The sequence below is a fragment of the Halopseudomonas sp. 4NH20-0008 genome (assembly GCF_057548395.1).
Genome location: NZ_BAAJMD010000005.1, coordinates 57,672 through 115,342, shown reverse-complemented (window position 1 = coordinate 115,342; position 57,671 = coordinate 57,672). Strand labels below are relative to the sequence as shown.

Genomic DNA, 57,671 nt, shown 5'->3' with positions numbered 1-57,671 from the left:
GGTGCTTGGGATGCTCCTTGCGCAAACGCGTCAGGGTGGCCAGTGCCTGTTCCAGCTGACCACGGGCAATCTGCAACTGGGCTTGAGTCACGGCAATCGCTACATCCGCTCCCGGCGTGGTTTCATAGGCCTCACGCAGCAGGTTGTCACATTCCGGGAAGTCTTCCAGCTCATGGGCGGCACGGGCCGCGGCCAGGTAATTGATCAGCGGCTGTTCGGCGTGCGGCGCCGAGCGCTTGAGCAAACGCAGTGCGTTGCTCCAATGCCCTTCGGCAAACTCCAAAAGACCCCGGGTGGTGATCAGATTGGCGCGGCGTTCCAGATTATGCCGAGACCAAGGGTTGAGCCGGCGACCGGAAGCGTTCAGCAGTCTTATCACGGCGCGCAACAGCGATAACAGCAGCCACAGCGCCAACAGAAAAGCCAAGCCGACCCAGATACTGGTTTCGATCGACATGTTGCGCCAAGCGATCAGCAGGTAGCCCGGATCCTCGGCCACCGCCATGCCCAATAGCGCCGCCACCAGCAGAACCGCCAGTACGGCAAGGTAGCTTTTACTCATGGGCTGAGCTCCTCACTGACTACCGGAAGGCTGCGCCGGCTCTGAATATAGGCCGTCAGCGTCTGCTGCAAGGGCGCCAGATCCGGCGCCTTGAGGCTGACCTGCTGTTCAGTCAGGCTCTGCAATTGCTCCTGCATGACCCGCACCTGCGGGTTGTCCAGCTCAAAGAATTGGCGCAGTAGCGCATCGGCCTGCTGCAGACTGGCCAGATAGACCTCGGGTTCACCACGCAGGGCAGCCCATTGCGCCTGCTCCATAGTCAATTGCAGGGTGCGTCTGACACGCTGCATTTCCGCCTCATCAAGCAGCGGCGTAATGACCTTGCCACGCTGAAAATCGACCCGTACATAGCGTTCCAGTCGCATCAGCATGCGCTCACCGCGCGTACGTCTGGCCAGGCGGTCTTCAAATTCTTCCTCGACAGTGACCTCATCCGGATCAAATACCGGTACTGGCAACAACACCAGCCGTCCGACCTGTTCACGCAGTGCGCCAAGGCGCAGGAATACCCCGGCTCGGTCCAGGCGCGGCAGGTTGTCCAGTTCGGCACGGTACTGCGCCAGCTGTTCACGCACGGCAAAGACACCGGTGTCAGGCTGGGCCTTGAGAATGTCATCAACCGCTGCCAGCAACTCGGTAGCCGAGGTGACGTCCTGAGCGGCCAGCAGACGCAGGCTGGCCAAGCGCAGTAGATACTCGGCCTCGGCCAGCTTCCAATCCGCACGGGCATCGCCCTGCAGGGTATCCAGACGCTGTGACAGTGCCTGCTGGCTGCGTTGCAGATCAGCATTCAGGCGCTGGAACTGCTGCCAGTCGCTGGCCTCAGGCAAGCCTTGCAGACGCGCATCCAGAGATCGGGACAAACGCGCCTGGTCAGCCTGTACCGCAGCCAGTTGCGTGTCGAGTGCGCTGCTCTGGTCTTCAGCCTGCAAGCTGTTCTGATACCACTGCCAGCCCTGCAGACCCAGTGCCGCCAAGCCCACCAGCAAGGCCAGTGCCGCCAAACCCTTACCACCGCCTTTGCCGTCGGGAGGCATCGCTTTGCTGGTCGATGGTTTGACTGGCGGTGGCTTGACCGGTGGTGGCGTGACCGGCGGCGGGCTGTAGTCGCTGGACGCGCTGCCTGTCAGTGGCTTATCGATCTTGTCTTGTTCGGTCGATTCCATGCTATTCCCCTTGTCACCTCAGCGGGTGGGCCATCACGACCTCGATCACGGTGTCGTCGTCGGCACCGCGACACACTATTATGTCCTTGCAACCCAGCGCCTTCGCGCTGTCGGCAACGCGCTGGCTAGGTACCCAGCAGCGCCAGGCAGACTGGCGGAGCCAGTCCTCTCCTGCCGCATTATGCCAATGCTCAAGCGCCTGCGCGCTCATCAGCAGAATACCGCCAACCTCGGCCGCCATACCTGACAGCTGCACACTCAGCTGTGCGGGCATGACGCGCCGATACAGCTCCAGATAATCAACCTGCCCACCCGCGGCCTGAACCTGTGCGGCCAACCACTGACGACCACCCTGTCCGCGCCAGATCAGCACCCGCAGATCAGACTGCTGCAACAGTGCCTGCCAGCGCGGCAAGGCCAGTAGCGCCTCGGAGTCCTGACCAGCGTGGGGCACCTGAACCCCCAGCCCGGCCTTCTCCAGCACCCGCGCCGTGCCCGCGCCGACCGCAAACCAGTCAATACCCACTGGCCACTGCGGCCAGTATTGGTCCAGGCGCTGCAAGCCCAGCCTCGCCGCTACCGGACTGACCACCATGACCGCCTGATAACGGTCAAGATCCAGTAGCATGCGGCGCTGCTCAGGCGTTTCCGCCTGCGCTTCAATCTCCAGCAGCGGCAGGCTGCAGGTTCGCACACCCAAGGCTGCAAATCGGTGCGCCAGCCGCTGATTGTCCTCGGCCAGCCGCGTCAGCAGCAGCGCACTCACTGCGCCGGATGCTCCTCGTACAGGGCATCCAGAATCTGTTGTGCACCCTGTGCGAGTAAATCCTCAGCGACCCGTATGCCAAGTGCTTCGGGCTGAGCTTCATCTCCGCTTGATTCAGCACGCAGCAACAGACTGCCATCCGGCTGACCGACCATGCCGCGCAGAAACAGCTGGCCATTGGCCCGCTCGGCGTAGCAGGCAATCGGCACCTGACAACCGCCATTCAGGCGCGTGTTCAGTGCCCGTTCGGCACGCACGCGCAGTGCGCTGTCATGATCATTCAACGGTGCCAGCAAGGCCTGCAGTTCCAGGTCATCGCTGCGGCACTCAATGCCAACCGCACCCTGACCACCGGCCGGGAGGCTTTCTTCTGGCGGCATGGCATAGCGGATCCGCTCGTGAAAGCCCAGCCGCATAAGGCCGGCTGCGGCCAGAATGATGGCGTCGTACTCGCCGGCATCCAGCTTGGCCAGACGGGTATTAACGTTGCCGCGCAGAAAACGCACCTGCAGATCCGGACGTCGGGCCATCACCTGGGCCTGACGGCGCAGACTGGAGGTGCCCACCACGCTGCCGACCGGCAGACTATCGAGGCTGTCATGCTGATTGGAGACAAAAGCGTCACGCGGATCTTCGCGCTCGCAGATCACATAGAGCCCCAGACCTGGGGGAAAGGCCATGGGTACATCCTTCATGGAGTGCACGGCCAGATCAGCCTGATCATCCAGCAGCGCGGCTTCCAGCTCCTTGACGAACAGGCCCTTGCCACCGATCTTGGCCAGGGGCGAATCGAGTAATTGGTCACCCCGACTGACCATGGGCACCAGACTGACTGTCAGACCGGGGTGCAGCTGCTCAAGGCGTGCTTTGACGTATTCGGCCTGCCACAGGGCCAAGGCACTTTTGCGGGTGGCAATTCGCAGATGTCGACTCATGGGATTCTCGTTCAAAACCAGCCTGCATCATACGCCATGGCCCGGGTCGCATCCACGCGCGCAAATGTCACAACTGGTCCATCAGCTTGCGCAGACCCGGAACATGCCGGCGGCTGACCACCAGAGTCTCATCTTCCAGCCCCTTGAGATGCAGATGGAAGTGCCCAACGGCGCTGCGTTGCAGGCGCTCAATACGATGACGCGCAACCAGTGCATTGCGGTGGATGCGGACGAAATAATCACCAAACTCGTCTTCAAGTGCCTTGAGCGGCTCATCCAGCAGGACCTCGCCGCCCAGATGACGCAAAGTGACGTATTTGTGATCGGCGATGAAATACAGTACTTCATCAATGGGAATAAGCTCGACACCGCGCCGGGTACGGGCACTGATATGGCTCCTCGGCTGTCCCGTCGGCCCTTGGCCGTTAGCCCGACCCAGACTGCAAAGCTGCACGCGATTGAGCTTTTGCGCCTTGGCCAGGGCATCGGCCAGGGCCTCGGCGCGCACCGGTTTGAGCAGATAACCCACCGCACTGACATCAAAGGCATCCAGTGCGTACTCACCGTGTGCAGTACAGAAAATCACCGCAGGGGCATCCGGTAATTCACTGAGCCGCGCCGCCGCCTGCAAGCCATCCAGACCCGGCATGCGGATATCCAGCAGAAGAATATCCGGTTGCTGCTCGGCCGCCAGGCGCAACGCTTCATGCCCGTTGGCAGCCATCTCGGCCAGCGGCTCATAGCCGGGCAGGGCATTGACCAGTCTGGCCAGGCGCTCCCGGGCCAGGGGTTCATCATCGGCGATAAGTACTTTCATGCCTCAATGACTTCTCTGCAAAATGGAAGACGGTTGCTTAACAGGATAGACCAGCCTGCTGAAGTAGCGCGGCCCTTCACGCCAAGCCTCGACCCGTGCCTCGGGACCAAAGAGCGCTGCCAGCCGGGCGCGGATGTTGTCCAGCGCCATACGAGCGCCTTGATGACGGGCATCTTCGGTGGGACAACTGTTGGATACCAACAGTTCTACCTTGCCAGCAATAAACTGCCCCCGAATCTGGATATCGCCCCCGGTCAGGCTCGGCTGCAAGCCATGCAGAATGGCATTTTCGAGTAAGGGCTGCAGTGTCAGCAGGGGAATCGGCGTACTTGCCGGCAGCGCAGCAACATCCCATCCCACCTGCAGGCGCTCACCCAGACGGTATTGCTCGATGCGTAAATAGCCTTCACAGAGCTGCCGTTCATCAGCCCAGGTCGCCATGCTGTCGGCCTCGGAGAGGTTGGCGCGGAACAGATCAGCGAGATCAAGTACGGCATGCTCGGCCTTGTCTGGCTGGGTGCTGATCAGGCTGACAATGCTGTTCAGGCTATTGAACAGGAAATGTGGCTGGATACGCGACTGCAGGGACTGCAACCGGGCCTTGAGTTCGGCCTGGTGTTGACGCTGCCACTGCTGCTGCAGAAAAAAGTAGCGCAACAACAGAGTGGTCATGATCAGGGCGATCAGACCATGGCGCAGCATATCCGCGGGCACCGGGTGCGGGCTGCCGAGCATGCCCTGGTTCAGCGCCCAGTCGGCCAGAAGAGTAAACAGCAGGGTCAAACCTATGACTACGGCATAGCAGGCAAGCACCGCGAGCCCCAGGGCACGACGCCGCATCCATCCACGCAACCGGCACAGAACAGCGGCAGAAAGCAGGACTATCCATTGCACAAAAAGCGAGGCCATGGCCAGACTCAGCCAATCAAAACCACTACCCGAGGGCACCGCCAGCACCCAGATCAGCACCATCAGCTCGGCCAGCACCACCAGGGTGAAGACCGCAATGGGCGAACAGAGGTCGGGGAGGAAGAAATCCTCCCCCTCGTATGGCTGCTTGAGTAGTGTCCAGAATCCGTTCATCCGTTAAGTGTCTGCCAGCCAGAGGCCATCGCGCAAGCATAGAAGTGGTATGCTATGGGCTTTTGCCAGCGGACGTTGCCGAGACATGAGCCAAGATCACACAACCAACCAATCCTGGGGTGGCCGCTTCAGTGAGCCAGTCGATGCCTTTGTTGCCCGTTTCACCGCTTCGGTGGACTTTGACAAGCGCCTCTACAAACACGACATTCAGGGCTCCATCGCCCACGCCACCATGCTGGCCAAGGTCGGCGTGCTCAGCGACGACGAGCGCGATGCCATCATTAGCGGATTGCGGCGCATTCAGAGCGAGATTGAAGCGGACCAATTTGACTGGCGTGTCGATCTTGAAGACGTACACATGAATATCGAAGCGCGGTTGACCGCCGAGATTGGCATTACCGGCAAAAAGCTGCACACCGGCCGCTCGCGCAATGACCAGGTGGCCACCGATATCCGCCTGTGGTTGCGCGAAGAAATCGACATCATTCTCAGCGAACTGGAACGTCTGCAAGCGGGCCTGCTGGATCAGGCCGAGCAGCATGCCGAGGTCATCATGCCCGGTTTCACGCACCTGCAAACCGCACAACCGGTCACCTTTGGCCACCATTTGCTGGCCTGGTTCGAAATGCTCCGTCGCGATACCGAACGCCTGATCGACTGCCGCAAGCGGGTCAACCGCATGCCACTGGGCAGTGCCGCGCTGGCGGGCACCACCTATCCGATTGACCGGACCATCACCTGCGAATTGCTGGGCTTTGAAGCGATCTCCGGCAACTCGCTGGATGGCGTGTCTGACCGCGACTTCGCTATCGAATTCTGTGCAGCCGCAGCACTGGCCATGATGCACCTGTCACGCTTCTCCGAGGAGCTGGTGCTCTGGACCAGTGCTCAATTCAACTTTATCGAGTTGCCTGACCGCTTCTGTACCGGCTCATCGATCATGCCGCAGAAGAAGAACCCGGATGTACCCGAGTTGGTGCGCGGCAAATCCGGCCGGGTTTATGGCCACCTGATGGGGCTGCTGACGCTGATGAAGAGCCAGCCACTGGCCTATAACAAGGACAACCAGGAAGACAAGGAGCCGCTGTTCGATGCCGTGGACACCCTGCGTGATTGCCTGCGTGCCTTTGCCGACATGATCCCGGCGATCAAGCCGCGGGTAGCGGTCATGCGTGAAGCGGCCTTGCGCGGCTTCTCCACGGCCACCGACCTGGCTGACTATCTGGTGCGCAAGGGCATTCCGTTCCGTGACTGCCACGAGATTGTTGGCCATGCAGTGAAATACGGCGTAGAAACCGGCAAGGATCTGGCGGAAATGTCGCTGGAAGAACTGCGCCGCTTCAGCGACCAGATCGAACAGGATGTATTTGCCGTGCTGACCCTGGAAGGCTCAGTCAACGCGCGCAATCATCTTGGCGGCACGGCACCTACCCAGGTTCGGGCAGCGGTTATCCGCGGACGCCAGCAACTGCAAGGCTGATCCGGCATGACGCTGTCAGGCTGCGGTTGGTCATCAGCGAGAAAAGAGGCGAGCTAAAAGGCCAATCGAATAGTGGCCAGAATACCCGCCACCAGCTTGATCGGCTGGCGGCGGGCAACAGGTGGAAGGCGGCTGCAAGCAGTCCCCTCCCACCAGCCGGTCTCAGTTACCTGAGCGGCTTACAGAGAGCACGTAAGTACCGGCGCCACTGTCACCGTAGCTACCACTGATCAGCTCGTAATCGCCCGGCTGCAGGGTCAGATTCAGGCGCGAATTGGTGCCATCGGCGCCATCGTCGTTCTCTTCATCGCGACCTTGACCACGCAACTTCAACAGCGCATCGAAGTCGGAGGAAATCAGATCAATCTGATAGCTGCCGCCCTGGGTAATGGTCAGGCGAGTCGTTTCAGTATCCCCTTCCTTGACGGTACCGTAGACCCGGTCACCAACGGCAATGCTGCCACCGGCTGGCGCAGCCGCGCTCAGTTCGGTCTTCAAGGTAAAGAGTCCGCTGTCGCCGCCCAGTGATGATGCCTTGATGGTGTAGTTGCCAGGCTGGACCGGCATCAACAGGCGGGCATTCAGTTCGCCAGCACTGTCGTCATCGGTGGCTTCTACACCATTGCCGCTGATTTCCAGGTAGCTGTCGATATCATCGGAATGCATTTCGACCTGCAGCATGCCAGCTTCGGTTACTTCCAGCATGTAATCGAGGGCATCACTGGTCGTCATGCCAGTGATTTCGGTACCAACGGTAAGCACACCACCGTTCACCAGGCTGACGCCAGCCGGCAACTCGCGGCGCGTGAAAGACAGGGTATAACCGCCCGCTTCGGTATTATCCAGATCAGCGGCATTGAACTGATAGGTACCCGGCTGCAAAAAGGCTGTCAGCTTGGAATCAGTGCCTTCGCCCGCGCCATCATCGTCTTCCAGATCAAGTCCGTTACCGCTCAACTTGATGACAGTGTCAAAGTCTTCCGAACTCATGGCCAACTCATACAGGCCTTCTTCGGTGACGTTCAGCTCGTAGTCGTTGCCATCCTGACGTGCCTTGAGCAGGCCCATGATTTCATCGCCCACTTCCAGCACACCGCTGTTACGCACTTCGATGGTGGTCAGCGTCAGGGTAAAGGGACCAAAGTCCCGATCCGAAGCACTGCTGACAGTCAGGGTGTAGGCGCCATCCTGCGCAGGATCAGCAAACAGCTGACCGGCACTCGGGCCACTCACTGTGCGGTTGGCCGAATCCATTATGATCATCACGGGATCTTCCAGTGCGCCGGAGCTGGCCACCTTGATAACGTCGCCACCCTTCAGCGTCAGACTGAAGGATTGATAGCGTGAGCCATCGTTCAGGTTGACCGGGCTGCTGGTGGTGATCTCACCCTCGAGCGTAGCTGGCATACCTGCCTGAGTCGCCTCCGAGGACAAACCGGGAATTTTCGACTTCAGATCGTCGCAGCCGGTCAGTGACAGGGAAAGACCGGCGGCAATGGACAGGGTAAGCAGAGTTTTTAAAAAAGGCCGGGAAGCTGAGTGCATAAAAATCCTTGAATGCAGTTTGTAAATTCCTCAGAGCACCCATCACAAAGGTCTGATGAATGCTCCGCCAGAAAACGGCGCCGTTCGACGTCGCCCCTACTATAGCCGGAAATACTCAGAAACACAGTGCATCAAACGGCCTGGCCGGAATTATTCCAGCCACGCTCTGAATAAAAGCGCCATGCAATCAACCTTGTGCCGTCTCACTTGCACCGGCCTTGAGGCTTAGGCTTAAACCGCTGGCTGTTGCTGGGTGATGCAGTGGATGTTACCGCCGCCCAGAAGAATTTCTCGGCCCGGTACCATGACGACACGTCGCTCTGGAAAGAGCTGCTCAAGCAAGGCTCGCGCAGGTTCATCCTGTGCATCGGCAAAGCTCGGAGCGACAATGCCGCCGTTGACGATAAGGAAGTTGACATAGGAGCCGGCCAGGCGAATGGACGGATCCCGTGACTGAGTGCCCAGGACCCGATCCACCCCGGCGCACTCCTCGGCCGTGGCATAAAGCGGCCCGGGAATCGGCATCTTATGTACCTGCAGCAGGCGCCCCTTGGCGTCACGACTAGCCTCCAGCACCCTCAAGGCGGTATGGCAGCGCTCGTAATTGGGGTCCTGCGGGTCGTCCGTCCAGGCCAGTAGCACTTCTGCAGGCCGAACAAAACAACAGAAATTATCAACATGTCCATCGGTCTCATCGTTGAACAGGCCCAGCGGCAACCAGATCACCTTGTCGATACCCAGATGATCGGCCAGCATCAGCTCGATTTCTTCGCGCACCAGATGGCTGTTGCGATTGGGATTGAGCAGGCACTCTTCAGTGGTGATCAGTGTGCCTTCACCATCAACATGGATGGCCCCGCCCTCCAAGACAAAACCCTCGGTGCGGTAGCGCGGACAGCGCTCCAGTCCCAGTATCTTGTCAGCCACCTGATCATCTCGCTGCCAGGGCCAGTACAGACCGCCATTAAAGCCACCCCAGGCGTTGAAGGACCAGTCCACCCCGCGCAGACTACCCTGACCGTTGGTAACAAAGGTCGGTCCGGTGTCCCGCACCCAGGCATCATCACTGCTCATTTCCAGCACCCGAATACCCGGATGATCCAGCTGCGCGCAGGCATTCTGGTACTGCGCCGCCGATACCCCAACACTGACCGGCTCGAAACCGGCGATGGCCTTGGCGACCTCGGCAAAGGCGGCCTGCGCCGGTTTGGCACCCAAACGCCAGTTATCCGGGCGTTCCGGCCAGATCATCCAGGTCTGACTGTGCGCTGCCCACTCGGCAGGCATGCTGAAGCCATCGGCGCGGGGTGTACTGTGCAAGGTATACATAGGGATCAGGACTCCAGCGAACCATCCAGGGTTTTGAGCGGGCCATACAGATTTGGCCGACGGTCCCGGAAGCTGCCCCAGGCACTGCGAATATGCTCAAGCTGGTCGAGGTCGAACTGCTGCACCAGCACACCCTCCTCGGTCTCGTTCAGCTCCTGCACCTTGGCGCCGAACTGGTCGGCAATAAAGGACGAGCCATAGAAGGTAATGTGGTAGTCCTCCTGATCCTCACGGCCAATCCGGTTGCTCGCGACCAGCGGCATCAGGTTGGCACCGGCGTGGCCCTGTTGCACCCGTTGCCAGTGGTCACGCGAGGTAATGTTAGGATCATGCGGCTCACTGCCGATGGCGGTGGGGTAAAACAGAATTTCCGCGCCCAGCAACGCCATGCTGCGCGCGCACTCGGGGAACCACTGGTCCCAACAGATGCCCACGCCAATTTTCGCATAGCGCGTTTGCCAGACCTTGAAGCCCGTATCGCCTGGATTGAAGTAGTATTTTTCGTGGTAGCCGGGACCATCAGGAATGTGGCTTTTGCGGTACAGCCCCAGGTTGCTGCCATCGGCATCAATGATCACGATACTGTTGAAACGCGCGCGCCCTGCCAGCTCGAAAAAACTGATCGGCAATACTACCGCCAGCTCCTTGGCCAACGCCTTGAAGTGCGCAATCGCCGGGTTCTGGTCGATGGCGGTGGCCAGCTGCAGGTAGTCCGCATTGGGTTTCTGGCAGAAGTACGGGGTTTCAAACAGCTCCTGAATCAGGATGATCTGCGCACCCTTGGCCGCGGCTTCGCGCACCAGTTTTTCGGCCTTGTCGATATTCGCCTGACGGTCCCACGAACAGCTCATCTGGGTGGCAGCAACACTAACGAGACGACTCATATCCAACTCCTGAACAATGACCGGGGCAGCCCACCCCAAAAATTCAAACAGACTACTGCCCAGCGGCTCTAGCGGCAGTGGAAATCATATGACGAGCACGCGCTTAACGTGCATCTCTGAGGCGATACCATAACAGGGCTAGCGCCCGAATGCCGGTTTGCAAAGGCACACCCGGTGGCACAGGCCAATGCCTGACCTGCGCAAACAGATCAAAACCCTGTTGCCGCCCCATCAGCGCTTCAGCCATCAGTTTGCCAGCCAAACCCGCCAGCGCAACGCCCTGACCAGAATAGCCCTGGGCGAACAACACCCGCTTGCCCAGGCGGCCCAGGTGCGGCGCCTTGTTGGCGGTCATGGCCACCTGACCACCCCAGAGATACTCGAAACCAGTCTGCGCCAGCGCCGGAAAAACCCCCGTCATGCGCTCACGCATGGTCTGGCGCAAGGCTTCGGGACGCGCATCCCGGGCACTGGCACGGCCGCCGAACAGCAGCCGACCATCGGCACTCAAGCGATAATAGTCAATCAGCGTATTCATGTCGCATACAGCGGCCCGCGAGGGAATCAACTGCTCAGCCAACTCACCCAGCGGGGCCGTTGCGCCGATATAACTGCCAATCGGCATAAAACGGCGCTGCTGCCAGGGCAATAAGTGACCCACATAGGCGTTGCCGGCCAACAGCAGGTGCTCGGCACTGACCAGCCCCTGAGCCGTGCGCACAGTCACGCCCTTGGCATGCTGCTGATAATCCAGCACAGCCGAGTACTCATAAAGACGGGCGCCATGCTGTTCGGCTGCCCCGGCCAAACCATGCAGGTACTTCAACGGATGCAGGTCACCACCACCCCAATCCATCACACCGGCCTGATAGTCGGCCTTGAGCAGCTCTTGCAAAGCGGGACGGTCATGAAAAATCAGTTGATCGTAGCCAAGCCCTTCCAACCTGGCTTGCCAAGCCTGCAGTTCGGGCACATGCCGCGGCTTGTTGGCGACCAGCAAAATGCCCTGTTTCAGGTCGCAGTCAATCGCGTACTCCGCTACCCGTGAGCGCAGCAGCGCCACACCTTCGAGGCTCAGCCGCCACAACGCCTGCGCGTGCTCCTGTCCCAGTTGTTTCTCCAATACCGACTGATCGGCTGCCAGCCCCGGATTGATCTGCCCGCCATTGCGACCAGAGCAGCCCCAACCCAGCTTCTCAGCCTCCAGCAAGGCCACCGTTCTACCCGCCTTGGCCAGCTCTAGGGCAGCCGAAATACCGGTATAGCCGCCGCCGACCACACAGACGTCCACGCGCTGTTCGCCTTGCAGTGGTGGCCTGACCGCCTTGTGTGGAATGCTGGCTTGGTACCAGGACTGGTTGTCTGTCACTTGTTTAAACCTTGCTTGTCGATTCTGCTTCGTGGTGCACACGCGACAGCTTTGACGATTCTGACTGGACACGCAGCGAGCCATCCCTGGGGCTCGTCATCGCACATCCTTGTGCTCTGACGGTCCAGCCAGAATCGTCAAAGCTATCGCTAACCATAGACCGTGCAACCTGAACATTCTGAAACCCGGCTTGCTTTGCAGTGGCACAGATGCTTATGGCCTAGGCGTCGGCTGCCCTGGGCGTGACACGCTACAAGCCGTCCATGGGGCTCGTCATCGCACATCCCTGTGCTCTGACGGTCACGCCCAGGGCAGCCGACGCCAAGGCCCCACACCAATCCCGACCAAAACCCAAACAAAAACGACCAAAACCAAAATCCCGCCACAAGGGCGGGACTCTGCACCACACACAAGCAGGCAAGCAGGCAAGCACCTACACCGTATGCAGGTACCACATATATTCGAGGTCCGAGATGGTCCGTTCGAACTCCTCCTGCTCGCTCTCCTTGCACAGTACAAACACGTCCAGATACTCCTCGCCAATATACTCCTTCATGACCTCGGAGTTCTCCAGCGCACGCAAGGCATCGCGCAGGTTGGTGGGCAGTGACGCCTCATGCTGATCGTAGGCGTTGCCTTCGGTCATTTCCGGCGGCTCGATCTTGTTGCTGATGCCGTAGTGAATGGCTGACAGCAGCGCCGCCATCAACAGATAGGGGTTGGCATCAGCGCCGGCCAGGCGATGCTCGATACGCATGGCATCGGCGTCACCACCAGGAACCCGCACGGCCACAGTCCGGTTATCAATACCCCAGGTTGGCGCGCAGGGCACAAAGAAGCTCGGGCTGAAACGGCGATAAGAGTTCACGTTCGGGCAGAGGAATGCCATGTATTCCGGCAGCGTCTGCAGCAGGCCGCCAATCGCCCAGCGCAAGGTCGGGCTCAGCGTGCCATCGGCATCGGGAGCAAAGACGTTCTTGCCATCGGCATCAACCAGACTGATATGCACATGCATGCCGTTACCGGCCTGATCGTAGTACGGCTTGGCCATGAAGGTGGTATCCATCTCATGGTCATAGGCAACGTTCTTGATCACCCGCTTGAGCAACACGTTATAGTCGCAGGCAATCACCGGGTCATCGACATGGTGCAGATTGACCTCGAACTGGCCTGGCGCTGATTCCGCAACAATGGCGTCTGCGGGGATGCCCTGCTCGTGGGCAGCCTCGATGACGTCCTGGAGGAACTCAGCGTACTCGTCCAGATCATCCATGGAATAGACCTGAACCGAATTCGGGCGTTTGCCGGACATGGGTGAGCGCGGTGGCTGCGGCCGGCCGGTAATGTTCTCCTGGTCAATCAGGTAGAACTCAAGCTCGAAGGCCGAAACCGGCTTCAAACCCAGCTCGGCGAAACGCTTGACGATGCGCTGCAGCACAAAGCGCGGATCAGCAAAGAACGGCGTCTTGCGATCCAGCTCATACATGGTCATTAATAGCTGACCTGTAGGGCGCTTCTGCCAAGGCTCCACATAAAGGGTGCCGGGGATGGGCAAACAGACGCGATCTGCGTCGCCAATCTCCAAGCCCAGACCGGTTTCTTCAACCGTGGTGCCCTGGATATTCAGCGCGAAGATTGATGCAGGAAGGGCGATGCCCTTTTCATAGGCCTTGATCAGTGCTGAACGGTCAATACGCTTGCCACGGACAATGCCGTTCATATCAGCAATAAGCAGGTCAATAAAGTGAATTTCGGGATGAGCGGCGAGAAAAGCCTCGGCCTCCTGAACACTGACGGGCGCCGATATCGCTGCCGCATTACTGACCGCCGCAGCATCTGCTCCGGTTGGGGGTAGCATGGTTTATCACCTGTTGTTTGTAAAATATATCAATCACATTGACTCTAGATGGAGAGTAAATCCGAAAGGCCACAGCGAGTCAATAGAATCAGAACCGCACAAAAGCAGTGCATGCTGCACCATTAAAGGCCGCATCGCGGCCTGTGAGGCGTTTTACAATGCTGCCTCACGGCTTGCTCAGGGGCTTTTGTGTTAAATATTTTTTGTTGCTATTGTATAAAAAATTGAACAACATTGAATGCATGTACGTTATTCACTACAGGTCTTGACCCATGTCCGCCGCGAATAAACCTCTGATCGGTATCAGTTGCTGCACACATCAGATCGGGCTCCACCCCTTTAATATAGTCGGCGAAAAATACATTCTTGCAGTTGCTCAAGGTTCTGGCGGCCTGCCGTTGCTCATTCCAGCCATTGGCGAGCATCTGGACACTGCCCAGTTACTTGAAAGTCTCGACGGCATTCTGTTCACCGGCTCACCGTCGAATGTAGAACCCCACCATTATAATGGTGCCCCCAGTGTTGAAGGCACGCTGCATGACCCCAAGCGCGACGCCATAACGCTACCCTTGATCAAGGCAGCTGTCGCCCTGGGCATTCCCGTCCTCGGAGTATGCCGCGGCTTTCAGGAAATGAACGTGGCATTCGGTGGCACCCTGCACCAGCGCTTGTACGAGATTGGTCGTTATATCGAACATCGCGAAAACAAGGACGATCCGGTTGAGCTGCAGTATGGTTTATCCCACCAGGTTCATATCGAGCCAGGGGGACTACTCTTTGAACTGTCAGGCCGCAAAACGGAGCAGGTCAACTCTGTGCATACACAGGGCGTGGATCAACTAGCCCCCGGCTTGCGGCCAGAAGCAACAGCACCTGATGGACTGATTGAAGCTTTTTCAGTCAGCGATGCTCCCAATTTCGCACTGGGCGTGCAGTGGCATCCAGAATGGAAGGTAACCGAAAACGCCTTCTACCTCGCCATATTCAAGGCTTTTGGCGATGCCTGCCGCGCGCGCTCAGCAGCAAGACGCTCCTGAGGATGGTATGAACAAGATTGAAAACTGGCTTAAAGAACACAAGATCACCGAAGTGGAATGCATGGTCAGCGACCTGACCGGGATTGCCCGCGGCAAGATTGCTCCGACCATGAAATTCATCTCGGAGAAGGGCATGCGCCTGCCAGAGAGCATTCTCTTGCAGTCGGTAACCGGTGATTATGTCGAAGATGAAGTGTATTACGATCTGCTGGATCCAGCGGATATCGATATGGTCTGCAAGCCAGACGAAAATGCCGTCTATACCGTGCCCTGGGCACTGGAACCGACCGCCCAGATCATCCATGACTGCTACGACAAGATGGGCAACCCCATCGACATGTCGCCGCGCAACATCCTCAAGAAAGTGCTCAAACTCTATGCCGACAAGGGCTGGCAGCCGCTGGTCGCACCGGAGATGGAGTTCTACCTGACCAAACGCAACGAAGACCCGGATCTGCCGCTGCAGCCACCGATTGGTCGCTCGGGTCGCCAGGAAACCGGCCGCCAGTCCTTCTCCATCGATGCAGCCAACGAATTCGACCCGCTGTTTGAAGACATGTACGACTGGTGCGAGGCCCAGGGCCTGGATCTGGATACCCTGATCCACGAGGAAGGCACCGCCCAGATGGAAATCAACTTCCGTCACGGTGATCCTCTGCACCTGGCAGACCAGATCCTGGTATTCAAGCGGACCATGCGCGAGGCCGCGCTCAAGCACGACATGACCGCCACCTTCATGGCCAAGCCGATTACCAACGAGCCGGGCAGTGCCATGCACCTGCACCAGAGCATTGTTGACCGCAAGACCGGCAAAAACGTGTTCTCCAACCCGGACGGCACCATGAGCGAGTTGTTCCTGCATCATATTGGCGGACTGCAGCGCTTTATTCCCGAGGTCCTGCCGCTATTTGCACCGAACGTGAACTCGTTCCGCCGCTTCCTGCCGGACACCTCGGCGCCGGTGAACGTCGAATGGGGCGAGGAGAACCGCACTGCAGGCCTGCGTGTTCCGGACTCAGACCCGCAAAACCGTCGCGTGGAAAACCGCCTGCCAGGCGCCGATGCCAACCCCTACATTGCCATTGCCGCCAGCCTGCTGTGCGGTTATCTCGGCATGACCGGAAAAATGGCACCCTCAGCGCCGGTCAAGGGCCGCGCCTATGAACGTCGCAACCTGCGCCTGCCGCTGACCCTGGAGTCGGCATTGGAGCGCATGGAGCAGTGCCGTGAAATTGAAGCGGTGCTAGGCAACAAGTTTTGCCGCGGCTATGTTGCCGTCAAGCGCGTCGAGCATGAAAACTACAAGCGTGTGATCAGCTCCTGGGAGCGGGAGTTCCTGCTACTCAGCGTCTGAGGTCAGATACACGGAGAACATGCGCCCGGGCAGGGCGCCAGTTGAACTGACGCCGGCCGATATAGCCCTGGCCCGGCGTTTAGGAGTACCGCATGACCAGCCATAAGCGCCTTAATACCGCCCAGCTTCAAGCCATGGACACGGCCCACTACCTGCACCCCTTTACCGACCACAAGGCCCTGGGCTCGCGCGGCACGCGCATCATCGAGCGCGCCGAGGGCGTTTATTTGTGGGATAGCGAAGGCAACCGCATTCTTGACGGCATGGCCGGACTCTGGTGCGTGAATATCGGTTACGGGCGCAGCGAACTGGCCGATGCCGCCTACAAACAGATGCTTGAGCTGCCCTACTACAACAGCTTCTTCCAGTGTGCCAACCCTCCGGCCGTGCAACTGGCCTCGGCGATCGCCGAAATAGCGCCAGCACATATGAATCACGTGTTCTTCACCGGTTCTGGCTCCGAATCCAATGACACCATTCTGCGCATGGTCCGTCGCTACTGGGATCTCAAGGGCAAACCCGGCAAGAAAACTGTGATCAGTCGCATCAATGGCTACCATGGCTCTACCGTCGCCGGCGCCAGCCTCGGCGGCATGCAGTTCATGCACGAACAGGGTGACCTGCCGATTCCCGGCATAGTGCACATCCCTCAGCCTTACTGGTTTGGCGAGGGCGGCGACATGAGCCCGGATGAGTTTGGCCTTTGGGCTGCAAGGCAGCTTGAGGCAAAGATTGAAGAGCTGGGTGTCGATCAGATTGCCGCCTTTATTGCCGAGCCGATTCAGGGTGCCGGCGGGGTGATAGTGCCGCCGGCAAGCTACTGGCCTGAGATCAAGCGCATCCTCGACAAGTACGACATCCTGCTGATCATCGATGAAGTGATTTGCGGTTTTGGCCGCACCGGCGAATGGTTCGGTAGTCAGTACTTCGACCTGAAACCTGATTTGATGACCATCGCCAAGGGCATGACCTCCGGCTACCTGCCCATGGGCGGAGTGATTGTTGGCGAGCGTGTTGCCGATACGCTGATTGAACATGGCGGTGAGTTCGCTCACGGCTACACTTACTCTGGTCACCCGGTGGCCGCCGCCGTGGGCCTTGAAAACCTGCGCATCCTGCGTGACGAAAAAATTGTCGAGTATGTGAAGCAGGAAGCGGCACCGTATTTGCAAGAGAAAATTGCCCAACTGGCAGAGCATCGCCTGGTCGGGGAAGTTCGTGGAGTCGGCCTGCTTGGTGCCATCGAGCTGGTCAGTAACAAGCAGACCCGGGCCCGCTTTGCCGAAAAAGGCGCCGCTGGCACGCTCTGCCGTGACATGTGTGTGGCCAATGGCCTGGTGATGCGTGCCGTTGGCGACACCATGATCATGTCTCCACCGCTGGTGATTCGCCCGGAGGAGATTGATGAACTGGTCAGCAAGGCCTGGCGCTGCCTTGATCTGACGGCAGAAAAGCTGGGGGTATGAGCCCAGGCTGACCACGCTGAAGTCATTTACGGAGAGCTGAGACAATGATGAAACCGCTTGGCAAGACACTGCTGGCAGCAGCCTGCAGCATGACCCTTATTTCGGCGGCCCAGGCAGAGGGCGTGGTCAATATCTATAACTGGTCCGACTATATCGCCGAGGATACCATCGCCAACTTCGAGGCGGAAACCGGCATCAAGGTCACCTACGATGTGTTTGACAGCAATGAAGTACTGGAAGCGCGCCTGCTGTCAGGCAGCTCGGGATTTGACATTGTTGTGCCGTCCAACCAGTTCCTGGGCAAGCAGATCAAGGCTGGCGCCTTCACGCCCCTGGATCGCAGCAAGCTGAGCAACTGGGATAACCTTGAGCCGGCATTGATGCGCGCGCTGGAGAACAACGATCCGGGTAACCAGCACGCTTTTCCCTATCTATGGGGTACAACCGGCATCGGCTACAACGCGGCCAAAGTTACCGCAGCCCTGGGTGACGATGTCGCGCTGAATTCCTGGGATCTGGTGTTCAAGCCCGACAACATGGCCAAGCTGGCCAGCTGCGGCGTCGCCTTTCTCGATGCCCCGGCGGAAATCATTCCAGCCGCCCTCTTTTACCTGGGTCTGGATCCCAACAGCACCAACCCGGAAGACTATGCCAAGGCCGAAGAGCTGATGCTCAGCGTGCGTCCGCATATCACCTACTTTCACTCGTCCAAGTTCATAACCGATCTGGCCAATGGTGATATCTGCGTGGCCGTCGGCTGGTCCGGTGACATCATTCAGGCCGCTGACCGTGCCGTAGAAGCCGAAAACGGTGAGGAAATCCATTACGTGATCCCTGTCGAAGGCGCACCCATGTGGTTCGACATGATGGCCATGCCACGTGATGCCCGCAACGTCGACAACGCCTACGCGTTCATGAACTACATTCTGCGTCCCGAGGTGATCGCCGAAATCAGCAACTATGTCGCCTATGCCAACGGCAATCAGGCGTCAAAAGCGTTAATTGATGAAAGCGTACTAAATGATCCGGGTATCTATCCGACAGATGAGACCTTGAATAAACTCTTCACACTCGCCGAGTTGCCCATGGCCATCGAGCGTGTGCGGACCCGGGCCTGGACCAACATCAAATCGGGTCGCTGAGTAACCATCCTTGTTAAACCGGCCATTACCGCAAGGTAATGGCCAATCACAAAAGAGCAGGCCAGGCTAACGCCGGAGTCTGTCAGAGGAGAGACAATGAAAGCGTCAATGCAGAAAACCCTGTTGGCCCTGGCTACCGCCGGTTTGCTTGGCAGCGCCGTCAGCGCCCAGGCCGAAGGCACCCTGAAGATCTACAACTGGTCGGACTATATCGCCGAAGACACCATCGCCAATTTCGAAGCGGAAACCGGCATCAAGGTGACCTACGACGTGTACGACTCCAACGAGGTCCTGGATGCCCGCCTGCTGACTGGCCGCTCCGGTTTTGACCTTGTGGTGCCGTCCAACCATTACTTGACCAAGCAGATTGAAGCGGGCGTCTACATGGAGCTGGACCACAGTAAACTGCCGAACATGCAGAATCTGAATCCCGCGCTGATGGACGACATGGAAAGCATTGATCCGGGTAGCCGCTACTCCATTCCTTACCTGTGGGGCACCAACGGCATCGGTTACAACGTCGAGAAAGTCACCGCCATTCTGGGCGAGGATGCCCCTCTGGATTCCTGGGATCTGGTTTTCAACCCCGAGATTGCGGCCCAGCTCGCCAGCTGTGGTATTTCCATGCTCGACTCAGGTGACGAAATGCTCACCTCGGCGCTCAAGTACCTGGGTCTTGATCCAAACAGCAATGATTCTGACGATCTGAAAAAGGCCGAAGAACTGCTGATGTCGGTGCGCAGCTCCATCACCTACTTCCACTCATCCCGCTACATTTCGGACCTGGCCAACGGCGAAACCTGTGTGGCCGTCGGTTACTCCGGGGATATCTTCCAGGCCGCCGCGCGTGCTGAAGAAGCCGAAAACGGTGTCAACATTGCCTACACCATTCCCAAGGAAGGCACTCAGCTGTGGTTTGATATGCTGGCCATCCCCAAGGATGCCGGCAGCCCTGACAATGCCCACGCCTTTATCAACTACCTGCTGCGTCCCGAGGTGATTGCACCCATCACCGACTATGTGGCCTATGCCAACCCCAACAGCGCGGCTGACGAGCTGGTTGATCCCGAGGTACTGGCTGATCCGGCCATCTACCCGAACGACGAGGTAATGGCCAATCTGTTCGTAGCCAAGCCACGCCCACTCGCTGCCCAGCGGATCATTACCCGCTCCTGGAACAGCATCAAGTCCGGTCAGTAAGTCCTTCAGGGGCTGTCATTGACAGCCCCTGCTCGACCAGCACCGACACAACCCTAACTAGCATGCCGGACCGCTTCTGCGGCTAACGGCCAAGACAACACTGCAGTCGCGCGGAGAAACCCTATGGTAGGTGCAGCAGGTGCCATGAAACAGGCCATGGCCAAGGCCAAGCCGGATGAGTTCGTCAAGATTGACCGGGTCAGCAAGCGTTTTGATGATGCCCTGGCCGTTGACGATGTCAGTCTGAGCATCAACCGTGGCGAAATCTTCGCCCTGCTTGGCGGCTCCGGCTCCGGCAAATCCACATTGCTGCGCATACTCGCGGGCTTTGAACGCCCGACTGAAGGCCGCGTGTTTCTCGACGGCCAGGATATTACCGATTTGCCGCCCTATGAGCGGCCGATCAACATGATGTTTCAGTCCTATGCCCTGTTCCCGCACATGAGCGTTGAACAGAACATCGCTTTTGGTCTGAAACAGGACAAATTGAGCCGCTCGGAAATCAAGGAGCGGGTCGACGAAATGCTTAAACTGGTGCACATGACCCAGTATGCCCGGCGCAAACCCCATCAACTCTCCGGCGGCCAGCGTCAGCGCGTTGCCCTTGCACGCTCGCTGGCCAAGCGGCCGAAGGTGCTGCTACTGGACGAGCCCATGGGGGCGCTGGACAAGAAGCTGCGCTCACAAATGCAGCTGGAATTGGTCGAGATCATCGAACGGGTGGGCGTGACCTGCATCATGGTGACCCACGATCAGGAAGAAGCCATGACCATGGCCCAGCGTATCGCTATCATGCACCTGGGCTGGATTGCCCAGGTTGGGACCCCGGTGGATATCTATGAAAGTCCGGCCAGCCGGCATGTCGCCGAATTCATCGGCAGCGTCAACATCTTTGAAGGTGAACTGACAGCCGACATGGAAGATCATGCCATCATCCAGTGCCCGAACCTCGACCGGCCGATCTACATTGGCCACGGCATCAGTACCCGCGCTCAGGACAAGAACATTGTTTTCGCCCTGCGCCCGGAAAAGGTCTGGGTCAGTCCGGACAAACCGGAACAGGACTACAACTGGGCCCATGGCACCGTGCATGACATCGCTTATCTCGGCGGCCATTCGGTGTATTACATCAAGCTCGATAGCGGTCAGATCGTCCAGGCCTTCTTTGCCAACTCGGAGCGGCGGATGCCGCGCATGACATGGGAAGATGCCGTCTACATCAGTTGGGAAGACGACAGCGGGGTCATACTCAACTCATGAACAAGATGCTCTCTCGTGTTCTGCCAAGTGGGCGCTTCTGGGTTATCAGCGTCCCGTACCTGTGGCTGTTCCTGTTCTTTCTGCTGCCCTTCGCCATCGTTCTGAAGATCAGCCTGTCCGAAGCTGCGATTGCCATTCCGCCCTACAAACCGCTGTTTGACTATGTGGGTCAACAGCTGAACATTGCGCTGAATTTTGGCAACTACCTGTTCCTGACTCAGGACGGCCTGTACTTTGCCGCCTACATGGGCTCCATCAAGGTGGCGCTGATCTCCACCCTGATCTGCCTGTTTATCGGCTACCCCATGGCCCTCGCCATCGCCCGAGCACCGCGGGACAAGCAACTGATCTATCTGCTACTGGTGATGATGCCGACCTGGACCGCAATTCTGATTCGCGTCTACGCCTGGATGGGCATTCTCAGCACCAATGGTCTGCTCAACAGCTTTTTAATGACCCTGGGATTGATCAGCTCACCGCTGCAGATTCTCAACACCAATACCGCCGTCTATATCGGCGTGGTCTACGCTTACCTGCCGTTTATGGTGCTGCCGCTGTATGCCAATCTGGTCAAGCACGATCACACGCTGCTCGAGGCAGCCATGGATCTGGGTGCCGGCAAACTCAAAGCCTTCTGGAGCGTGACCGTACCCCTGTCCAAAACCGGCATCATTGCCGGCTCGATGCTGGTGTTCATTCCGGTAGTGGGTGAGTTTGTCATCCCCGAGCTGCTCGGCGGACCGGAAACCCTGATGATCGGTAAAGTGCTGTGGCAGGAGTTCTTCAATAATCGTGACTGGCCTGTGGCTTCAGCGCTAGCCATTGTTATGCTGCTGCTTCTGCTAATTCCGATCACCCTGTTCCATTACAACCAGTCCAGGGAAATGGAGAAGAACGCATGAACAGTCGCTTGAGTTTTTCCTCAATCATGCTCTGGCTCGGGCTGGCGTTCATCTATATCCCGATGATCATTCTGGTCATCTACTCCTTCAATGCCTCACGCCTGGTCACGGTCTGGGGTGGCTGGTCAGTGCACTGGTATGTCGGGCTCCTGGACAACACGCAGTTGATGAATGCGGTTAAACGCAGTCTGCAGATTGCCTTTTTTACCGCCACAGCGGCAGTCGCTCTCGGTACTCTGGCGGCTTTTGTCATGACCCGCATCAAGCGTTTCCGCGGCCGTACGCTGTTTTCTGGTCTGGTCACCGCGCCTCTGGTCATGCCGGAAGTCATCACCGGTCTATCGCTACTCTTGCTGTTTGTCGCCATGGCGCAAGCCGTCGGCTGGCCAGCCGAACGCGGCATGATGACCATCTGGATAGCCCACACCACCTTCTGTACCGCCTATGTGGCGATCGTCGTCAGCGGCCGCCTGGGTGAACTCGATCAATCGGTGGAGGAGGCGGCCATGGATCTTGGCGCGCCACCGTGGAAGACCTTTCTGCTGATTACCGTGCCGATGATTGCACCTTCGATTGCCGCTGGCTGGCTACTCTCCTTCACCCTGTCACTGGATGATCTGGTATTGGCCAGTTTTGTCTCCGGGCCGGGGGCAACAACGCTGCCCATGGAGGTATTCTCTTCTGTGCGCCTGGGTGTCAAACCCGAGATCAATGCCATCGCCAGCGTCATTCTGCTGGCCGTCTCACTCTTTACTCTAGTGGCATGGTTACTGGTTCGCAGCGCTGACAAGCGCAGTAATCAACCACCGCCTGACGACGACAATCACCTGACATGGCAAGCGGTGATTGACAGCCGCAAGCACTGAGCTCATACAAGGAGAGGGTTTACAACGCTCTCCTTAGATTGAGTTAAGCGCCCGGACGCTCAAGAAATGCAGTGCGATCTGCATCATTTTCATAAATCGTCTGGCGCCGTAATGTGATACAAGGCGCCAGCAAATTCCAGTTTTAATGATCGGGCCATTCCTTGGCCCCCATGATGAGAAGTAAAACAAGACTACTGGTAATTTTGCGCCCTTCAAAGACTGCCGGCAAAGGCAAGACCTGACCATAGTCTTGCTTTTAACCTTCGACAAGCGCGTTACAGCAATGACCGCTAACACTTCCACAAGCAAAAAATCAGCGCCAGGTGTCGTCTTCCCCGCTTTTCCATCTGGAGTTGTCCGGTGGCGATCCGGGTGGCACGGGCGTTGGTTTGCGTGGGAAGTCATCTGGTTGGCCCAGATACGTCTTAACTGCACGGTAGAAGCTGTGCAACTCCTCGTCCGTAAAGCATCGCCGCGGCAGGATGTGATATCGCATTCCTTTCAAACCGATTATCAGGCTCCCCCGCGTGAGCCGAATATTCTTAACATTGCTCCAGTTCGTTATGAGCCGCCCGGACTGATTCTCTTCCTCGAGCCCTTCATCTGAAAGTCGAAATCGATGAGGCCCCGTTTGAGCACCAGACCACTTCGCATAGAAAACTGAATATATGGCCCAGAAAACCGCCAGTGCAGGCCAAAACAAAAGTGCATTGGCTACGAACATTACCAGAACATCATGCACGCTCTCGAAAGGTCTAGTGAGTAGCGAATAAGCGGTAGGCAAAGCCCACGTTGCGATAGTGATCACTAACAAAAAGCGCTCACGCAGGGGTAGCATCAAGAGCCAGCCTGCATAATCTCTGCTTTTCAGTTCTACCTGCTGCTCCATAAACTAACCTCCATGTATATGTTCATCTGACCCGATTACCCGACCCCGATTACCCTGAAGCCTATTCAGGGGTTTATAGCGCTTGCTGATACAGGCAATGTTAGGCCGATCAATTGATCAGCAATCTTTTCCGGCACTTTGCTTATGTACAGCTGATCGGTATCAGCATTCGATCTTCGAGTCAGCAGGGAACTCATAAGCTTGGCATCGTGCAACAAGCCGGTGGGGACCAGCCGCTTCTTCGGCTCGACCATGTCATGTTTCCAACCTGATGCCGAGCGGATATGCACGCTATAACCAACATCAGCACTGGCCAAGTAAACCCCTCCAATTGCAAGCCGAGCAATGGCACCAGTGTCCAGAATACGACGGTAGTCAACCTGTACATCAAGCACCAGGTCAGCCGAATCAGCACTCGCAGCTAAACGACCTTGTGCCAGTAAATACCACTCAAAGGCTTGACGCATTTGAGCAGTGACCTCGGACTCGGAAGCGAAATCAGCATGCTCACCCTCTAGCGAAACGGCAAAACTCTCCACCCAAAATGTCTGTCGAGGACGTTGGTCCGTTACGCTGGCACAGCCATGAATCAGAAAAACCAAAAGCACCAATAAAACACTACGGGATTGAATGCAGCCACCAAACTTCATCAGAAACCTCGTTATGTGAACTATCTGCTTTAAAATCTATTAGTTGCAGTCCATACGCCAAACCACTTTTCCTTGAATCTGTTGAGCACTGCGGCATACATCTGCAGCATGTCTAGCTACTTCGAGATTGCCTTAATTGCCTTAAAGCCAGGCATAGCTACCAGAGACCAGCAGCCTCTACTCAATCGCAATCCGCAACCCTGGCGGCATTCCACCCGACCCCAGATGCACATCGATCACCCGGCCCAGCACCGGGTCGTTGCGGATACCAAAACCATAGCGGTCGTTGTATGAAGGCGGCACGCGGTACCAGTCGCCTGCATAGGGACCTGTCGCCCTGAAGGACTCTACCAGCCCCTTACGATCCGCGGTAAAGGTCTGAACCCTGATTTCAGGTCGCACGCCTGGCGCGGGCAGCAACGACATCAGTCGCGCTTCCAGTTCAGCAAACTGCTCCGGGCTCAGCCGGCGCAGCGACTCCTCGCCATCTGCCCGACCAATCAAACGACCGCCAGGTTTAAACAACTCGCCCCAGCCTGCTATTCCGACCGGGTCGGGCACCTCATAGCCACACTCGCGCAAGAAACGCACTGAGCGGCGTCGATCAGGGCTATCGCCCATCCTCAACGCTTTTTTCTCGTCAAAGTTAGTTTTAAGGGTTGTACAGAACTCAGTCTTGTCGCTGGCCCAGAAGGCCAAACGCTCAGCCGGTACAGGGTGGATCTGCAAACTGGCCAGCACCGGCTCGATCATCGCTTTATCAAGGTTCGTTGGGGTGTAGCCCGGCGGTAGATTTTCTGTGGCCTTTATATGGATAGGAAAGCTTGAACCGCTGACAGACTCCCAGCAGGTGTACTCCAGCATCCTGCGCAGAAAAATGCCGTTGTCACCTTCCGAGTAAAAGCGCGCACAACGTCCGCCCGACCAGTCAACCCAGCTGGCTGTTACCAGCCGGGCAATCTCCCTGCGCTCACTCAGGTATTCGCTGTAATCCTCAAAAAATCCCTCGGGGGATAAAAAGTACTCCCTGCGCAGCCCCGCAAAAAATGACATGGCATGGACGCCGCCGACTGACATCTGCCCCTCATTAGCAATAACACCTGGGATTTCCACGCTAAGATGATCCTGCTTAGCGTCATAACCATAATCAGGCCAGTTGCGGCAGGGCGCCTGTTTGAAAAGGAGCGGCAACTCGAAACTGATGCGCTTCATATCAGTAATGCGCTGCTTGGCCTTTTCACACAGAGAATAATGCACATAGCCATTCTGACTGGGCACACCATACTCAACTTGATGCCCACCACAACCTGATAGCCATACCAACACAGGGACAAGCAAAAAGAACCACTTGGTCATTCCAGTCTCCTGGTATTCCCCTGACTATCGATCAAGGTTGGTTTGATGACTATCTCATGGACTTGCGCGTCAACGCTGCCGGGTACTGAAGGTTCGCAGGTTACGCACGCGTAATTACTATGAGGGCTACCTTCACCAAACAGGCTGGTTATGGTGAACAATGCGCCAAGCGTGCGCGCCAGCGGGTCATCCGAATATTGCGCATTGCCGCCTAAATACAGAGGTAAATCCGAAACCGTATCGGTCTTGGGCAATAGGCCGAAAAACACCGTCTCATCTGGACGGTTTACCTGAAACGCTCGCTGGTCTTCATCTTTGAATCCGACGTTCCGAGCATCATTGTGAAATCTAATTGCATCAATTGGCGCTCCAGAGAGCTGGATGGTATTAAGTGAGGCTTCGATGCGCCCATCCTGAGAAAAATCCAAGCCTTTGATAGCTACCCAGGTCAACACAGCACCCTGACTATGCCCATAGATATGCAGCGTATCGGGACCTGCATCCAAGCCGCTCTGAAACAGACTGTTGAGGTTCCTTGCAGTACCCGACAGAACCGCTCCCTGGCTATTTTTATCGAAGACTGTCTCAATTGCGTCGCCAATTAGCCCGTGAGTCGGGTTGTAGGCCAATACAAAACTGAACTCTCCGTTGTTGTGACCTGTTTGCATCAGACCATTTACCACAGCTTCTTCCATGCTATTCATGATTCCGTTGGTAAAAATCTTGTCTACTTCTTCGCTAAAACCTGTGAAATATTCCACTGTCGCGCCGTCCTCAAGCACCGGTTTCCCTTCAACCAGTACCAACTGACCGTCTTCATCTGTCTTGAACGTTCCCGTTACACGCATTGGCCGCAAGTCGCCTGTTACCATTACCGGTAATTGAGTTATCAGCCCGCCATGGTTCGCTACGCCGGGGAAAACGCCTAAAGACAATGTTGCAGTATCCATGGCATCCATGGCATCTACCAAGAGTGCTGGCGCCCAGGCCAGCGCTGCAACCAACTGGTTATGCTCTGCTTCCGATTGTGCCGCAGTTTTTAATATCTCCAGATTGGTGAAAGCCTCGACTGAGTGACGACCATAGTTTTCTGCATTTTCCTGCCACGTTTCCAGCGTCACCCGCGGACTGGCAACGGCTTCCACCGACGATTTGGTCACATAAAGATCCGTGCGTTCTTCCTCATCCTTTGTAATCTCATAGGCTCTGCTGACATCCCTGTTCAGCCCAGCGCTGGAGTCCTCGCCGGTTGCTGCATCGTTGCGTACAAGAACTTCACCTGCACCCACCGTAGCGCGGACGATTTGTTCACGATCCCTTGTATATTCGTGGCCTTCCAGACTCCACCCACTGACACCTTCATCGCCCTTGCCTACCTGGCTTGAGTCCTGCTGGGTACTTCCATTGGAAACGCCATAGGAGCCGCCTATGTTGAGGTAATAAGAATCCTCTTTATCCCGGCCTTGAATGTCATTGAACCCGAGCGTACCGGTATCCAGTTTGAGGTTACCGGTGTCAGAAGCGATCAATGCGCCATCAAGCTGGGTATGGTTTTCCGTACGAATATCCAGTTGATCTGCAGAAGTGATGCTGGTCTGCTGTTGCACCCAGTTTGTCTCACCGCTGGAGCGGCCCGCACCCACTGCACCGCTGACACTTGAACCAGGGCCTATGACTACCGTGGCACTAAGATCGAACTCTTCACCGCTTACACTACCAGTGTCAACTACGGAGCTGACCAGCAAATCGCGACCAACACGGCCTGTCACATTCTCACCGCGAAGTTGCGCACCAGCTATGACGGTATCACGGCCGCTGCTGAAATTGAGTTGGTTTCCGGCATACAGGTAAGCCTCCTGATGCTGGACACTTTCTCTTTGCTGGTTACCCACACCAACGTTTACATTGAAGTAGACGCCAACACCCTCGGAACCCAGCGCCAAACCAACACCGCCACCCGCGCTCCGTCTATCACTGTCGCTGCTGCTCGATGTCTGTGATGCACGAATCTCGATGTCATTACCGACCTTCAAATCAATGTTATTGCCTGCCTGGGCTTGGGTGCTGATCAGGCTCAGATTATTGCTTGCTTCCAGGTTGATGTTGCGCCCCGCGTTCAAATGCGTTGCTGAAATCGTGCCCTCTGTACCTTCTCCATCGGAAACCCCTCGATTACCACCGATGCCTGCTTTAATACCTCCACTGGTGCCGCCATGAACGCCAGCCCAGCTCTGGCTCTGCTGATATCTATCGCTATAACTGCCCTGGGCTGTGCCCAGAGTTACATCTTGGCCTTTAAGGCTGATATCACGACCGGCGTCAAGATAGGCACCATTCACACTTAGATCATTGTTAGCCGTTAAGGTGAGATTATTCCCTGCGCCCAACGTGGATGAGCGATTTGTCTCAGCCGTATACTGCTGAGAAAAGCTTTCACTGGAGCTGCCCAATCGAACATCAGATGAGGGGCCTGCGAAGAACTGACTTGTACTATCTACGGCCCTTAAGATGCTTGACCCTTGGCTTACACTGTTATCGCCGCTCCCCGCGTTGCCGAGCGCATCCTTGGTTTGACCGAAGTTATGATTCACACTTACCCCGAGTCCCTGCCGTGACTCAGAATGATGCTGTTCCTGTGACTGAGTCTCTTGAGCAGCATCAATCTTGATATTGCGCCCCGCTTGCAGGTTCACGTCATTTGATCCAAACAGGTCTGAACCAACCTGATTGATATCCCGCCCCGCATCAATCATCACATCCTGGCCAGCAATTACCTCACTGCCGGCAGCCGTGCTGGTGGTTTGCAGCAAGCGGGCCTGCTCTGACTCCTTACCAATAAAAACGCTGACCGAATTATCGTCACTTGCAAAGCTCAAGCCCACCTGGCTTTTCTCTTCCCAGGCGCGGTCACCATGTTGATTGCCGGCCGCAAGGATATTCACGTCGCGGCCCGCATCCAAAGAGACATTGCGCCCTGCGGCGATACGACTCCCCTCAAGATTGATGTTGCGCTCTGCAACCAGCAAGGCATCTTGCTCAGCCAGCACCTGACTACCTACCGCGGTACTGCTTATGGCTTCATCGCCTGCCTTGCGTGCGGATGAAACCGAGATACCGTTGCCCGTACCGGAAATGCTTACCTTGCTGCGATAGGACTCACGAAGGCTGTAGGCCTGATCTTGAGCGGATACCAGATTGATGTCGCCGGACTCAGTAATCAGACCAGCTCGAATCTCCGTGTCGTTACCTGCAACCAGGTTACTGGCTCGAAGGCGCACGTCGTTGCCAGAGAGTAATAACACATCATTCTCAGCCTGCAGTTCGCTGGCAATCTGGGTTGCCTGTGTTCGCAGCTCGCTTCTGCCACTTTTGGACAAACCGAGGAAACCAGAATCGCTTTTCTCGGAATAACTGCCATGCTCCTCGACACCTGACAATACGGTGACATTGTTCAGTGCACCAATAGCCAGATCTTGGCCTGCTGTCAGTTGACTACCGATGATAGTGACGTTTTCCCCACCCTCGAGGATGACCGCCCCCTGCTCCCCAAGGCTGCTATTAATCAGCAGATTGCCACCGGCCTCGACCTGGGTTGCGACGTTAGTGCTGGTATAGCTTTCAGATTGACGGGCAGAGCTGCGGCCGAAGGACTTCTTTTCCTGCTTCATGTAGTAAGACGACTGCTCGTCCAATCCGGACAACAGGTTGACGTCACCGTCAGCATAGAGACCGATATCACCTGCAGCCTGAACGCGGCTGGCTACCAGTGTCATGTCCTGCCCCGAGGCCACAACAACATCCCCCCCCGCCAACACCTCAGCACCCTGCTGCTCAACCAGGCTGTTCTCACGGGTGACCTTCTTGTCACTCCGGCGGTAGCGATAAACGTTATGCTGCTCGTTGGCTGCACTGAGCAGCGTGACATCGCCGCCAGCATTCAAGCTGGCGTCGCCGCCGACCTCGATGCGGCTGGCAACCACGGCCAGATCGTTGCCGGCGCTGGCTTGCAAGTCGCCGCCAATGCTGACCTCGCTACCATGCTGAGTCACTGTGGTGTAGTCGTGAAAGTGCCTGCGGTCCTTGCGCATCAGGTTACTGCTTTCTTCAACTGCGCTGATCACCAGGTCGTTGCCGGCACTGAGGTTGGCATCCCCGCCAGCCTGCAGGGCGCCACCGATATTAAGCAGGTCGCGGCCAGCCTGGAGATTGAGCTGGTTACCCGCTTCAATGCGTGCGGCGCTATCCACCAGGGTGTCGCTCTGGCGCCAGCCTTTGCCTTCAAGCTGATATTGCAGCGCCGTACGCTCGTTGATGATGTCACCGCTGATGGCAGTCAGTGACACGTCCTGGCCATTGATGATTCCTCCCTGGCTGTTACGAATGCTATCCATCGCTACCAGCTGAATGCGTTCATTGGCCTGCATCAGTCCGCTGTTACTGATATTGCCCGCCATCACATCCAGATTGCTGGTACCGCGCAACGTACCCTGGTTGCGCAATTCACCGCCGCCAATCAGGGTCAGATTCTGAGCCTGGATCAACGCCCCGTTGGGAGCCAAGCGGCCCTCGGCCTGGGCCAGATAGAGGACGGGCACCAGGACCTTCTCGCCCATGACTTCATGTTCTTCCAGCCAGACTATGTCATGCGTCAGCGCCGCTACTTGCTCAGCGGTCAGCGATACGCCAACGCTGAGATCAAGGGCGTCCTTGCTGGCCAGTGCGTTATCCATCAGATAGGTGAACATGGCTTCGTCGCTGGTCAGACCAGCGAGGAAACGTTGGCCGGTTCTGGCAATCACCGCGTCACGTACCAGGCGCTGCTCGTACAGCCCGTCGCCCAGGCGCTTCTGGACGTTGTCCAGATCGTAATCGAGCTGACTCAGCAGGTAATCCGAACCCATAAACTGTTTGAGGTCAGTCAGGGCTGGGTTGGTCTCAATCAGGTAAAGATGGCCTCCTGCAACCGGGCCATTAATCTGCTGGCTCTGGGCCTGATCGAGATCGGACGGAATATCCGCGTTGCCGGCGTCAACATTGAGCCTGAAAAGCCCGTTCTCATCGGTCGGCAAACTGAAGCCGGGCAGGGTCAAGGGGTTGACCGCCTGTTGCGCCAGATCAGGCGGCAACTGCGGCTCAAGGCTGAATATCAGGGGCTGGGTAGCGGATGCCCCGGCACCGGACTCAATGCCAATATCGCCACCCACGTAGACGGGCGTGATCTGAACCACGTCATTGTTGATAGTGCCTGCTACCTGAATCAGCGCTTTGCCCGCCGATTGGATCATAGCGGGGGCGGCCTGGCCGTTTGAGGTTATGGTTGAAATATCGCTGATGAAACTGAAACGACTCAGCGCATCAACAGGTACGTCCTTGGGTAGTTCGGCCGCGTTATAGGGGAATATGTAATTGAATCGAAACCGCTCATCGGTGCCGTTGGTTACCCGTCCTGTATTCCAGGTGCGCACACGAGACACATCGGCATGATCAGCACCCAGATTGTCCAAACTGTCCGCATTGATGGTCAGGTCACCGGCACTGGCAATCGTGCTGTATTGGTTAGCCAGTAGTCCGGCTTGCAGATCCATATGACCGCCGCTGAGCAGCCTTGCGGATGCGGAATCCTCCACTACCTGAGTGGTAAAGACTTCAGTGGCAATGTAATCAACGTTGTGATGATCGCCACTGCAGTCATAGCAGCGCACGGTAATCTGGCCTGACTGCTGCTCCAGCTCCTGGCTGAACACATCCTTACGATTGATCAGGGCCAGACTGCGAATGGCCAGATCACCGATGACCTCCAGCGTGGCCGAGATATTCTCGACCAGGGTGCTGGCTGACTGCGGCTGTGCTCCTTGAATATCCAGGCTACCCAGACTGTAGATTGTGGCATAGCGGTTGCGCAGGCTGTCTACATTAAGCTGCATGTCGCCACCACTGAGCAGCAGGCCGTGTTCGTTGAGCAGCTGACCCGCTTGAATCTGCATGCCCTCGGCGGCGCTCAAGGTACCGTGGTTGGCCAAGGTGGTTGCCTGCAGATCAAGATTCTGGCTAACGCTGATAACACCGTGGTTGGTCAGGCTGCTATCCAGCAGCAACTGGCTGTGACCACCGGAGCGGATTGAGCCTGGGGCGTCCAAGGTTAAACTGTTGGCCTGCAGATCCAGTGTGCCCTGGCTGCTCAGGCGGCCATGACCAGTGTAGTCACCGCTCAGGTTAATCGAGATGTAGTTATCGCTGGCAATCAAGCCATCGATTGACCAGTCATTACCAGTACCGCTGAACAATTCGGTCGCCAGCAGTTGACCGCTGGATGTCTGGGTAAACTGACCAACATCGAGTATCAGCCGGGCAGCCTGCAGAATGCCTTCCTGTATCCAGCTGTCGGCGGTGACCTGCAACTCGCCTTGGGTGATCAAGGTGCCCGCAGCGCCAGTTACATGCTGGCTGTCGAGGTCGAAGCGGCCCGTGCCAGTATGCCGAATCATGCCATCGGCATTATCCAGAGCAGAGAGATCAAGCCGGAAATCCGTGTTGCCAACTTCAATCAGGCCATCGCGATTATCCAAAAAGCCCAGCGATCTGATCAGGCTCGCACCGCTGGCAGCCAGTGCACGCAGGCTGCCCGACTGGTTGTCAAAACTGGCGGCCTGCAGTTGTAGCTGGTTCGCCTCAATCAGCCCTTCACGGTTGTCTACATGGCCTGCGGCCTCGAGATGCAGCTCATCAGCCGCGATATTTCCAGCCCGGTTATTCAGGTTCTGAACGTCAAGCTGCAGTTGATCCGCAGCGAATATTCCGCCCTGTTGGTTGCTCAGACTACCCGTTTGCAGTTGCAGATTGCCGGCGGTGGCCGACAGGTGACCGGCATCGTTATTGATCTCACCAGCCTCAAGCTCAATCTGCCCCGCCTGAAAAAGTCCTTCACGGTTATCAAAGAGTTCGCTCAGCGCAGCACTGATGGTGCCGGCCAAACTACTGATAATGCCCGTGCGGTTATGCAAGCCGTCAGCCTGAATCGCCATGTTGCCCTGCGCGGCAATGATCCGGCCTTCGGCATTGTCGATCTGACCTGCAGTAATGGTCAGGTTTTCCCGGCTCTGGACTGTGCCTTCGGCGTTATCCAGCGTCAGTGCCTGCAGGTTGACGCTGCCGTTCTGGCTAAAGATAAGCCCATCGGCGCGATTGCTCAGTTGGCCGGTCAGCGCCAGCTGCAGCCCTGCATTGGAGGCCAGGGTCCCGCCATCAGCATTGTTCAGGTCTACCGCAAACACACTCAGCGTCTGCTCACTGGCCAGATAGCCCCCGCGGTTGTCCAGCACGCGGCTATTGATTGTCACCGGCCCTTCAGCAATCAGCTCACCGTTCTGATTCAGCAGTTGATCACCGAGTGCCAGGGTGAGGCTGCCATTGGCGGTCAGTTGGCCACTGTTGTTGTTCAGCGTTTCAGCTTGAATATGTTGGTTTCCCGCGCTGACCAGAGCACCTTGCTGGCTGTTGTCGAGGGTTTCAGTGACCTGCACATCCAGGTCTGCAAAGCGGCTGGAAAGAATCCCGCCCTGTTGATTGTTGAATTGCTCGGTACTCAGGGTTACGCCCTGCCAGCCAGACAACAGGCCGCTGCCGCTGTTATCAACCTGGTTCGCGCTGATGCTCAGTTCCGCTTCGCTGATGATGCGCCCGGCCTGGTTATCCAATTGCTGCGCTTGAATATTTCCCTGCTGGCGGCTGGCAATCAGACCATCATTGCTGTTGTCCAGAAGCTCTGCTGAGAGGCTCAGCGTGCTACCGGCTATAACACTGCCTTGCTGGTTGATCAGTTGCTCGGCGGCAATGCTGGTTGCACCACGGCTCTGCAGAACACCTGCGGTGTTATCCAGGTTGGCTACATCCAGATTGACCTGCTCGGCAACCAGGATGCCGTCCTGATTAGCAAGCTGCCCACCCTCAATGTTGATGGCACGGCCCGCCAGCAAAACACCCTGGTTATCGACCTGCCCAGCTTGAAGCTGTAGGTCAGCTGTGCTGTTACGGCTGTTGTCCAGATTGACCCCAGCCTCAATCACACCCTGATTGACCAATTGCTGGGCTTGCAGGTTGATATGCCCTGCGGCTGCCAGACTTTGCTGGACGTCAAGTTGTCCCTGGGCCTGCAAGGAGGCAGCAACGCCTGCATACAGATCCTCAGTCAGCTCTATGTCAATGGCACTGACCTGCATATTGTCTCGAGCCGCGGTGCGGCCCAGGGTCAGTTTGCCACTGGCATCAATCTGGATATCACTTCCACTGGCGGCCATATCACCAGCCAGATGCACACCCACGCCCTGCTCGGTGCCGACCAGCTGGATAGCCCCGGCGTACATGCCGCCCAGTGCCGAGCTGTCGATTGCCAGCAGCGGCTTGTTGCCATCATCTGCTTTGGCAGTGGCCTCCAGCGTTTGAGCGTCAACCAAGTTGCGACCGGCAATGATATTCAGTTGATTGGCGTGCAGCTCGGCATTGATTTCCGCGCTGCGGGTAATCAGATCAAACTGAGCAATATTGGTCGCATTCAGCCCCTGACCCTGAATTTGAATCGTGCCTTGATCGACATCGTAGTGCGTCAACTCACCCTGTTCGATCACCGGCTTGCCGGTGCTCAAGGTGACGCGCGGGGTGTTGATGAACCCACAACCGTCACAGCTGATGCCATGGGGGTTGGCCACGATCACACCGGCTGACTGTCCGGCCACCTCGGTATAACCTTGCAATTGACTGGGATTGGAGCCGGTAACCTCATTGAGAATCAGGCCCGCAGCGCCATTATTGAGGTTGGCGTTGCCAAGGATGATCCCGCCCAGTTGCGTCGCCTGGGTTGCCTGTGTGGCGTTGTTCAGGATCAAACCCTGCTGACCCACGTTGTATTCATTGAAGCGGTTGTGTGACAACCCCTTGCTGTTGGGCGTGGCAATATTGACCACAGGCACACCATTCCCAGCCTGGCTCAGGTTAGCATTCCCCCCGGCTGCATCCAGTGCCAGATCGGCACCCAGACTGACAACCGGATTGACGAAAAGAATGGCGGCCATGACGGCAGCAATGTTCTTGAACAAGGGGTTACGCATATCCATGGTCTTCATCCCTGATTGTGCCATCAGAAAAACACATCGAATCGAAAGTAGATTGGGTTCTCGTCACGCTCCAGCGCCTGTGGGCGCGACAAGGCGTGTGCAAAGGTAAGACTCGCGGCCAGATGTTTGCCGCGCAGCGAAAGTTCCAGCGCATTGCCCGTCATGCGCCCTGACTGACCCGAATTGAACCGGGTTGAACGGATATGGCCCAGATCGTAGCCCAGCCCCATGGCGAACTCGCTGAACAACGGCGCCACGAAAGTCTGGTTCAGGGGCTGCCGCCAGCGCAGATTTGAACGCCAGTAAAATCCGCTGTCACCGGCCAGGGACTGATCCTTGAAACCGCGTACCGATGCCAACCCGCCAATACTGATGCGCTGCGGGCCAAAGAGCACATCATCACTGTGCTGCGCGAACAGCAGACTATCGACGCTGAGGGCTTGCCCGGCAAACTGAAAAGGGTGCAGGTAGCTGGTCGTGAAGCTGTACTTGTTGTAACGCGCTACTGGCTGACTGGCGGTAGGGCTGCCGTTACTCTGGGCGTCGAACAGGCCAACTCCACGTTGCCAGCTAGCATCCAGGTTGAGGAATGCATTACCCACACGGCGACCATGATTGAGACCCAGCTGCGCCTCACTGAGGCGGTGGCTGGAAGCTGACAAAAGACTGTTTTCGATATAGTTACGGGTGCGCAAATGCGCCAGACCCAGACTGAGGCCGGTTCTGCTCAGGGTATCGCGATGCAATACACGCTCGGCATTAAGCTGGTGGCGTTTGCTTTCGCCGTCGCTGCTGAAGCTCAAGCCCGCCGTCTCATTGCGGGTGCGGTAGTAACTCTGACTGTAGCTGTAACCAAAGGTCCACCAGCCATAGGGCAGACCATAGAACAGGCTCTGGCTGGCCGAATGGCGCCAGTGATCACTGACCGCATCCGCACCGCCGCGCAGACGCAACTGATCGCCCAGACCCAAGGGACTGTCCCACACCAGCGACGCATCCCATTGCTGCTCACCGGTGCTGGGCTGACCATCATTGTGGCGACTGAGGCCAACTTGCCATGGCTTGCTGCGCTGACCTTGCAGGCGCACACGGCTTGCACCCACCTCAGCGCCTGGCAACAGTTCCAGTTGCACCTGACGGGACGGTAAGCGGCCAAGTTGATCAACCAACTGCTCCAGCTCGCGCAGATTCAGCGGTTCGCCAAGACGCCCCGGGAAGGCCATCGCCAGTTCGCGATCACTGGCCAGCTCAGAGCTTTCAAGCGTCTCAAGCACACCTTCAATAACGGTGATATCAAGTACTGTGTCGCTCAAATCCTGCTCAGGCAGATAGGCTCTGGCAGTGACATGGCCAAGGTCGAGGTAATGATGGGTGATGACCTGTAGTACTTCGTTGAGCTGGGCAGGCCCCAGGCAGCGGCCGAGGTATCCTTGAAGTAGTTGCTGCTGAGTTGCCACAGACAGCATGCTGGCGCCCGTCAGGCGAATTTCATTGATCTGAAAACACAAGGGCGTGGGCTGCGGAGCCTCGGGAGAGGGTGCCGGGCGCTCACCGGGCAAGTTCTGCAGAGCCTCAAGGCGACGGCGCTGGTCCTCAAGCAAGCGCTCCTGATTGTCCTGAATCAGGTTTCGGTCGGTGGGTAGGGACTGCGCTACGACAGGCCCGACTACACCCAGCAACAATGTAGCGCTCAGCATCAGGTAAATTCGGTGCATCGACATCCATCCCTGGTCGGCATTCAAACAGAGACGGCATTATCCTTATGCACTGAGCCATCACAATGCCATTAGTCTAGTTTTGACTAGTACGTCACAAAGATAAGCCGCGCCATTCTCGCTATAAAAGAATGGCTTTATGAAGCAAGCAGATGACCCAGAAAATTAGCCGCCCTTATCCCTTACTCCATGAACCGAGTGCAAACTCCCTTTGCAACGTTGCAGCGATTTCCACCAGAAAGCCTGCTGCCTGGCCAAACCTTACCCGAAAGTGCTTGGCAGAAGCCCGGATAAAGCGTAGCCTGAAAAAAGAATGAACATTCATTCTACTGAGCATTCTGAGCGGCAGCTCGATAAGAGCACCCATCTTATCGCGGTATTCCGTCTCAGTACGCGTCCGCAACACATGGCTGTACAGCAGAGCAAGAGTGGCTAGAATAGGCGAATGAACACTCATTCAATCACTGCAAAAAAAGATCGCCCACGCATCAAGGACAAGCGCAGCGCCATACTGGCCGCTGCACTCAAAGTCTTTGCTGAGGGCGGTGTCAATGGCGTCCCCATGCCGGTTCTGGCCAATCAGGCTGGTGTCGGTACCGGGACCATCTATCGGTATTTCGAAAGCAAGGAGGTACTGGTCAACGAGCTGTTCCGCGAGGAAAAGCTCGCCCTGAACCAGCGGCTCTATGCGGGTCTGGACACCAGTCAGTCGCCCCGTGAACTGTTTAACCAGGTATGGGAGCGCATGGTCTGCTTTGTCCGCGAGTGCCCTGATGCCTACCGTTTCATGGAGCTTCAGGACCACCGACCCTACCTCGATGAAGAAAGCCGGAACCTGGAGCGAAAGCTGCTTTCACCGATTCTGGCGCAATACCGACACTTGCAGAGTAAAGCTGTTTTCCGCCGCGACTTGCGTCCCGAAATTCTCATGACACTGGTCTGGGGAAACCTTGTCAGCCTTATCAAGGCTGAACGCAATGGCTTCCTCGAACTGAGCCAGCGTGACATTGAAGAAGCTCGGGATGCCTGCTGGAGCCTGTGTACCGGCTAAGACCCCTACACAAACGTAAATCCAACAGTGGAAATGTCGCCTATGAAAACCCCAATCAAAACCCTGACTGCCCTGGGCCTGAGTGCCGCACTGAGTGCTGGCGTCAGCGCTGGCGAGCTAGAGGATCGTTGGCTGGCCATGATCGCCAGCGGTGAAGCCTATCCGCCAGAAACCCTGCTGCCCTTGTTTGAACAGCTGGAACCGGTCAGCACCGAGTTCATGCTCGGCACGTGGAAAGGGGGCAAGTTTGACGGTGGGCTCGAGCCGGATCCAATCAACTGGTACGGCAAGCGCTTCAACTCCCTGACCGATGTTGAGCCGTTGCTGGTGCTGGATGACAACGGCCAGGTGCAAACCTTCGACAAACTCGGTGGCGCGCAAATGCGTGAAATCAGTTGGGCCGGTGTCCCCTCGGCCGCACTGATCTATGACAGCCAACCGATCATGGATTATTTTCGCAAGGTCAATGACAATCTGGTCATCGGCCTGGGTGACATCAAGGGCAAGCCCACCGATTTCTTCTTTTACCTGAGCCGTGAATAAGCGCAAAAATCAGGTAGGATAGGGCCTCAACCTCGCCAGCGGCACACCAGCAGCTGGCGAGTTTCGTTTTATTGAAGGAGATCAGCCCGTGTCCAGCCTGCATCCCGCCATCGACCCGGATGGCCTGCTCGAATACTCGGTGGTGTTTACCGACCGCTCCGTGAACCACATGTCCGGCATCTTTCAACAGGTCATGCGCGATATTTCCGGCACCTTGAAGGATGTCTATCAAGCTTCTGCGGTAGCCGTTGTACCGGGTGGTGGCACCTATGGCATGGAGGCTGTGGCCAGACAATTCGCTCAGGATCAGCAGGTGCTGGTCATCCGCAACGGCTGGTTCAGTTATCGCTGGACACAGATCTTCGAGATGGGCCGCCTGCCCAGTGCAGAAACCGTCCTCAAGGCACGCCAGACCGGCAGCTCCGCGCAATCGCCGTTCACCCCGCCGCCCATTGATGAGGTGGTCGCCGAGATTCGCCGCAGCAAGCCGTCTCTGGTGTTCGCGCCCCACGTGGAGACCTCCGCTGGCATCATGCTGCCGGACCACTATCTGCGCGCCGTAGCCGACGCCGTTCACGAGGTAGGTGGCCTCTTTGTGCTGGACTGCATCGCCTCAGGTACGGTCTGGGTCGACATGCAGGCCTGCGGCATCGACCTGCTGATCAGCGCCCCGCAGAAGGGCTGGAGCGCCTCACCCTGCAGCGCGCTGGTGATGTTCAGCGACCGGGCGCTGGAACGTCTGGCGCAGACCAGCAGCAACAGCTTTGCCTGCGATTTGAAGAAATGGCTGCAGATCATGCAGGCCTACGAGAATGGCGGCCATGCCTACCATGCCACCATGCCCACGGATGCACTGATGCAGTTCCGTGACACCATGCTGGAAACCCGCGACTACGGCTTCGACAAGGTCAAGCAGGAGCAACTGGCGCTGGGCAGTGCGGTGCGGAGTCTGCTCAAGGAGAAAGGCTTTGCCAGCGTCGCCGCTGAAGGTTTCGAGGCGCCTGGCGTGGTCGTCAGCTACACCACGGACGACAGCATTCAGAACGGCAAGGCCTTCGGCGCCCTGGGCCTGCAAACGGCTGCTGGCGTCCCGCTGATGTGTGACGAGCCGGCCAGCTTCAAGACCTTCCGCATCGGCCTGTTCGGCCTCGACAAGCTGCACAATATCGAGCGAACGGTGGGGAGTCTGCGCAAGGCGTTGGACGCGCTGTGAAACAGCTGCAAGCTTCAAGCGGCAAGCCACAAGTAAAACCTTAAAGCGAAATACCTTGGTTTGCTTGTAGCTTGCGGCTTGCGGCTTGCGGCTTAAGGCTGCTTTTCCGCTGCCTGCACCGCGACTATCTCCTCCATCTTCAACCCGGTCAGACCATGGATGGTGCGCCAGAGGTAGAAGAGGATCAGCATCATCATGATCATCGAGGGGATGGCAATCATCGGGTAGCTGACCAGGGTCATGCGCCCCAATTCTTCGTTGAAGGCCTGGGTGCCGGATGGACTGACGACAATCCATTTGGCCAGGATAAAGTTCATGACCGACGAAAAGAAAAAGGTCCCGGCCAGAAAGTAGGTGGCCTTGAGCAGCCGCAGGTCAAAGATCCCCAGCAATCCGCGCTCGGCCAAACGCTCATGGATCAGGTCGACATTCAGCACCTTCTTGTTGTACAGCAGGGTACGGATCAACGGATAGCGGGTCCGTGTCGAGATCAATACAGCCAAACCAATGACGCCCGGTACGGCCGCCTCCTTGACCGCCAGCCACTGCGGGTCAAGCTTCAGCAAACCTATGCCGCCGGTCAGGAACACACTGACCACACCCAGCAAGGCAATGAAATTGAATTTGCGATAACGACCCAGCTCGAACAGACCCCAGCCCAGTGGAAAGGCCAGTGCCACGACCAGCGCCAACGTGGCACCAAGATGCTGTTCGCCACTGAACTTCATCAGAATGACGGAGGGGATCAGAATACTGACCAGCATATCCACCATCGGGCGAGGTTTGTGTTGCGGGTACGAAGAAGCGGCGTCAGTCATGGTCAGGTGTATTGCTCTTGAAGTAAGTCGTCATGATACACGTCGAGGGCCCCGCTGCTCCAATCAGAACTGCAGGACATCCTCGTTGAGTACTCATGCCGACATGATTGTCCAGGCCAGATAACTGGTGTAACTGACGTAAACACCGAGCAAAGCCCCGCCCTCAAGCCTGTTGATCCGACCCTGATGCTTGCCGTAGCTCAAGCCCATCAACAGCATGGCCAGCGTCAGAACGAACATCAGCAGCCAATCACGGTACAGCACCACGCTGTCAACGGACAACGGCATGATGCCTGCGGCTATACCGACCACCGCCAGGGTATTGAACAACCCGGAGCCGATCACGTTACCCAGGGCCAGGTCATGCTCATTCTTGCGTATAGCCGCCAGTGCAGAGGCCAGCTCCGGGAGCGAGGTCCCCACCGCCACCACGGTCAAGCCAATGACCAGATCACTGACCCCCAGGCTCTGGGCAATATACACCGCCCCCCAGACCAGAACCCGCGAACTGACGACCAACAGAATCAGCCCGAGAACCAACCAGAACAGCGCCTTGCCAAGCGGCATGGCTTTATCCTTCAGATCAGCGGCCAGGTTGTCACCCATGGCATCGCCGCGCCCGCGCATGCCCTCGACAATAGACCAGCCCATCAACAGGAAAAACGCACCCAGCAAAACCCAGGCGTCGTTCCGACTCAGCTCACCATCAATCAACTGGTAACCTGCCAACAGGGTAATTGCCAGAAGAATGGGCAATTCCTTGCGTACCACCTGCGAATGCACATTGATCGGGCTGATGATCGCCACCAGACCGATAATCAGTGCGATGTTGGTGATGTTGGAGCCGTAGGCGTTACCCAGGGCAAGACCCGGATTGCCCTGGGACGCAGCCAGAGCGGATACCACCATTTCCGGCGCCGAGGTACCAAAGCCGATGATCAGCATGCCAATCAGCAGGGGCGGCATACCGGCGTGGGTCGCCGTGGCCGATGCGCCATCAACAAACTTGTCAGCACTCCAGACCAATAAAATCAAACCACCAATCACCGCAGCCAACGCGAGTAGCATTTTGTCCGTTCCTTTGTTGAGGGGTGTCTATTATGAAGTATGGAGCCTGAATACAACCACAGCCATCAAGTAAATGTGCAGTTTGCCGACACTCTATAGCTAACGCATTTTATTCGCCAGGAGCTCACCATGCTCAGTTCGTCCCTGCGAGCCCAAACCCTGACTTTGCTCGGCGCCAGCCTGGCGTTGATGTTGCTTATCTCGCTGTTAAGCCTGCTGTCCCTCAGTGGCGGATTGCGCACCTACCAGGCGCTGCTGGACGGCCCGTTGGCCTCGTCGATGCTGATCAACGAAACCAATGTTGCCTTCAAGAGCCAGGTACAGGAATGGAAAAATGTGCTGCTGCGTGGCGGCAGTACTGAAGATCGTGACCGCTACTGGAAGCAATTTCAGGAGCAGGAGCAAAGTGTTCAGGCGCTGCTTAGCCGCGCCGGCGCCATGACCAGTGATACCGACATGCGCCAGCGCATTACCGCGCTGCAAGACGAGCACCGGCGCCTGGGTGAGGGTTACCGTCAGGGCCTGCAAAGCTTTATCGCGGCGGGCTCGGATCCCGCCGCGGGTGATCGCGGCGTACGCGGCATCGACAGGGCCACCAGCGACCAGTTGCAAGCCCTGGTGGTCGATCTGGCCAGCCAGGCGGAGCAACAGGCCGAGCTGGTTAGCCGCGGGGCAAAACGCGCATTCTGGATTGGCCTGGGCATCCTGATTGGCGCCGCCGTCTTCGTTGGCCTGATCAGTTCATGGCTGGTCAACCGTCGTCTGGTCAACCCTATTACCCGGTTGATCCGCCAGATTGAACAACTTAGCCAGGGCCGGATTGGTCAACCCTTTGTCAGCCAGCGGCGCGACGAGCTAGGTACGCTGGCCACTGCCGCCAATCAGTTGCGCGGTTTTCTTGCCGATACCTTCAGTCGCCTGCAACTCAGTACTGAAGAGCTTGACCGCGCCAGCGGTGAGCTGAACACCATCGCCACCCGTATGGCGGCTGGCAGCCGGGATCAGTTCAACCGCACCGATCAGGTCGCAACAGCCATGCAGGAAATGTCAGCCACAGCGGCCGAAGTCGCCCGACATGCAGCCGAGGCGGCCCAGGCCGCCAACCAGGCTGATGAGAATGCGCAACAAGGTGAGCTGGTCATGGAGACGACCATCAGCGCCATGCATCGTATGCTCGGAGAAATTGAACGCACCACCGATGTGATTCAGCGGCTGGAGGGCGACAGCCACCGAATTGGCAAGGTCCTGGAGGTGATTCAAAGCATCGCCGAGCAAACCAACCTGCTGGCCCTGAATGCGGCCATAGAGGCTGCCCGGGCAGGCGAGGCGGGCCGCGGGTTTGCCGTGGTCGCAGACGAAGTGCGTACCCTGGCGAAACGCACCAGTGACTCAACCGCAGAAATCCAGCAGATCATTCACAGCGTGCAGCAGGGCTCCATTGAGGCCGTCAAAGCCATCGAAAGCGGCCAGGTCAGCAGTACCGAAGGCATGCAGCAGGTCAATCTGGCGGGCGAACGGCTTCGGCAGATCACCCTCGCGGTAGAGTCGATCCGCGACATGAACCAGCAGATCGCCACGGCCGCCGAGGAGCAGACCAGCGTTGCCGAAGATATCACCCGCAATATCACCGAGATCACCCAGATTGCTGCGGCCAACCAGGCGGATGTGGATCGCACGTCCCAGGCCAGTACGACCTTGCACGGTCTGTCTGGCGAGCTCAGTCAGTTGACGACCCGACTCTCTGCCTGACGACTAAGCCCCTGCTGGCATCTCAGCAGGGGCGTGGCCTGGTAGCGTCAGCACTCAGGCTCGGGCGCGCTGACGCTCCTCTTCGACCAGTTCCTTTTTCGACAATTTGCCCACGGGGGTTTTCGGCAGCGCGTCTCGAATTTCCATGCCAGCCAGCCGCTCATGCTTACCCAGACGCGATTCGAGAAAGGCCTGCAGGGTAACAAAATCGAAGGGCTCAGCACCGGCCTTGAGCTTGATAAAGGCCTTGGGCGCCTGGCCGCGATAGGCATCATCAATACCAATGACGGACACTTCCTCAACCGCAGGATGCTCGTAGATAGCCTCCTCAATCACCCGTGGATAGACGTTATAGCCGCTGCACAGAATCATGTCCTTGGTACGGTCGACAATGTAAACCCAGCCCTCTTCATCCATGTAACCGACATCACCGGTACGCAGAAAACCATCGGCTGTCATCGCCTCGGCTGTGGCATCCGGTCGTTTCCAGTAGCCCGTCGTAATATTCGGGCCGGCAATACAGACTTCTCCCGGCTCGCCCGCCGGCATCTCGTTATGGCTGCCATCCAGCGCCAGAATCTTGATCCGGCAGCCCGGTACCGGCAAGCCGCAGGAGCCAGGATGCGGCTGGGCTTCCTTGGGGGTAAAGGTACCGCTGGTGGTGGTTTCAGTCATACCCCACCCCTCACGCAATGCGCACCCGGCTACCTGCTGATAGCGCTGCTGCACATCCAGCGGCAAAGGCGCACCACCGGAGTTGCACATTTTCAGCGAGGTCAGATCACGCTGGGCCGTCAGCGGGTGTGCCAACAGACCAATAAACATGGTTGGTACACCGGGGAAGGTGGTAATGCGGCTGTTGTGAATCTCATTCAGTACAGTTTCGGCATCAAAGCGCGGGTGAAGATAGACCTCTGACGCCAGACGCAAGCTGAACAACATATTGATCATGAGCGCATAGATATGGAACGGCGGTAGCACCGCCAGCACGCGTTCCTGACCCGGTTGCAACGAACTGTCCAACACCTCCTGCAGCTGCGCACAGGAGCACGTCAGGTTGGCGTGGGTCAGCATAGCGCCCTTGGGCATGCCGGTCGTGCCGCCAGTGTATTGCAACACCGCCAGGGTACTGTGCGGGTCGGCTAGCGGGTACTCGGCAAAGTCGCCATCATTGTCCAGCAAGGACGCAAAACGGTGACAATCAGCACCCGTCGCAACCGCTACCGAGGGACCCAGTAAACCAGCCTGGGCCTCAGACGCGGATTCGCAGAACTCGGTCAACTGCCCAACCACCAGGGTGTTGAGCCGGGTCGTAGCCAACAGATCACACATTTTCGGATAAAAGGCCGCCAGATCCAGCGTGACCATGATGTCCGTCTCGCTATCTTCGATTTTGTGCGCCAGGGTGCGCTCGGCGTCCAGAGGTGAGTAATTCACTACCGTACCGCCGGCACGCAAAATACCTAGGAAGCTGATGAAATAATGCGGACAGTTGGGCAGGTAAATACCCACATGCACCCCTGGCTTGACGCCTAGGGCCTGAAAACCCTTTGCTGCCTGAGCAACCAGCTGATCCAGCTGCCGGTAGCTGAGCTTGTGGCCAAGAAAATCAATCGCCGAATTATCCGGGAACTCGGCCACCGCTGCCTCCAGCAGAGCCCAGACCGGTTGCGCCGGCAGCGGCGCATCCCAACGCACGTTTTCAGGGTAAGACGTCAACCAGCGCAATGCAGTCTTCACTCGCACTCTCCAGACCAATTGTTGTAGTTATGCATACAAGCTAGCGCGCCTGCGCCGGAACGGGAATACCTATTGAGCGCAGATATATCCAGTCATAGGTCTCCACGCAGCGGCCAGTGGGTCCTAAAAAGTACGTTAATTACTGATTAAGATCACTTCAGGAAATTTTTGCGACGCCGATAATAAAAATATTATAACAAGTGCATCTGCACTCTCCCGCAACTCAGACCAAGGTCTTGGAGCAATCGTGTTCAACAAAGCCCACCGCCAGAAAGCAGAACAACAGCAACAGCAGCTGGACATGGAAAACCAGCACCTTAAATGCCAACTGGAGGAGCAGAGCCAAGCCATAAGTCAACTCAAGGCCCGTCTGCAGATTGCCGAAGGCGAACATACTTTGGCTGAAGGGCTTCTGGCCAGTCGCCACATTGGCGACGACTTGCAAGCCGATGTGCGTGAAAGTGTCGCCCATAGTTCTGAGCGTCTGATGCAGGAAAAGGATAATCTGAGCAATCTGACTGACATTTTTTCTCAGACTTTCCAAGCGGTCGAGCATTTACAACAACGTGCCAACAGTATCGGCGTGCATGCCAGCAAGAATGCCAACACCGCGCACATGCTGGATGATACGGCCGGAAAAATCCGCGCCTTCATCTCCGCCATCCAGGACATCTCAAAACAAACCAACCTGCTGGCACTGAATGCAGCTATTGAAGCAGCGCGAGCCGGCGAGGTCGGACGAGGGTTTGCCGTTGTCGCAGACGAAGTCCGCAATCTGGCCGGCAAGACCCAGGATGCCAGTCGCAACATTGAGGAGCTGATCGGTCAGGTCATCGAGCAAAGCCAGAGCATTTCCAGTGTGGTCGAAGACTCACTGCAGGGCAGTCGTGACATCGCCGCCTCCGCTGAACAGATTGAGCAGGTCACCCGGAAGGTGATCAACCGCGCCGGGCAAATGGGCGAAGTGATCAATCATGCGGCCAGTCGTGGCTTTATCAGCACGGTAAAGATGGATCATATTGTCTGGAAAACCGAGCTCTACCGACGTCTGGCCAAGTCCGAGCTAAGCCAATCCATGACCACCCACCATGAGTGTCGACTGGGTCAGTGGTATTATCAAGGCTATGGCGCGGCCAACTATAGCCATTTGCCCAGCTTCCGCCATCTGGAAGACTGCCACGAACAAGTCCACCGTTTTGGCCGTATGGCCCAGGAAGCCGCCCTGGCCAACAACAAATCGGCGCTCTACGATGCGCTGCACAAAATGGAACACGCTAGTCTGGATGTCAGTCGTCGGCTCGACCAGCTCGAGAGCGAGATTCTCAAGCTGTGATCGACGCGTGACTGGCGACCCGCGCTGAGTGCAAAGCTGCAATAGCATTTTGCAAAAATGCTTATTGCAGCCTGTGCGGTTGCAAGCTATACAGAGCGATCTTCATGTCAGTCTCAGGAAGTCCCATGCGCAAGCGTATCGTTCCCGCCCTGATTATCGCCGTCGGCGTGATCGGCTTTATCCTGCTTAAAGCGACCCGGGACGTTCCTGACCCGATCAATCCTCAAGAGCGCAGCTGGCGTGTCGAGACACTGCGTATTCAGCCGGACAGCCTGCAACCCAGTCTGACCCTGTACGGTCAACTGGAGTCGCCGCGCAGCTTTACTGTGGTCGCACCCCTGGCCGGGCGCATTGGCTCCCTGCCGGTGCGCGATGGTGAACTGGTCAGCCAAGGCAGCCTGTTGGTGGCCCTGGATGAACGCGACCTTGCGCCGCGTTTACAGCAGGCCGAAGCCGAGCACGCTGATGCCCTGGCGCAACTGGAGAGTGAGCGGCTGGGTCATGCCAATGATCGCCGCGCCCTGGCTCTGGAACAACGCATCCTGGCGAATGCCGAAACCAACTACCAACGCATTGAGCAGTTGATCGAGCGGGGGCTGGTATCCCGCTCCGAACTGGACAATGCCGCTGACGGGGTTGAACGGGCCGCCCTGACCGTAGCCAACCGCCAGCGCAGTCTGGACAGTTATGCTGCTCGCCGCGCGTCGCTTCAAGCCCGCGCTGAAGGGGCCAGTGCCAGCCTCGACGGCATGCGCCGGGACGTCGATCGCAGCCGCTTTATTGCACCCTTTGACGGCATAGTAGGCCAGGTGCAGGTTGCTGAAGGTGATCAGGTCAATGCCAATGCAGCTCTGCTGACCTTCTACCCGATTGACGGCATGGAGCTGCGTGCCAGCCTGCCGCAGATCCATACCCAGGCCTTTATGCAGGCGCTGGCCGAGGGCGAGCAACTGGTAGCCCACACGCTCGATACTGATCCCGCTCTGAGCATGACGCTGCAGCGCATTGCCGGTACCGCTGACGCCCGCGGTGTTGAAGCCCTGTTCACCCTGGACCAGCCAGCCAGTGGGCTTCGCGTTGGCAATCTGCTGGCCATCAGCGTCCCACGCCCGGCCCAGGATGATAGCGTGGCCCTGCCCTACAGCGCACTGTATGGCAACGATACCGTTTACGCCCTGGCGGAGGGCCGCATGCTGCGCAAGCAGGTTGAACGCATCGGCGAAACCCTGCAAGCCGATGGCTCACGTTGGATTCTGGTGCGCTCAAGCGACCTGCAGCCGGGCATGGAGATCATCATTACCCACTTGCCCAACGCCATGCAGGGCTTGCGGGTGGAAACCGCCGGCGCCAGCGAGGTGCCTGCGCAATGAGTCGCCCGAGCTCACCGATCGCCTTTTTTGTCCGCCACAAGGTGGCCGCCAACCTGGTCATGCTGGTTATGCTGATGGTCGGTGTGCTCGGTCTGATGCGCATGAACATCCAGTTCTTTCCGACCTTTGCCCTGGATTTCGTCACAGTGCGGGTGATCTGGAGCGGCGCCTCGGCGGAGGACATCGAGCAGGCCATCACCAACCCGCTGGAACAGCGCCTGCGTAGCCTGGAAAACCTCAAATCCATGACCTCGACCTCGGCTCAGGGAGTATCCAGCATCACCCTGGAGTTTCGCGAAGGGGTAGACCCGATTATTGCCCTGGACGATGCGCGTCAGCGAGTTGATGAATTTCGCAACCTGCCCGCCGATGCCGAACGGCCCGAAGTGCTACGGGTAGCCCGCTTCGATCCGATTGCCACCCTGCTGATATACGGACCCTATACCGACCAGGAATTGCGTAGCATCGCCTACCGCTTCGAACGTGATCTGCTCAGTCGCGGCATTGACCGTATCGATATTCGTGGACTGCCCGATCAGCAGATCAGCATTGAAGTGCCGAACGCCGCATTGCAGCGTATTGGCCTGTCCCTTGATCAGGTTGCTGACCGGGTTGCCAATGAATCGCGGGACCTGCCCGCCGGTTTGGCTGGCGAGGCGGATTCTGCTCGTGAGTTGCGCGCGGTTGAACAGCGCCGCTCGCCGGAAGCCTTTGCCAACCTGCCTTTGCAGCCAGATGCCATCAATCATATCCGCCTGGGTGACGTGGCGGATATTCGTCAGGAATCGATGCGCAATCAGGTGACCCTCAAGCACGAGGGTTACCCCGCGGTAGAGTTGCAGCTGCAGCGCGCCGAAGACGGCGATTCGCTGGCTTCGGCACGCTTGCTCAACGATTGGCTGGCTGAGGTTGAACCCGGCCTGCCACCAGGCTTGAAAATCCACATCTACGATCAGGCCTGGCAACTGATCAACGACCGTATCGGTCTGCTGGTCAGTAATGGTATCGGCGGTCTGGTACTGGTCCTGTTGCTGCTGTACCTGTTTTTGCCCGGACGCGTTGCCCTCTGGGTTGCAGTTGGCATTCCCACTGCGTTCCTCGCTGCCCTCGGCGTATTCTGGCTGATCGGTGGCTCGATCAACATGATCTCGCTGTTTGCCTTGATCATGGCTCTGGGGGTTATCGTCGATGATGCCATTGTGGTCGGCGAAGATGCCGATGCGCATTTTCGTAACGGCGAGCAGCCCGAGTATGCCTCCGAGGGGGCGGCCAAACGCATGCTCTGGCCAGTGGTAGCCTCGTCACTGACCACCATTGCTGCCTTCATGCCACTGCTGGTGGTCGGCGGTATTTTCGGCAATATTTTGGGCGACATTCCCGTGGTGATGATCTGCGTGCTGATCGCCTCGCTGCTGGAGTGCTTTGTCGTGCTGCCGCATCATTTGCGTTCCGCCTTCAAGCCAGCAGTACAATCGGCAGGCAACGGGCTGCTGCAGCGTGCTGGAAGGCGTATTGATGCGGTGCGGCAGGGCTTTGATCAGCACTTTGACCACTTTCGCAATGGTCGCTTTCGCACTCTGTCGAATCTTACCCTGCAACACCGCAGCGCGACTCTGGCTTGCGCCCTGGTCTGCGTGATACTGACCATCGGCCTGATCAGTAGCGGGCGTATCGGCTTCAGCTTCTTTCCTACCCCGGAGCCGCAGGTCATCTACGCCAACGCCAGCTTCGTCGCGGGCACCCCAAAAGCCGAAGTCGATGCCTTCCTGGATCATTTGCAGGACACCCTGAATGCCACTGAGGCCAGCTTTGATCAGGACCTGATCGATAATGCCATTGTCCGTCGGGGCGAGGTGATCGGTTCCGCCGGGGCCGGCCGACAGGGTGATCAACTGGGCGCCATCCTGGTCGAACTGGCCTCACCGGATCACCGCGATGTGCGCAATACCGCCTTTGTCCGCGCCTGGCGTGAGCGCATCATACTACCGGCCGGGATTGACCGACTGGTGATTACCGAGCGCGTATCCGGTCCGCCGGGCAAGGATGTCAACGTGCGCCTGACAGGTGAAAATCCGCTGCAACTGAAACAGGCCGCCGATGAGCTGTCAGTAATGATTGCCGGTATCCCGGGGGTCATATCCACCGAAGATGACATGGCCTGGGGCCGCGAACAGCTGATCTACAGCCTGACACCCTATGGTCAATCCCTGGGACTGAGCACCCAAAGTCTGGGTCGACAATTACGGGCGGCTTATGATGGTCGTCTGGCACAAATTTTCCAGCAGCAATCCGATGAAATCGAAGTACGGGTTCAACTGCCCTATGCCGAGCGCGCGCAACTGGCCAGCTTGAATGATCTGTCAATCCGGCTGGATGACGGCCGCTTCGTGCCGCTGGTTCAGGTCGCGGAATTTGATACGCGCCAAGGGTTTGATGCCCTGCGCCATGCCGAGGGCCGGCTGGCGACCGAGGTCACCGCCGATATCGATGCCAGTCAGACCACCGCCGGCGAGGTGCTGGCCAGTCTGGCCGACAGCCTGCCAGCGCTGGCGGCCCGCTATAACGTGCGCTATAGCTTTGAAGGCCGCTCGGCAGACCAGCGCGAAACGCTGGCCGACATGGGCACCGGTCTTATCATCGGTCTGTTGCTGATGTATGCGGTGCTGGTCTGGGTTTTCTCGTCATGGAGCACACCGCTGATTGTCATGGCAGTGATCCCACTGGCGCTGGTCGGCGCGCTGTTAGGCCACTATGTCATGGGGTTGAACATGACGGTGCTGTCGCTGTTCGGGCTATTCGGCCTGTCGGGTATTGTGGTCAACAACTCGATCATCCTGGTCAGCTTCTACCAGCAACAGCGCAAGCACGGACTGGCCATCAACGAGGCACTTAACGAGGCAGTGGTACAGCGCTTACGTGCCGTGTTGCTGACATCACTGACGACCATCGGCGGCCTGTTGCCCTTGCTGTTCGAAACGTCCATGCAGGCGCAGTTCCTCATCCCGATGGCCACCTCGATTGCCTTCGGACTGGGATTCTCGACACTCCTGGTATTGCTGGTGATTCCGGCACTGATGTCGGTCATGGAGGGTTTCCGCGAACGCAGGCAGGCCAGCGTTGCTCAGCCGCGCTGAAACTCAGACTCAGGTGTACTTGATGAAAATCTTGCGCACCCGCTCAGCCGCGTCGGCCGGCGTTTGTCCCGGTTCCTGCAGGGTTTCTTCGATAAGGCAGGTCAGCATCAGCCGGTAGGCCTTGTCCAGCGCACTGCGTGAAGCGGAAAACTGCTGGGCAATGGCCTCACAAGGCTCACCCCGGCGAATCATGCTCTGGATTCCGCGAATCTGTCCCTCAACCCGCGCCAGGCGCAGCAGCATGGCCTTTTGCTGGTCTGACGAGGTATCGCTATCCGCTAAGTCAGTTGGTTTCATCGGATCAATCCTCGATGGGCAACACCCTTGGGCAGGACCAGGTTGCCGAGATACTCGGCAACCTGGTTAGGCACAACTTCAGGACTGCTTGACGCTGTCCAGGGTGCGGGTGATGGCCGCTACCGCCGAACCGATATTGCTCAACTCAGCTGGCAGAATCATGGTGTTATTGGTCTTGGCCAGATTACCAAACTCGTGCACGTACTGCTCGGCAACGCGCAAGGCCACGGCGTCTTTGCCGCCCTGGGTGTTGATCGCCTCAGCAACCCGACGCAAGCCTTCTGCGGTAGCGGTAGCAATCAGTTCGATCTCACGGGCCTTACCTTCGGCTTCGTTGATCTGACGCATCTTGTCAGCTTCGGACAGGTTGATGGTTTCCTGCTTCATACCTTCGGATACGTTGATCTTGGCCTGGCGCTCGCCTTCGGACTGGGCTACCACGGCACGACGCTCCCGCTCGGCGCGCATCTGCTTCTCCAGCGCATCAAGAATGGTCGCGGGCAACTCGATGTCGGCGATCTCGTAACGCAGGACTTTCACGCCCCAGGGGGTGGCGGCCTCATCCAGCACCTCAACGACCTTCTGGTTGATCGACTCACGCTCCTCAAAGGTTTTATCCAGATCGATCTTGCCGATGACCGAACGCAGTGTGGTCTGGGCCAACTGCATGGCGGCAAAACTGTAATCCTGAATACCATAGCTGGCCTGCTTGGGATCAATCACCTGCAGATACAGCACGCCATCGACCACAATCTGGATATTGTCGCGGGTAACACAGGCCTGACGCGGCACATCCAGGGCGTTTTCTTTCAGGGTGTGGCGGTAGGCGATACGATCAACGAAGGGAATCAGAATGTGAAAACCGGCTTCGAGGGTCTTGGCATATTTGCCCAGGCGCTCTACCACGTAGGCAGAACGCTGAGGCACGATCTGTGCGGTCTTGGCGATCATGATGATGATCAGCACAAGAAACGCCAATGACAGCATTGTTGCAATTTCCATATGACTACTCCGTTTTGTATTTAAATGAATAACCCATCAGCTTGCGGATGGCGTGGCAGAAATGCGCAGCACGATGCCCCTGTGACTGACCACCCAGGCCGCATCACCGCTTTTAAGCGGATCAGTTGACTCGGCGTCCCACTTGGAGCCATTGAGCTGAACATGGCCGACACCATGATCGAAGTCCGATATCACCATGACTCGCATCCCAACCAGTCCCGAATCGTCCAGATCAGCAACCGGTATTTCACTCACCCCACCCCTCAGCCAGCGCCGAAAATGCCGACGCAAACCAAACAGGGTAGCCAGACTGATCAGTGCAAAGAGCATCAATTGCACCGATAGGCTTCCAATCACCCCGAACAGCGTGAGCAGGCCGACAATCAGCGCGGCGATACCGAAAAACATGGCGATCAGACCGGGGATAAAAAATTCGGACGCCAGCAACAGCAGTCCAAGTAACAACCAAAAGGCATAACCGCTGAGCAGAGTACTTTCCAGCATCGTGATGATTCCTTGCATTCACAGGCAGGTAGCTCGAAAGATTAGCAGATTGTGCAGCCAGAATCTGTAGTTAGGGCGCTTGCAAACGACGGTATCAACGACTTTTGTAACAGAGTTGGCAGGGCATCCTGCAGCACCAGACACAACCTATAGCGCCAAGAAATGAACTGCCGTTCATCGGATTCACAGCCTCAATGATGCCGACCTCAACACGCTGACCGAAGGGTCACAAAACAGAAGGCCAGTTTCATCCAATCTGTCTCACTACGAGACTTTACCCACAGCGTGCACCTTCTATACTTGTCCACGACTCTGTTGCGTAATCAGAGAAAACAAATACAAAAACAAACTCAGGACGTCCAACAATGCAAATCAAAGGAAAACTGTCACTGGCCATCGGCCTGGCAGCCACTTTGGGCATGAGCAGTCAGGCCAACGCCTTCTGGTTCGGCTCATCCAATTACACCAAAACCCAGTATCCCATTGTGCTGGCCCACGGCATGCTGGGCTTCGACAATATCCTGGGTATCAACTACTGGTATGGCATTCCATCGGCTCTGCGCAAGGACGGCGCCAGCGTCTATGTCACCGAAGTCAGTCAGCTGGATACCTCGGAAGCCCGCGGCGAACAGTTACTAGCTCAGGTTGAAGAGATCGTCGCCATCAGTGGCAAGCCCAAGGTCAACCTGATCGGCCACAGTCATGGCGGACCCACGATCCGCTACGTGGCGGCCGTTCGACCCGATCTGATCGCCTCGGCAACCAGTGTTGGTGCTCCACACAAAGGCTCAGCCGCCGCCGACTTCATCCGCAACGTACCACCGGGCTCAGCCGGAGAAGCCATGCTGGCAGGCATCGTCAACGGCTTGGGTTCACTGATCAACTTCCTCTCCGGCAGCTCCTCCATGACCCCGCAAAATGCCCTGGGCGCACTTGAATCACTCAACTCCCAGGGTGCCGCCCGCTTCAACGCACGCTTCCCGCAGGGCATCCCTACTTCGGCCTGTGGTGAGGGCGCCTACCGGGTCAACGGCGTACGCTATTACTCTTGGAGCGGTACCCGCCCGCTGACCAATGTGCTGGACGTCTCTGACCTGCTACTGGGCGCATCGGCCCTGACCTTTGGCTTTGAAGCCAACGATGGTCTGGTTGGTCGCTGCAGCTCACGCATGGGCATGGTGATTCGCGATAACTACCGCATGAATCACCTGGACGAGGTTAACCAGACCTTTGGCCTGACCAGTATTTTTGAAACGGATCCGGTGTCGGTCTACCGCCAACATGCCAACCGGTTGAAAAACGCCGGTCTTTGAGTGCCATGCCCCTGTCCGGCCTTGCGCTGGACAGGGGTTCCGCTCACGCAGGTTTGATGCCTCAACAGTCGTTGGATATCACATGAAAGCCCTGATCTATACCCCCCTGATTCTCAGCGCCGCTCTAGTCGGCTGGGTACTGTTGAATCCGCAACAACCCACCCCCGTCACGGCTGCCGCACCCGAGCAGAAGAGTTCGCAGCACGACGCGGCACCGGCACCGGCACCGATCAGCATTCCAGCTGCAGCCGGCCCGGCCCAGCTGCCCCCCGCGCCCACCTCAATGCGCGGTACCGAGGTGGATGGACAATTGGGAACCGACAGCAATGGCAATCTGTTGATCACGGATCAACTGCGACACCTGTTTGACTATTTTTACACCAGCGTTGGCGAGGAGTCCTTTGACAGCGCGACGCAGCGTATTCGCACTCATCTGGCCAGCCAGCTGCAGGAGCCCGCGCTCGGGCAGGCTCTGGAACTGCTGCAAAGTTATATCGATTACAAGACGGCTGTCGCTGAGCTCGAACAGCGTCTGCCGGTCACCGCCAACCTGGATGATATTCGTGCCCGCGAGGAGGCCGTGCGCCAGCTGCGCCGCAGTCTGTTCAGCGCAGAAGCGCATGCGGCCTTTTTTGCCGCCGAAGAGGCCTACAACGATTTCACCCTGGAGCGCATGACCATCTTGCGTGACGACCAGCTCAGCGAACTGGACAAAGCCTATGAGATCGAAGCACTACGCGAAAGATTGCCGGAAGAAATGCAGCAATTATTGATTCCACAACTGCACCTGACCTTGCGCGAGCAAACCCGCGTGCTGACGGAGCAGGGCGCCAGCCCTGAGCAACTACGCCAGACCCGCATGGAACTGGTAGGCCCGGAGGCCACGGCACGACTGGAGCAGCTCGATCAGCAGCGCCAGCAATGGCAGTCGCGTCTGGACAGCTTCAGCCAAGAGCGTGAATCGATTTTGCGCCATCCAGGCCTGGCCGAGAGTGACAAACAGCAGGCGCTAAATGAATTGCGCTCAGAGCGTTTTGCGCCGCATGAACTGCAACGCGTGGATGTGCTGCTGGGCTTGGATCAGGAGTCCCTCTGACACACCCTGTTGCCTTGCCCTCGGGCAAGCCAGGCACTTTGCACCCATACTGGTCCATGTCATAGACACCAGTACAGGTGGCAGCATGAATGCAGATGAGTTTTTAAAGAAATACGGTCTGGACGAGGCCGCTGAACGCAATGACCACAGCCTGCGCGGTCATGCTTGGCAACGCGCCCAGCACCCTGGAAAACCCAAAGCCGGCTCACCACATGACTGGGAAGACTGGTACAAGGCTCAGCAGGACAGCGCCAGCCAGGATCAGAACGATGACAGGTAAAACCACCACCAACCTCGCTGCATTGTGTAGCCTTCTGCTGTTTCCTGGCCTGACCCAGGCACAGAAACTGACAGCCGAGCAGATGCTCACTTGGCCGCAGCGCGACTTTGCTGGTCAAACGCAGTACAGCCTGCAACAACACCAGGACGGCAGCCGGCTGCAGGCTGACTGTCAGCAGGCCGCCTCGGCCCTCTACCTGGAGCAACCTGTTGATCTTAATGCGACACCGGTGCTGCGTTGGAGCTGGGCTGTGGAGCGGGTATTCGACAATCTGGATGAGACCAGCAAGCAGGGCGATGACTACCCGGTGCGCCTGTATGTGGTGAAGGATGGTGGTTTGCTGCCCTGGCGCACACGCGCCGTGAACTACGTCTGGTCCAGTCAGCAACCTGTCGACAGCGCTTGGCCAAATGCCTATACCGCCAATGCGATGATGCTGGCGCTACGCAGTGGCGATCCGCAAAGCCCGGGTCAGATGGTTGTCGAACAGCGAAATGTGCAGGCGGACTTTCAGCGCTTGCACGGTATCGAGTTGGAGAGTATCGATGGTATCGCGGTCATGACCGATTGCGACAACAGCGGTCAGCCAATACGCGGCTGGTACGGCAGCCTGGAATGGCTGCCAGCACCATGAAGTCTGACTATTTTTTCATCCATACTTCATTCAGCAGGATGTACTGACCAGCCGGGGTACGCTCCAACGCTTTCTTGCCGGCGATGGACTCGACATCGTTGAGTTGAATGCCGTTTTCCCCTGCCAGGCGCTGGTACTCCGCTCGCCGCGCCTGGTTGATCAGTCTGGCCACTTCTTCCGCATTGCCCCCCGGCGTGACCACGCCCAGATAACCGTTTGGCTGCTCACCCAGCAGCCCGGCTGCCTTGGCTTCCGGCAGGGCGCTCATGGCCTGATTGAGGTTCAGGGCCAAAGCTGGCGCACTGAGTAACAACGCCAGCAGCAAACTGACATATCGAATAGACATACGCATGTGCTTTCCCCTAGAACAGTCCGCTGGATTCACTGAACAACTCATCCAGCTGTCGGTCGACCTTGATATAGATCTCGTGCTGGATTTTTACATTCAGATTGATGTTGATCGGTTCACTGGGAGCCGCCAGCTGCACGGTCGGTGTGCACGCCGCGAGCCCCCCGATCGCCAATATGGCCACCGCTGCAAGATGCCATCGCATACCCGTTACTCCCTTGTAAAAATCGTCAGGGGGTCAGCTGGCGCTCTATCAGCCTTTGCTGCACCCGTTTCTGGATGATCTCACTTACCTGGCCACTCAGCTGCAGACTGGCCATGAGCGCCGGGATATCCTCCTCCAGGCGCAGATTCAAATGGATTGGGCGACCATCCTGCAGGTTTGGATTTCGCCCCTGCAACTGCATACCCAATACCAGTACACCCTGCTCATCATAGGCTACATCCGAAGCCAGCAGCGTGTAGTGAAAGTCATCCAACGCTTCGGCAACCTGGCGCATACCCGGATTGGCCTGCGCCAGATCCTGCAATTTATCCGAACGGTACTGCAAGTAGCCACCCGGTTCACGGGCCTGAAACTGCCCGCCATCAATCAGCAATTTGCCTTCAACCAGGGAGACCGGCAATCGCCCATCCAGCGTGCCGCGACCGCTCAAGCCCTCTGCAGGGTAGACCTCAAACAGCCGGGCCAGTTCAACCCCTTGCAGTTCCAGGATCAGTTCCGTTCGGGGCTGCCCAAGCTCAAGTCGGGCAGGCTGCACCGCAACCTGCCCGCCCAACAGGCCCAGCTGACCTGAGTTGACCATCAGGCTGCCGGCCATCAGGTGCGCCAGTGTGGTCTGATAATCCACGGCAGCCTGCAGCGGCCCCAGCGGCAGCCCCGGGTCCAGCTCGTCCAGGCTCAAGCTCGGCAGTTGCAGACGCAGGTTCTGGCCCTGGAGCCCGACCTGCAGACTGGCCGCCAGACCCTTGAAGACCATGCGGTCGTAAATGCCCTGGCCACCGCTGAGACTCATCTGCCCATCCAGCTGCTGCAAGCCCGGGTTACCCTTGACGGTAAACTGCCCTTGCAGGCGACCGCTGCTGAAACTCAACAAATCCGGCCAGTCGGCCAGGGAAGAGGCCAGCGGGTTGGCGGCCCGCAAAAAAATCTCTGGCAGGGTAATCACGGCCTGCCAGGGTTGCTCGGGCGCCTGCCTGAGCTGCAGATCAAACTGCAACCCGGTACTGTTGGACAACCCGCCCAGCCAGTTCAACCCACCCTCGCTTAGACTCAGCGCGCCGCTGCCACTCCAGCCCTGGGGCTTGAGCATGGGATGGCGAATTTGCCCGATGCCCAGCGCCAGTTGCCCGCGCAAGTCAGCGGGCTGGTCTGCCTTCAGCGGCAACAGCAGACGCAAACCAGCCAGCCCCAGGCGCAGATCCTCGACCTCAAGCTC

General features: G+C 57.6%; 45 protein-coding genes (2 of these 45 cut by a window edge). 20 read left to right on the top strand and 25 right to left on the bottom strand.

Annotated elements, in window-relative coordinates:
• The 6 genes from AC27HQ_RS06930 to AC27HQ_RS06905 all read right to left on the bottom strand — a co-directional run.
• Positions 1-562, bottom strand: partial view of a heme biosynthesis HemY N-terminal domain-containing protein gene (locus AC27HQ_RS06930; protein ID WP_487155414.1) — the beginning only. Its footprint begins 689 nt before the window's first position; the window shows 562 of its 1,251 coding nt (coding positions 1-562); the start codon lies at positions 560-562; the stop codon falls past the left edge of the window.
• Positions 559-1,728: a uroporphyrinogen-III C-methyltransferase gene (locus AC27HQ_RS06925; protein WP_487155413.1), complete on the bottom strand. Its 1,170-nt coding sequence runs from the start codon at positions 1,726-1,728 to the stop codon at positions 559-561. Before AC27HQ_RS06925 ends, AC27HQ_RS06930 begins: the two co-directional genes overlap by 4 nt.
• A gap of 13 nt (positions 1,729-1,741) precedes the next feature.
• Positions 1,742-2,494, bottom strand: coding sequence for a uroporphyrinogen-III synthase (locus AC27HQ_RS06920; RefSeq protein ID WP_487155412.1), 753 nt, complete (start codon positions 2,492-2,494; stop codon positions 1,742-1,744).
• Positions 2,491-3,429 carry a hydroxymethylbilane synthase gene (gene hemC, locus AC27HQ_RS06915; protein ID WP_487155411.1) on the bottom strand — a complete coding sequence of 313 codons (939 nt, stop codon included), beginning with the start codon at positions 3,427-3,429 and terminating at the stop codon, positions 2,491-2,493. Before hemC ends, AC27HQ_RS06920 begins: the two co-directional genes overlap by 4 nt.
• A 67-nt stretch (positions 3,430-3,496) precedes the next feature.
• Positions 3,497-4,246, bottom strand: coding sequence for a LytR/AlgR family response regulator transcription factor (locus AC27HQ_RS06910; protein WP_487155410.1), 750 nt, complete (start codon positions 4,244-4,246; stop codon positions 3,497-3,499).
• Positions 4,247-4,249: 3 nt separating this feature from the next.
• The gene (locus AC27HQ_RS06905; protein ID WP_487155409.1) at positions 4,250-5,329 is read right to left on the bottom strand and encodes a sensor histidine kinase; all 1,080 of its coding nucleotides are present in this window, start codon (positions 5,327-5,329) and stop codon (positions 4,250-4,252) included.
• A gap of 85 nt (positions 5,330-5,414) precedes the next feature.
• Here AC27HQ_RS06905 and argH point away from each other — a divergent pair, with 85 nt between their 5' ends.
• Positions 5,415-6,809, top strand: a complete 1,395-nt coding sequence (gene argH, locus AC27HQ_RS06900) for an argininosuccinate lyase (protein WP_487155408.1) — start codon at positions 5,415-5,417, stop codon at positions 6,807-6,809.
• 162 nt (positions 6,810-6,971) lie between these two features.
• Here the strand turns inward: argH and AC27HQ_RS06895 are convergent, their stop codons facing one another.
• The 5 genes from AC27HQ_RS06895 to AC27HQ_RS06875 all read right to left on the bottom strand — a co-directional run bounded on the left by AC27HQ_RS06895 (position 6,972) and on the right by AC27HQ_RS06875 (position 13,743).
• Positions 6,972-8,354 carry a hypothetical protein gene (locus AC27HQ_RS06895; RefSeq protein WP_487155407.1) on the bottom strand — a complete coding sequence of 461 codons (1,383 nt, stop codon included), beginning with the start codon at positions 8,352-8,354 and terminating at the stop codon, positions 6,972-6,974.
• A 231-nt stretch (positions 8,355-8,585) separates the two neighbouring features.
• Complete coding sequence (gene aguA / locus AC27HQ_RS06890; protein WP_487155406.1) at positions 8,586-9,683, bottom strand: agmatine deiminase; 1,098 nt, start codon at positions 9,681-9,683, stop codon at positions 8,586-8,588.
• A 5-nt stretch (positions 9,684-9,688) separates the two neighbouring features.
• Entirely contained in the window at positions 9,689-10,567 is an 879-nt protein-coding gene (aguB, locus tag AC27HQ_RS06885; protein ID WP_487155405.1) for an N-carbamoylputrescine amidase, read from the bottom strand.
• A 103-nt stretch (positions 10,568-10,670) separates the two neighbouring features.
• On the bottom strand, positions 10,671-11,936 hold the full coding sequence (locus AC27HQ_RS06880) for an NAD(P)/FAD-dependent oxidoreductase (RefSeq protein ID WP_487155404.1): 1,266 nt from the start codon (positions 11,934-11,936) through the stop codon (positions 10,671-10,673).
• Positions 11,937-12,369: 433 nt separating this feature from the next.
• A complete protein-coding gene (locus tag AC27HQ_RS06875; protein WP_487155520.1) occupies positions 12,370-13,743 on the bottom strand; it encodes a glutamine synthetase family protein in 1,374 nt (457 codons plus the stop codon).
• 323 nt (positions 13,744-14,066) lie between these two features.
• Here AC27HQ_RS06875 and AC27HQ_RS06870 point away from each other — a divergent pair, with 323 nt between their 5' ends.
• The 8 genes from AC27HQ_RS06870 to AC27HQ_RS06835 all read left to right on the top strand — a co-directional run bounded on the left by AC27HQ_RS06870 (position 14,067) and on the right by AC27HQ_RS06835 (position 23,021).
• Complete coding sequence (locus AC27HQ_RS06870; protein ID WP_487155403.1) at positions 14,067-14,831, top strand: gamma-glutamyl-gamma-aminobutyrate hydrolase family protein; 765 nt, start codon at positions 14,067-14,069, stop codon at positions 14,829-14,831.
• 7 nt (positions 14,832-14,838) lie between these two features.
• Positions 14,839-16,185, top strand: a complete 1,347-nt coding sequence (locus AC27HQ_RS06865; protein ID WP_487155402.1) for a glutamine synthetase family protein — start codon at positions 14,839-14,841, stop codon at positions 16,183-16,185.
• 92 nt (positions 16,186-16,277) lie between these two features.
• Positions 16,278-17,651: an aspartate aminotransferase family protein gene (locus AC27HQ_RS06860; RefSeq protein WP_487155401.1), complete on the top strand. Its 1,374-nt coding sequence runs from the start codon at positions 16,278-16,280 to the stop codon at positions 17,649-17,651.
• Positions 17,652-17,698: 47 nt separating this feature from the next.
• Positions 17,699-18,793 carry a polyamine ABC transporter substrate-binding protein gene (locus AC27HQ_RS06855; protein WP_487155519.1) on the top strand — a complete coding sequence of 365 codons (1,095 nt, stop codon included), beginning with the start codon at positions 17,699-17,701 and terminating at the stop codon, positions 18,791-18,793.
• Positions 18,794-18,889: 96 nt separating this feature from the next.
• Positions 18,890-19,993 carry a polyamine ABC transporter substrate-binding protein gene (locus AC27HQ_RS06850; protein WP_487155400.1) on the top strand — a complete coding sequence of 368 codons (1,104 nt, stop codon included), beginning with the start codon at positions 18,890-18,892 and terminating at the stop codon, positions 19,991-19,993.
• Between the two features lie 123 nt (positions 19,994-20,116).
• Positions 20,117-21,253, top strand: a complete 1,137-nt coding sequence (locus tag AC27HQ_RS06845; protein WP_487155399.1) for an ABC transporter ATP-binding protein — start codon at positions 20,117-20,119, stop codon at positions 21,251-21,253.
• Positions 21,254-21,258: 5 nt separating this feature from the next.
• Positions 21,259-22,155: an ABC transporter permease subunit gene (locus AC27HQ_RS06840; protein ID WP_487155398.1), complete on the top strand. Its 897-nt coding sequence runs from the start codon at positions 21,259-21,261 to the stop codon at positions 22,153-22,155.
• A complete protein-coding gene (locus AC27HQ_RS06835) occupies positions 22,152-23,021 on the top strand; it encodes an ABC transporter permease subunit (RefSeq protein ID WP_487155397.1) in 870 nt (289 codons plus the stop codon). Before AC27HQ_RS06840 ends, AC27HQ_RS06835 begins: the two co-directional genes overlap by 4 nt.
• 313 nt (positions 23,022-23,334) lie before the next feature.
• Here the strand turns inward: AC27HQ_RS06835 and AC27HQ_RS06830 are convergent, their stop codons facing one another.
• From AC27HQ_RS06830 to AC27HQ_RS06810, 5 genes are all read right to left on the bottom strand, one after another.
• A complete protein-coding gene (locus tag AC27HQ_RS06830; protein WP_487155396.1) occupies positions 23,335-23,910 on the bottom strand; it encodes a YcxB family protein in 576 nt (191 codons plus the stop codon).
• A gap of 65 nt (positions 23,911-23,975) precedes the next feature.
• A complete protein-coding gene (locus tag AC27HQ_RS06825) occupies positions 23,976-24,560 on the bottom strand; it encodes a hypothetical protein (RefSeq protein ID WP_487155395.1) in 585 nt (194 codons plus the stop codon).
• Positions 24,561-24,737: 177 nt separating this feature from the next.
• Positions 24,738-25,772 (bottom strand): hypothetical protein, encoded by a 1,035-nt coding sequence (locus AC27HQ_RS06820; RefSeq protein ID WP_487155394.1) that lies wholly within the window; start codon positions 25,770-25,772, stop codon positions 24,738-24,740.
• 140 nt (positions 25,773-25,912) lie between these two features.
• Positions 25,913-35,023, bottom strand: a complete 9,111-nt coding sequence (locus tag AC27HQ_RS06815; RefSeq protein WP_487155393.1) for a hemagglutinin repeat-containing protein — start codon at positions 35,021-35,023, stop codon at positions 25,913-25,915.
• A gap of 23 nt (positions 35,024-35,046) precedes the next feature.
• On the bottom strand, positions 35,047-36,744 hold the full coding sequence (locus tag AC27HQ_RS06810) for a ShlB/FhaC/HecB family hemolysin secretion/activation protein (RefSeq protein ID WP_487155392.1): 1,698 nt from the start codon (positions 36,742-36,744) through the stop codon (positions 35,047-35,049).
• A 439-nt stretch (positions 36,745-37,183) separates the two neighbouring features.
• Here AC27HQ_RS06810 and AC27HQ_RS06805 point away from each other — a divergent pair, with 439 nt between their 5' ends.
• From AC27HQ_RS06805 to AC27HQ_RS06795, 3 genes are all read left to right on the top strand, one after another.
• On the top strand, positions 37,184-37,789 hold the full coding sequence (locus tag AC27HQ_RS06805; RefSeq protein WP_487155391.1) for a TetR/AcrR family transcriptional regulator: 606 nt from the start codon (positions 37,184-37,186) through the stop codon (positions 37,787-37,789).
• Between the two features lie 42 nt (positions 37,790-37,831).
• On the top strand, positions 37,832-38,332 hold the full coding sequence (locus AC27HQ_RS06800) for a DUF4334 domain-containing protein (protein ID WP_487155390.1): 501 nt from the start codon (positions 37,832-37,834) through the stop codon (positions 38,330-38,332).
• An 88-nt stretch (positions 38,333-38,420) separates the two neighbouring features.
• Positions 38,421-39,545 carry an aminotransferase class V-fold PLP-dependent enzyme gene (locus tag AC27HQ_RS06795; RefSeq protein WP_487155389.1) on the top strand — a complete coding sequence of 375 codons (1,125 nt, stop codon included), beginning with the start codon at positions 38,421-38,423 and terminating at the stop codon, positions 39,543-39,545.
• Positions 39,546-39,637: 92 nt separating this feature from the next.
• Here the strand turns inward: AC27HQ_RS06795 and AC27HQ_RS06790 are convergent, their stop codons facing one another.
• Positions 39,638-40,363, bottom strand: coding sequence for a VC0807 family protein (locus tag AC27HQ_RS06790; protein WP_487155388.1), 726 nt, complete (start codon positions 40,361-40,363; stop codon positions 39,638-39,640).
• A 93-nt stretch (positions 40,364-40,456) separates the two neighbouring features.
• Positions 40,457-41,431: a calcium/sodium antiporter gene (locus AC27HQ_RS06785; RefSeq protein WP_487155387.1), complete on the bottom strand. Its 975-nt coding sequence runs from the start codon at positions 41,429-41,431 to the stop codon at positions 40,457-40,459.
• Positions 41,432-41,560: 129 nt separating this feature from the next.
• Between AC27HQ_RS06785 and AC27HQ_RS06780 the strand changes: the two genes are divergently transcribed.
• Positions 41,561-43,180: a methyl-accepting chemotaxis protein gene (locus AC27HQ_RS06780; RefSeq protein ID WP_487155386.1), complete on the top strand. Its 1,620-nt coding sequence runs from the start codon at positions 41,561-41,563 to the stop codon at positions 43,178-43,180.
• 54 nt (positions 43,181-43,234) lie between these two features.
• Here AC27HQ_RS06780 and AC27HQ_RS06775 read toward each other — a convergent pair whose 3' ends face one another.
• Positions 43,235-44,920 carry an AMP-binding protein gene (locus AC27HQ_RS06775; RefSeq protein WP_487155385.1) on the bottom strand — a complete coding sequence of 562 codons (1,686 nt, stop codon included), beginning with the start codon at positions 44,918-44,920 and terminating at the stop codon, positions 43,235-43,237.
• Positions 44,921-45,167: 247 nt separating this feature from the next.
• On the opposite strand from AC27HQ_RS06775, the gene AC27HQ_RS06770 reads away from it, so the two are divergent.
• The 3 genes from AC27HQ_RS06770 to AC27HQ_RS06760 all read left to right on the top strand — a co-directional run bounded on the left by AC27HQ_RS06770 (position 45,168) and on the right by AC27HQ_RS06760 (position 50,757).
• Positions 45,168-46,253, top strand: a complete 1,086-nt coding sequence (locus AC27HQ_RS06770; protein WP_487155384.1) for a methyl-accepting chemotaxis protein — start codon at positions 45,168-45,170, stop codon at positions 46,251-46,253.
• 125 nt (positions 46,254-46,378) lie between these two features.
• The gene (locus tag AC27HQ_RS06765) at positions 46,379-47,623 is read left to right on the top strand and encodes an efflux RND transporter periplasmic adaptor subunit (RefSeq protein ID WP_487155383.1); all 1,245 of its coding nucleotides are present in this window, start codon (positions 46,379-46,381) and stop codon (positions 47,621-47,623) included.
• Entirely contained in the window at positions 47,620-50,757 is a 3,138-nt protein-coding gene (locus AC27HQ_RS06760) for an efflux RND transporter permease subunit (RefSeq protein WP_487155382.1), read from the top strand. The genes AC27HQ_RS06765 and AC27HQ_RS06760 overlap by 4 nt, the downstream gene beginning before the upstream one ends.
• Positions 50,758-50,766: 9 nt before the next feature.
• On the opposite strand, the gene AC27HQ_RS06755 is transcribed toward AC27HQ_RS06760, so the two are convergent.
• From AC27HQ_RS06755 to AC27HQ_RS06745, 3 genes are all read right to left on the bottom strand, one after another.
• Positions 50,767-51,054 (bottom strand): metal-sensing transcriptional repressor, encoded by a 288-nt coding sequence (locus AC27HQ_RS06755; protein ID WP_487155381.1) that lies wholly within the window; start codon positions 51,052-51,054, stop codon positions 50,767-50,769.
• A gap of 78 nt (positions 51,055-51,132) precedes the next feature.
• Positions 51,133-52,056, bottom strand: coding sequence for an SPFH domain-containing protein (locus tag AC27HQ_RS06750; RefSeq protein WP_487155380.1), 924 nt, complete (start codon positions 52,054-52,056; stop codon positions 51,133-51,135).
• 36 nt (positions 52,057-52,092) lie between these two features.
• Positions 52,093-52,560: an NfeD family protein gene (locus tag AC27HQ_RS06745; RefSeq protein ID WP_487155379.1), complete on the bottom strand. Its 468-nt coding sequence runs from the start codon at positions 52,558-52,560 to the stop codon at positions 52,093-52,095.
• Between the two features lie 371 nt (positions 52,561-52,931).
• Between AC27HQ_RS06745 and AC27HQ_RS06740 the strand changes: the two genes are divergently transcribed.
• The 4 genes from AC27HQ_RS06740 (at position 52,932) to AC27HQ_RS06725 (ending at position 55,883) form a co-directional block, all read left to right on the top strand.
• Positions 52,932-53,873, top strand: coding sequence for an alpha/beta fold hydrolase (locus tag AC27HQ_RS06740; RefSeq protein WP_487155518.1), 942 nt, complete (start codon positions 52,932-52,934; stop codon positions 53,871-53,873).
• An 82-nt stretch (positions 53,874-53,955) separates the two neighbouring features.
• Positions 53,956-54,969 carry a lipase secretion chaperone gene (locus AC27HQ_RS06735; RefSeq protein WP_487155378.1) on the top strand — a complete coding sequence of 338 codons (1,014 nt, stop codon included), beginning with the start codon at positions 53,956-53,958 and terminating at the stop codon, positions 54,967-54,969.
• Positions 54,970-55,054: 85 nt separating this feature from the next.
• Positions 55,055-55,249 carry a hypothetical protein gene (locus tag AC27HQ_RS06730; protein WP_487155377.1) on the top strand — a complete coding sequence of 65 codons (195 nt, stop codon included), beginning with the start codon at positions 55,055-55,057 and terminating at the stop codon, positions 55,247-55,249.
• Positions 55,239-55,883 (top strand): DUF3047 domain-containing protein, encoded by a 645-nt coding sequence (locus AC27HQ_RS06725; RefSeq protein ID WP_487155376.1) that lies wholly within the window; start codon positions 55,239-55,241, stop codon positions 55,881-55,883. Before AC27HQ_RS06730 ends, AC27HQ_RS06725 begins: the two co-directional genes overlap by 11 nt.
• A gap of 7 nt (positions 55,884-55,890) precedes the next feature.
• Here the strand turns inward: AC27HQ_RS06725 and AC27HQ_RS06720 are convergent, their stop codons facing one another.
• The 3 genes in view from AC27HQ_RS06720 to AC27HQ_RS06710 are tightly spaced (at most 25 nt apart) and all read right to left on the bottom strand, a layout consistent with a single transcriptional unit that may run on beyond the window.
• Positions 55,891-56,235 carry a YdbL family probable chaperone protein gene (locus AC27HQ_RS06720; RefSeq protein ID WP_487155375.1) on the bottom strand — a complete coding sequence of 115 codons (345 nt, stop codon included), beginning with the start codon at positions 56,233-56,235 and terminating at the stop codon, positions 55,891-55,893.
• Between the two features lie 10 nt (positions 56,236-56,245).
• Positions 56,246-56,437 (bottom strand): YnbE family lipoprotein, encoded by a 192-nt coding sequence (locus AC27HQ_RS06715; RefSeq protein WP_487155374.1) that lies wholly within the window; start codon positions 56,435-56,437, stop codon positions 56,246-56,248.
• A gap of 25 nt (positions 56,438-56,462) precedes the next feature.
• On the bottom strand, positions 56,463-57,671 hold the 3' portion of the coding sequence (locus AC27HQ_RS06710; RefSeq protein WP_487155373.1) for an intermembrane phospholipid transport YdbH family protein. It continues 1,371 nt past the right edge of the window; the window shows 1,209 of its 2,580 coding nt (coding positions 1,372-2,580); the start codon falls outside the window, past its right edge — the gene reads right to left on this strand; its stop codon occupies positions 56,463-56,465.

Coding starts and splice junctions, on each gene's coding strand:
- AC27HQ_RS06925 (WP_487155413.1), bottom strand. CDS start 1,728: ATGGAATCGACCGAACAAGACAAGATCGATAAGCCACTGACAGGCAGC.
- hemC (WP_487155411.1), bottom strand. CDS start 3,429: ATGAGTCGACATCTGCGAATTGCCACCCGCAAAAGTGCCTTGGCCCTG.
- AC27HQ_RS06910 (WP_487155410.1), bottom strand. CDS start 4,246: ATGAAAGTACTTATCGCCGATGATGAACCCCTGGCCCGGGAGCGCCTG.
- AC27HQ_RS06905 (WP_487155409.1), bottom strand. CDS start 5,329: ATGAACGGATTCTGGACACTACTCAAGCAGCCATACGAGGGGGAGGAT.
- argH (WP_487155408.1), top strand. CDS start 5,415: ATGAGCCAAGATCACACAACCAACCAATCCTGGGGTGGCCGCTTCAGT.
- AC27HQ_RS06895 (WP_487155407.1), bottom strand. CDS start 8,354: ATGCACTCAGCTTCCCGGCCTTTTTTAAAAACTCTGCTTACCCTGTCC.
- aguA (WP_487155406.1), bottom strand. CDS start 9,683: ATGTATACCTTGCACAGTACACCCCGCGCCGATGGCTTCAGCATGCCT.
- aguB (WP_487155405.1), bottom strand. CDS start 10,567: ATGAGTCGTCTCGTTAGTGTTGCTGCCACCCAGATGAGCTGTTCGTGG.
- AC27HQ_RS06870 (WP_487155403.1), top strand. CDS start 14,067: ATGTCCGCCGCGAATAAACCTCTGATCGGTATCAGTTGCTGCACACAT.
- AC27HQ_RS06865 (WP_487155402.1), top strand. CDS start 14,839: ATGAACAAGATTGAAAACTGGCTTAAAGAACACAAGATCACCGAAGTG.
- AC27HQ_RS06860 (WP_487155401.1), top strand. CDS start 16,278: ATGACCAGCCATAAGCGCCTTAATACCGCCCAGCTTCAAGCCATGGAC.
- AC27HQ_RS06855 (WP_487155519.1), top strand. CDS start 17,699: ATGAAACCGCTTGGCAAGACACTGCTGGCAGCAGCCTGCAGCATGACC.
- AC27HQ_RS06850 (WP_487155400.1), top strand. CDS start 18,890: ATGAAAGCGTCAATGCAGAAAACCCTGTTGGCCCTGGCTACCGCCGGT.
- AC27HQ_RS06845 (WP_487155399.1), top strand. CDS start 20,117: ATGGTAGGTGCAGCAGGTGCCATGAAACAGGCCATGGCCAAGGCCAAG.
- AC27HQ_RS06840 (WP_487155398.1), top strand. CDS start 21,259: ATGCTCTCTCGTGTTCTGCCAAGTGGGCGCTTCTGGGTTATCAGCGTC.
- AC27HQ_RS06835 (WP_487155397.1), top strand. CDS start 22,152: ATGAACAGTCGCTTGAGTTTTTCCTCAATCATGCTCTGGCTCGGGCTG.
- AC27HQ_RS06830 (WP_487155396.1), bottom strand. CDS start 23,910: ATGGAGCAGCAGGTAGAACTGAAAAGCAGAGATTATGCAGGCTGGCTC.
- AC27HQ_RS06825 (WP_487155395.1), bottom strand. CDS start 24,560: ATGAAGTTTGGTGGCTGCATTCAATCCCGTAGTGTTTTATTGGTGCTT.
- AC27HQ_RS06820 (WP_487155394.1), bottom strand. CDS start 25,772: ATGAAGCGCATCAGTTTCGAGTTGCCGCTCCTTTTCAAACAGGCGCCC.
- AC27HQ_RS06815 (WP_487155393.1), bottom strand. CDS start 35,023: ATGGATATGCGTAACCCCTTGTTCAAGAACATTGCTGCCGTCATGGCC.
- AC27HQ_RS06810 (WP_487155392.1), bottom strand. CDS start 36,744: ATGTCGATGCACCGAATTTACCTGATGCTGAGCGCTACATTGTTGCTG.
- AC27HQ_RS06805 (WP_487155391.1), top strand. CDS start 37,184: ATGAACACTCATTCAATCACTGCAAAAAAAGATCGCCCACGCATCAAG.
- AC27HQ_RS06800 (WP_487155390.1), top strand. CDS start 37,832: ATGAAAACCCCAATCAAAACCCTGACTGCCCTGGGCCTGAGTGCCGCA.
- AC27HQ_RS06790 (WP_487155388.1), bottom strand. CDS start 40,363: ATGACTGACGCCGCTTCTTCGTACCCGCAACACAAACCTCGCCCGATG.
- AC27HQ_RS06785 (WP_487155387.1), bottom strand. CDS start 41,431: ATGCTACTCGCGTTGGCTGCGGTGATTGGTGGTTTGATTTTATTGGTC.
- AC27HQ_RS06780 (WP_487155386.1), top strand. CDS start 41,561: ATGCTCAGTTCGTCCCTGCGAGCCCAAACCCTGACTTTGCTCGGCGCC.
- AC27HQ_RS06765 (WP_487155383.1), top strand. CDS start 46,379: ATGCGCAAGCGTATCGTTCCCGCCCTGATTATCGCCGTCGGCGTGATC.
- AC27HQ_RS06760 (WP_487155382.1), top strand. CDS start 47,620: ATGAGTCGCCCGAGCTCACCGATCGCCTTTTTTGTCCGCCACAAGGTG.
- AC27HQ_RS06755 (WP_487155381.1), bottom strand. CDS start 51,054: ATGAAACCAACTGACTTAGCGGATAGCGATACCTCGTCAGACCAGCAA.
- AC27HQ_RS06750 (WP_487155380.1), bottom strand. CDS start 52,056: ATGGAAATTGCAACAATGCTGTCATTGGCGTTTCTTGTGCTGATCATC.
- AC27HQ_RS06745 (WP_487155379.1), bottom strand. CDS start 52,560: ATGCTGGAAAGTACTCTGCTCAGCGGTTATGCCTTTTGGTTGTTACTT.
- AC27HQ_RS06735 (WP_487155378.1), top strand. CDS start 53,956: ATGAAAGCCCTGATCTATACCCCCCTGATTCTCAGCGCCGCTCTAGTC.
- AC27HQ_RS06730 (WP_487155377.1), top strand. CDS start 55,055: ATGAATGCAGATGAGTTTTTAAAGAAATACGGTCTGGACGAGGCCGCT.
- AC27HQ_RS06725 (WP_487155376.1), top strand. CDS start 55,239: ATGACAGGTAAAACCACCACCAACCTCGCTGCATTGTGTAGCCTTCTG.
- AC27HQ_RS06720 (WP_487155375.1), bottom strand. CDS start 56,235: ATGCGTATGTCTATTCGATATGTCAGTTTGCTGCTGGCGTTGTTACTC.
- AC27HQ_RS06715 (WP_487155374.1), bottom strand. CDS start 56,437: ATGCGATGGCATCTTGCAGCGGTGGCCATATTGGCGATCGGGGGGCTC.